Source organism: Methylobacterium sp. J-001, assembly GCF_022829565.1.
GTDB lineage: Bacteria > Pseudomonadota > Alphaproteobacteria > Rhizobiales > Beijerinckiaceae > Methylobacterium.
Genome location: NZ_JAKSYN010000176.1, coordinates 1 through 48,172, shown reverse-complemented (window position 1 = coordinate 48,172; position 48,172 = coordinate 1). Strand labels below are relative to the sequence as shown.

Below are 48,172 nucleotides of genomic sequence, written 5' to 3'. Positions count from 1 at the left end.
GGCGACGATCAAACGCTACATCGCCGAGCACAACCGGAGCGCCAAACCCTTCGTCTGGACCAAGCCGGCTACCGACATCCTCGCCGCCGTCAGCCGCTCCCATGAACCATCCGTCTGAGTCAGTGTACTAGGTCTGCTTTGAGGAGGCCTTGAGATAGAGATGGATGGCCTGTATGGGCGCACTGCTGCCCGGCTGGTTTTACAGCTCCTCGACCCTGAAGCCGACGGGCCGAAGGCTCAAATCTCAGTCCCTTCCGCAAGCGTGAGCGCATTGACCTGCCTATCAGCTGGCGGCGAGAGCCGACGAATGTCGTGCCAGCGGGCTGCCCGAGGGAGCCATGTCGGAATAAGGCAGGGGCATCAGGGTCTGACGGAGCTCGTCGTTGCCTGAGACGCCCAGGGCGCTGTCACTGACGTACCGGCCAGCGACGCGTCAGAGGTACTGCCGCCGGCTGTCCTGCTGCGGCGTCCGTGATAGGCCTTTTCTCAAACTCGAAGTACTCCGCCTCCGCCAGGGTGCGGGGATAAGAGCGATGACGCGCTACGATTTTGCCCGGGCGCTTGTTCCGTGTAGGCTACTGAGGGCGCGTGCAAGTCCATCCAGGGATAATGTCATCTCGACTCTGGGCAGACCATCTGAAGTCCAGTAGTGTATTTTTACCGTACCCCCGCCACGGATGTGGCGGATCATCATGGGGTCGACCGGCAGGAAGCCGACGCAAAGACTGGCGTCGCAAGACGTGAGACGCATCACGGTCTCGCGGCCTCCGAAATCCAGCGTGACCGTGTGGGCGGGGAAGTCCGTTACCGGCGCGCGCACCAAGAAAACCGGCTCGCCCGACGCAGTGGCAGCGATCGACCAGCTAAACGCAAGACGGCCGTCTGAAGCAGCGATCGATTGCACGATGTTGCAAACCCGACGACCTTTCGCCTCATCGCAAATCGATGTCCAGCTCAGGAACCGTTCGACGACCCGACGAATGCCCGGGCCAACCGGGGCCCCGTCGACGGGCTTCACTCGGTAAGCGGGCTCGGCGACAGAGGCGACCGGCTGATCCTCGGTGAGGCTGCTGCGCAGGAACGCCTGCGCCTGAGCCGGCGATAGCAACCCGGCGCCGATCATGAGCGCGATCGCGTAGCCCAGCAACGATAACGTCCGCGGCAGCCGCACGTTCGGCATCTCAGTTCAAGGTGAAGCTTGCGCCGGCGCCGATCCCGAAATCGCGGCCCGCCGCGACACCGGTGGCGTTCACCCGCGCTGTCCCGTCCGGCAAAGTGTATCCGACGCCAAAGGACGCGGCAGCCTCGCCGCGCCACGCGCCTCCGCCGGCGGCGACGCTGAGTTTGCCCGGCCGGTCGTCGAAGCGGAGGGCCGCCGCCGCTAGACCGATCGCGGCGCCGCGCCGCGCGTCCGCGCGAGCCTCGCCGACTTGTCGATTGAGATCGACCAGCTGACTGCCGAAGGTGCTCAGCTGCTTCTGCAACGGTGCCACGGCGGCATCGGTGTAGGCGGCGCTCGCGGCCGAAGCCGCCGCGATGCTTCGGTCGGTATAGGCGTTGGCCTCGGCTCTGGCCTGTGCCACCTGCCCGGTATTGGCCCCATCGGTGGCGAGCACGCCCGCCGCAACGTTTCGGATCAATACCGGCTGGTTCGGGTCGCTCCCGGCGAGCGTCATGGACTGACCGCGGCCGCCGGTTGAGGGATCGACGTCGTATCGGACCCCGAACGTGTCGACGGCGCCGAGGGCGGCGCCGACGCTGGCGTATCTCTGACCGCCGATCGTGTAGCTCGGCGCCGTGACACTGCCATCCGCTGCGACGCCGGCCCCGCCACCCAGCGCGCTGGCCAAGTTGGCACCCAGTGTTCGGACTTGGCGCACATTCACCGCGTCGGTGTCCTGGGTTCCGCCGGCCACGTTGGTGATCTGGCGTTCCGCCCCCTCGGCGCCGACCGAGATCGCGCCCTGTATCGAGTTCACCGCGACGCCGGAGAAGGCCTCGGCGGCCCCGGCCATACCCGCACGATTGGCCACCGCACCCGCCCCGAGGGCGACGCCCCTGTCTGCGGTCACCGACGCCGCAGGACCGATCGCGACGGAGTCGGCGCCGATGGCCTGTGCCGCAGCGCCGGTGCTCCGAACGGCGACATAGCGGCTGCCGTTGGTGCTGAGATTCGTTACCGCCGCGTCGAGGCCGCCGAGGGCGTTCCCGACGCTGTGGTAGCTCGTGCCCTGGATTACATAGCTGGGGGCGATCAGCGTCCCATCGCCGGCAACCCCAGCGCCGCCGCCCAGAACCGAGGCCACGGAGGCGCTGACCGCATAGATCTGGCCGCCGGTGACCGCTTGAACGCTGCCGGCTGCAATCTGGCCCGCCCCGACCCCCGTCAAAGTCCGCGCCGTGCCACTCTGGTTGGCAAGAGACACCCGTGTTCCGTCCGTGGCGCCGCCGATCGAGATGGCGCGCGACGTCGCATCCTGTCGCACGAGACCCGAGGTCCCGTTTTGCAGATCGGAAACGCCGCTACTGACCGCGTAAAGTTGGCCGCCGTTGACGGCCTCGGTCGAGCCTGCCGCAACCAGGCCCGACGCGACGCCACGCAGGGAAACGGCCGTGCTGCCGCCCTTGGCGAGATCAATCACGTTCGTCGGGTTGCCGCTGCCATCCGGTACGTACTGGACGGCAAGAGAGTTGCTTGCCGCGAGAGCCGAACCGACATCGCGGTAGATCTGCCCGCCGACATTGTAGCTCGGCTTCGTGAAGGCCCCCGTCGCCGTGTCGTACGCTGCGCCGCCGCCCAGCGCGTCGCTGCTCGAGCGGAGTTGACCCAGCGTTGCCGCGTCATTGTCGGTCGTTCCGGCGGAGAGGCCGGTGAGCCGACGGGCACCATTGGTCCCGGTGAAATCGACGACGGCGCCATCGGTGCTCTTCCCGACGCTGATGGTACGGGTGGCCTGATCCTGCTGGACGAGTCCGATGCTGCCGTTTTGAAGCGCAGCGACTTTCTGGTTGGTCGTGTAGAGTTGGCCGCCATTGACGGCATCCGTCGAGTTGCTCGAGGTGATATTGCCGCGTCCGACATTGTGAAGCAGCACCGCCTCACCGGTGTTCGAACCGACCAGGGTCACGTCATTCGACGGCACGGCTGGGTTCGCGACGGTCGGGCTTGTCGCGGTCGCATAGCGCAGCGGCAATTGTGAAAGCGCAACGGCACCATTGTCCGTCGTCGCCGGAGCCAGGCCGCTGATCGAAACCGCCGATCCGACCGCACCGCCGCGGGTCAGATCAATGCTGGTCAAGCGCTTGCCGCCGCCATCCGTGTCGTAGCGCAATGCCAAGCTGTCGACTGCCCCCACAAGATCAGGAATCGTGCTGTATTTTTGTGACCCGAACGAATAAGTCGGCGGCGTGTACGTATTGGATGCAGCGTCGAACGTGCTTCCGAGCGTGGTGCCGAGTGTGTTGCCGAGGCCCCTGAGCTGACGCACGTTGACCGCATCGGTGTCGTTCTGGCCACCCGCCACGTTGGTGATCTGTCGCTCGGTACCGGAGGCGCCGACCGAGAATTCCGTGTTGGCCGAACTCAATGCGTTGCCGCTATACGCCTCCGTGCCGCTGATCGTCCCGCGCAGGGCCATGGCGTTCGCGCCGACTGCAACGGACTGTTTCGACGACGCTTTGGCGCCGCTACCGATTGCCAGTGCCGAACCACCTTGGGCGGACGTGTTGTCACCAATGGCGATGTTGCTCGCCGTCGAATTACCGCCGTTCTCCCCTGCGACGGATAGGCGGCCGATGGCCAGTGCATCCTGGCCGTAGGCACTGGCGATGAAGCCCTGAGCGAACGAGAAGTCACCCACGGCATAGGATTGCCGTCCGAGAGCGATGGCGATATCGCCCGACGCCTGGTTGTTCGTGCCCAGCGACAACGTCGAACGACCATTCGCCGTGTTGCCGTAGCCGATCGCGACCCCGTAGGCGCCGTTGGCGGCGTTGCTGGTTCCAATCGCGGTCGAGTTGTAGTCCGCGTTGCCCGCAGCATTGTTATAGCCAATGGCCACACCGCCGCCAGTGCTGACCGTCGATCGCAATCCGAGCGCGGTACCCGACGGGATCGAGCCGGCATCCGACGTCTCGTTGGGCGGCGTCGTGCTGCCGTTGGAGCCGCCCGCCGGGTTACCGCCCGTCGCGGCACCGCTTATGCCAGTGCCGCTGCTGTCGCGGTAATTGATAATTCCCTGGACTTTCTTCGCCGACTGAGCCTTTGCGCCGGAGCCGATCGCGACAGCGCCGGCTCCGACCGCCGACGCGTTGAGCCCACCGGCGAACGATCCGGCACCACCGCCGCTCGCGCCTGAGCCGATCGCCGTTGCGTCGGCGCCGCCGCTGTTGGCGTTGTAGCCCCCGGCGAATGAGCGATCACCGCTGGCTGTCGCTCCGGGCCCGATCGCTGTCGCATTATTGCTATCGTTGGGAACGGATCCGCCACCTGCCTGATAGCTTTGAGCGCGGGCTGATCCGGTCAGAAGCAAGCCAAGACCGAGTGCAACGGCGGTCGTATTCAATAAATCTCGGCGGATACACCTGGAAAGCTCTCTATAGGTGTGGCTCATATTCGCTTTGCCGAAACTCAGAGACTTCATTCGATTATTTGGCCGCACCGCATCCCGAGATACGGCCGCCGGCGAACTAATCGCTAATATTTTATACCGCCGTCGTATCTAAATTATATTTGGCAGCTTTCACCGCCGTTATAGGTACATATAGCAGATGAACAAATGATTATTATAACTAATTCTAACCCTTAATCCTCCAATCGTTAATGCGATAGCATCGCCGGTGATGACGGGGAGCAAAATATGAGTCTTTTATCCGCACCGCCGCCAACACTGGCGCGATTACCCTCAAGCTTTCGTCAGATGAAGATATTCGATGCCGACTGGTGTGCTGATATTATTCGTTAAATATCGGCGCTCTTCAGCGGTGTGCGCATTTCCGGACGTCATAAGCCCGGCTGCGGAAAGTTTGCCTGTGCCGATTTGATCCGCGCTCTGTCGAAGGCCGCCCATCCGCCATATCAATCTGGTCGATCAGCATGGGCTTGGCGAAATAATAGCCTTGCGCGCAACGGATCTGCGTTGCGCCGAGCAGGTAAGCGACCTCCTCGTAAGTTTCGACGCCCTCGGCGACGATCGACATCCCGAGCGCGAGACCCAAGGATTCGATGGCTCTGAGCAAAATCTGACTGCGTGGTCGGTTGTGGATGTCGGTGATGAACGACCGGTCAATCTTCAGCTCATCGGCGGTGATCTCCGCAAGGGCAGCGAGTGACGAGTAGCCCACGCCGAAATCATCGATCGAGACACGCGCCCCGACGGCCCGGATGCAGGGAAGAACTTCGCGTTGGAACAGACCCTTTGCGAAGAAGGCCTCTTCAGTGAGTTCGAGCACGAAGCGGCCGGCCATGCCGGTTTTGCCAAGGGCCTCGCAAAACTTGGTCATGAACGGAACGTCACAAGCCTGCTTCGCCGCGATGTTAAGACTTATCGTGACGTCGACCCCAAATATCTCATCGATCCGATGGATGCTGCTAATCGTTTCCGATAATATTTGCAGCGTTATCTCGTTGATCAGACCGAGCTCGATGGCGAGGCCAATGAAATCTCCCGGTGCATGAATCATCCCGAGCTCGTCGCGCCACCGTAGGAGTACCTCAACGCCCAGTACCGCGTGCGTGCGCATATCGACTTTGGGCTGGAAGGCGCAACAGAAGCAGCGATCGCGAATGGCCAGACGCAACCGCTGCTCGACCGCCATGCGCTCGGTTGCGATGTGGCTCATCGTCTCCTCGAAAAGGCTGACGCCTCCTTTCGCGCAGCCCTTGACTTGGTACATCGCATTATCGGCTTGGCGGCGGAGGATCTCGTACGTCGAGCCGTGGTCCGGGAACAGGCTCAGGCCGATCGACGCCGACGCGAAGATCTCATGACCGTCGATAAAGCACGGCTGTTTCAGGCGCTCGGAAATCTCCGTTATCTCCGCCAACGTCGTCGCCCAATCCGTGATCGGGTTCAGCAGCAGCACGAACTCGTCACCGCCAAGGCGTGCCAGCATGTCGCTGGGGCGCAGGGCGCCACGGATGCGGTCGGATACTCGGCGCAGCAAGGCATCGCCCGCGGCGTGGCTGTAATAATCGTTGATGTGCTTGAAATTGTCGAGATCGATGAAGGCGAGGGCGAACCGGTCGGTCGGGCCGGCCTGCGCAATGAGATCCTCCACGCTCTGCTCGAACATGGTCCGGTTGGGCAGGCTGGTGAGCGCGTCGATGTAGGCGCGATTGATCAGATCGCGCTGCAAATCGTGGTGATGCGTGACGTCGATCAGGGACGTCAGCGTGTAGGCCTCCTGTTCGACGAGCACGCTTTGCGCCTGAGCCTCGACCATGCGCGCACCGACCTGCTCGACCATGAGCCTGTCGGGATGCAGCAGGGCCCCCCTCGGGAGGTCATGGAGAGCCCGTGGTCCGAGCTCTTGGGCAGCGGCGTTTGCGAGGATACAGCGACCCTGGTCGTTATGGACCACGATCCCGACAGGTAGCGCTTGGATGGCAATTTCCAGCAGGCTCTGCAGATGGGTGACAGATCGCTCGGTCACGATCACCCCTGCTGCCAGAGGGACTTGGCAGTACGCAGGCCAGCTTCGGCCGCGTGTTCGACGCCGTCGAGCGGGCGCCGGAGCAGCCGGCGATGGACTTGGTCGATGGCGCTTCCGTTGCCGCCATCGGCGGCCGGGTCGCGACTCAAGCGCGCCGCGACCGACTGATCGGTATCGACCCCGCTCGCTTTACTCATGGTGGCCCCGCGCCAGCGTTCCACCACCGCGCCGACGAAGCCCGCGGCCGCGATCGCCGCGCCGTCGTCCATGAGCCGCGCGCTCATATCGTTGCGCGGCTGGCGCTCCGGCGGAAGCGGGGTAAACTTGAACCGCGCCGGCATCGGTACGCCTTCGCCGAACGCAATGACCTCACCGGTGCCGAGGGATGGAACGAAGGTGAGCAGGTTCACCGCGTCGGACACGGCAGCTGCCAGGAAGGCCTGGTCACGATCATTGGTCATTCGCATAGCGAAGAGCGTGCTGCATTGCGACATGATCGTCGGGTCGAGTTCGGCCGGGCGCTGCGTGACGAGACCGAGGTAAACCCCGTGCTTGCGGCCTTCGCGTGCGATGCGCGAGAGCGCGCGGCGCGTCGGCGTAAAACCGATTGACCGGTCGGCGGATGCATAGCGGTGGGCTTCCTCGCACACGAACAACAACGGGATTGCGCCCTCGCTCCAGATGCCGAACTCGAAGGCGAGGCGGCAGAGCACGCACACGACGGCGTCGACGATCTCCATGGGGAGCCCCCCGAGTTGCATGATCGTCATCGACCGGCCGCCTGCCTCCAACCGGAACAGGTGCGCTAGGATCTCGCCCATCATGTCGCCGCCGACGTTGGCGTTTTCGAACATGAAACCGTAGCGTGGATCGTTGCGAATGGCCTCGATCCGCGTGATGAGCCGATGGTAGTGCATCCGCGTGACGCGGTTTTCCAACCGCCCCATCCGCTCATCGATCAATGCGATCAGATCTTGAAGCACGTACGGAACCGGCGTGTCGACCGTGTAGCCTGCGTTCTTGCCGTTCGAGCGCTTGATGGTCTGTCGCTCGGTCGCCTCTTTGTACTGAGCATACTTGAGCTTCGCGAGCGGAATGACGTCCGCTAAGATTTCGATCTCCTCGTCGACCGGAGGTCTGCCGCCGTAGATCACGTCAGCGATCTCTTCCAGGTTGAAGAACCAGAATGGAAGTTTGAGATTGCGGGGGGTGATCACGTTCGCCTGTTCGCCAAAGCAATTGGCGTACTCGTTGTGTACATCGAGCAGGAAGATGCGAACCGTCCTCTGCGAACGCATGACTTGGTCGAGAATGACCGCGACGCCGCTGGATTTTCCGACGCCTGTTGTCCCTAGGACAGCAAAGTGTTTCGAGAGAAGGTCGTCGATTTTGATGGAGGCCGCAGTATCCGGGTCCTGGACCAATGTGCCGACCGCCGCGACGTTCGACGCGGACACTTCGTATACCACGCGGAGATCGGCCGGTGGGAGCAGGGCAGCCTCGTCGCCGATCGCCGGATAGCAGGCGACGCCGCGGCGGAACCGCTTCGCGCCCATCTCGACGATGAGTTCGCCCAGCAGATCCAGGCTGGCATAGGCGCCAGATGGTCCACCGCGATCGCCGCCCGACGACAAGGCGGTAATGACACCGACCAGCATGGCGCCGCCGGCTCGAATCTGAACGAAATTCCCGACCGTCGCGCGAACATTCGGACGTCCTTCCCCGCCCAGCAATCGAAGATGGACCTTCGAACCATCGATTGATGTCACGAGGCCCATCTGAGAAATCGGCGTGTCAGGGCGAATTGTCACGTCGTAGCTCAGCATTTCGCATGTCCTCGAGCGCAAAAGTTGCCCATGCTTTAGAGTCGGCCTGCTTAATTAACGTTCAATAGCACTATACGGCCAGTTCGATGGTTAATTTACTGTTTTACGCTCGCCCGCTGATTGTTTAGTCGGTCGATTTTAAAGAGCAGCTCACGGTCGGCGCTGTGGCAGATTGATATGGGCCTCCCTGGTTGAATAGGCGGACCGTTGGATTAGCAACTATATACTGGGAATGAAAATTTATAAATGTAATATTTAGAATCAAGGTGCGCAATTCATGTCTATCACAGCAATGCTAAATAATGTAAAACAATGATGGTTTCCCCGTTATCGGTATCGGATGCGCAGCTGAAGTGGCGCTGTTGGTCGTGATGTTGCACCCAGCGCGAAAGCGACAGGCCGACATCGATATCCCGCGGGTAGAAACGGAAAGCTTCGACGGCCATGATGGACCGAGTGTTTATTTCGCGATCGATGGCAAAGCATGGTGTGAATATCGACGAGGTCCTCACCTGCCGGGGCAGCGTCATGCAGTCTTCCGCGAGCCTGCAGCCGATCGACACGGGCGGCTGGAGCGTGTTTGGCTCGGTCTGGGGCAGCGACGACGGGAGGAACGCGGCTGGCCATCTGCTCCTGCGCGGCAATGGGTTGAGAGCTTGGAACGGCTGGCCAACTGACGAGCGGCCCGGGAATCAGCGTCCATCTTGGATAGATACGGCGGACCAGGCCGAGCAGCGTGAAATAGCGGGGCAAGTCCAGGTCCAGGTGCTCGAGGACGGTCCGTTCCCGCCCGTTTGAGATCTTATCACCAGGCAACAGCCTGTCGTGCTGACCTCGACGGGATGCAGCCCGGCCTGCCGCTTTTCACAAAAATCCGGATATTTTTACTGGTATCCCGCGTCACGAAACCTACCGAATGGCCGGATATTGCCGAAAGCCGCTGGTCCGGTTTGGAGTGGCGAAGAGGCTGAAGCGGACACACCGCATCCACACCGGGTTCGGCGGAGATGTCCGTCGACGTCCTTTTCGAAACCGGTTTATCGGCGCACATATTTTGTGTGGCGCGGGGCGAGCCGTCCCGGTGTCCAAGGCCAGTCCCACGCGTGTTGCTTGTGTTGCCTCAGCAGCCGCGGAACAAGGCTATGCCGAACGCGGTGAACTTCAGGGGCAAATGGCAATGACTGGCGGGATTGGTGATCCGGAAGCGGATCGACGCCATATCCAGGAAATCGCCGCCAGCCTCCCCGATGAAATCCCCGATGTCGAACGCGACCTCGTAGAGACCGGCGGCGAGCCGCGTTCGCACGATTGGATGCGCGAGCGTGCCATCAGCCTCGATCTCGCCCTCCGCGATCACCGCACCGCGCGCGCCCACGGTCAGAACGCGCACGCGCAGACCTTCGGCCGCTCGACCGGTCGCGGCATCGACGGCGTGGATGGACAGGCCCGTCATGGTTCGGTGCCCGCCCAGAGCATCGGCCAGGGATGGGCCGCTTCGTAGGCGGCGGCCACCGCGACGAGGGTCTCGTCACCGCCCCAGGGCGCCACGAGCTGAAATCCGATCGGCAGCCCCGCGCCGGAGGGGCGGCACGGGATGGAGATCCCGGGGCAGCCCGCGGCGTTGACGAAGCCCGTGAAGGTCGCCGAACCCCGGGGACCTACGGGCACGCCGGCGATGCGGTCCGGGTGGGTCTCCTGCGCCGGCCAGGGCAGCGCGGCGGCCGTGGGAGTCATCATAAGGTCGTGGCCCGCGAACAGCGCGGCGAGGTCCTGGCGCAGGGCCAGCGCCATCCGCTGCACGTCGAACAGGTCGCCCGCCGACAGGTTCGCGCCGGTCTCGGCCAGGGCGCGGATGTCGGGACCCAGCGCGTCGCTCCGGCCCGGATGCGCGCGCATCAGCCAGGCGATGCCGGCTTGGCCGAGAATTGGCCATGCTTCCGTGATGGCTGTCGCTGCGTCGAAACGGCCGGTCTCGACCCGGTGCCCCAGGCCGGCCAGGCGCCCGGCCGCCTCGGCGACGCTGTCGGCGATCTCGGGATCGACCGGGGCGGTCCCAAAGGCCGGGACGTAGAAGATCCGCAACGGGCGCTCCGGCACCGCAGGGGTCCCGAACGGGCCGAAGCCATTCGGCGCGACGGAATCCGGATCGGCCGCACCGAGGATCCGCATCGCCGCCGCGAGGTCGTGGACCGTGCGGGCCATCGGTCCGACCACTTCGAGATCGAGCATGATCGGCGGCAGGCCGCCCCGGCGCGGCACCCGGCCGGTGGTGGGTTTCAAACCGACGAGGCCGGTATGGGAGGCGGGCCGGCGGATCGAGCCGCCCGCATCCGTCCCGAGCGCCAGCGGCCCGATCCCGGCAGCCACCGCGGCGACGGCGCCGCCGCTGGAGCCCCCCGGCGTCAGGGCCGGATCCCACGGGTTGCGGGTGACGCCGAAGACCGGGTTGCCGGTATAGCCCTGGACGGTCAGTTCCGGGACGTTGGTCTTGGCGAGGATCACCGCCCCGGCCACGCGCAGGCGGCGCACCGGCGTCTCGTCCTGGTCGGCCCCATGGTCCGCATAGAGCCGGCTGCCCCAGCGCGTCGCGAAGCCCGCGACGTTCAGGCTGTCCTTGATGGTGACCGGCACGCCGTCGAGGGGGCTCAGCGGGGTGCCCGCCCGCCAGCGCGCCGCGCTCGCCGCGGCGGCGCGCTCCGCCCCGTCGGGATCGATGGCGACGAGGGCGTTGAGGGTCGGGTTCACGGCCTCGGCGCGCTCCAGGCAGGACCGCGCGGCCGCGACGGGACTCGCCGTGCCGTCCGCGTAACGGCGGCACAGGTCGGTCGCCGAGAGGGTCCAGAGCGGGCCGCTATCGCCCATCCGATCGGTCCGGGTCATGCCTCTCCCTCGCGATGCGCGATCCACCGAGCGAGCGGACCGGTCAGACCGGTGGCGGGTTTCGCAGGCGGACGGGCGAAGCGCCCGGCCATGGGCGGGGGTGTCCCGAGCCGCACCAGCGCCTGTGCCTGGCCCAGAGCGGCCGCCAGCGGATCGATCAGCGGAACCGGCACCGCCCGGCGCAGGACGGTGGCCAGACCGGCCAGCGGCGCTCCCGCCAGGATCACCGCATCGGCCCCGTCCGCGACCGCGCGCTCGGCCAGCGCGAGGATCTCCGGACGCAGTTCGTCCTGAACCGCGGTTACGACCTGGAACGGCCGGCGCACCGCATAGAGGCCGACGCAGCGCGCCGACAGACCGGCCAGCGCCACGGCATCCTCGTACCAGGGCAGCAGCGCGGGCGAGAACGTCACGATCGCGAACCGCGCCCCGAGCTGGCAGGCGGTCAGCATCGCGGCCTCGGCCATGCCGACCACCGGCAGGTCGAACAACTCGCGCGCCGCGATCAGCCCGGGATCGCCGTAGGCAGCGATCACCGCCGCGTCGTGGCCGGCGTGATGCGCGGCCAGCGTCTCCAGCACGGCCGCGCCGGCGAGCTGCGCCTCGGCCCGGCTGGCGATGTAGGGCAAGCCTGTCGCCGCGGTGAGCGCGATGATCTGGACGTCGGGGGCGAGGGCCGCCTCGGCCGCCTGGGCCATGCGGGCAGTCATGGCCGCCGAGGTGTTGGGGTTGAGGAGCAGGATCCGCATGGGTGGTCGTCCTTAGCCGGCCAACCGGCGGGACAGGCCGGCGGCCCGTTCCATAACCACCGCCAGCACCACGGTGACCAGGATCAGCAGGCTGGAAGCCGCCGCCACCGTGACGTCGAGGCGCCCCTCCAGATCTTGCCACATCCGGATCGGCAGCATGTCGGTGGCCGCGTCGCGCAGGAACAGCGAGACCGGGACGTTGTCGAAGCTCGCCATGAAGGCGATGAAGCCGCCGGCGAGGATGCCGGGCCGGATCAGCGGAAGGGTCACCCGGCGGAACGTGTACAGGCGTGACGCGCCGAGAGAGGTCGAGCTCTCGAGCAGCACCGGGTCCATCTGTGACAGGGCCGCCACGGTGGTGCGGACCACGAAGGGCACGCAGACCACGGTGTGGCCGAGGACGAGGGTCAACTTCGAGACCGGGATGCCGGCGAGGCTGAACAGCATCAGCGCGGCGAGCCCGAAGGCCAGGGCCGGCAGGACGAGCGGCGACAGGAACAGGCTGTCGAGGAGCCGCGCTAAGAGCCGCGGCGACCGGGCGATGGCAAGCGCGGCGGCGGTGCCCAGCACCACCGACAGCAGGGTCGTCCACCCCGCCACCACGAGGCTGTTCCAGGCGGCGGCCCGAAGCTGCTCCGCCTCCATGAGCGCTGCGTACCAGCGCAGGGAGTAGCCGGGCGGCGGGAAGCGCAGGGAGAAGCCGCTGGTGAACGAGACCACCACGACGATCACGGTCGGCGCCGCGAGCAGGACGAGGCAGAGCCCGGCGAGCAGCAGCACGGCAGCGTGGAAACTGAACCAGTCGAAGTCGCGCCGCATGCTCGTCCTCATCGGCGGCCCTCAGGCTTGCGCGTAGCCGCGCGACAGGCGGCCCACGAGGTTGAAGACGGTCACGCAGGCCAGCACCGCCACGAGGAAGACGATCGCGATCGCCGCCGCGAACGGCCAATTGTTGAGCGACGAGGCCTGCTGGTACAGGTACATCGGCATGAACAGCATCTGCCCGCCGCCGATCAGCGACTGGGTGATGAAGGCGGTGATCGCCGCCGCGAAGGTGAGCAGGCAGCCGGCCACGATGCCGGGCAGGCAGAGCGGGAGCGTCACCCGGAGGAAGGTGCGCCACGCCCCAGCCCCGAGAGCCGCCGAGGCGTCGGCGAGGTTCGGGTCGATCCGCGACAGGGCAGTCACCAGCGGCAGGACCATCAGGGGCATCTGCACCTGCGCCAGCGCAAGGACGAGGCCGCCCTCGGTGTAGAGCAGCTTCAGCGGCGTGTCGGTCAGCCCGAGGGCCAGGAGGCTCGCGTTGACGATGCCCTGACGCCCGAGGATCACGATCCACGCGAAGGTCCGCACCACCACGCTCGTAAGCAGCGGCAGCAGCACGATCAAGGTCAGCAGGCCGCGCAGCCGGGCGGGCGCCCAGGTGAGGAGCAGTGCCAGCGGCAGGCCGAGCAGCAGCGTGAGCGCCGTGACCTCGACGCCGAGCCACAGGGTCGCGCCGAGTACCTGCAGGGAGAACGGGTCGAGCAGGAACCGGGCGTATTGGTCGAGGCCGAAGCGGGTCATGACTGGATCGGCGTAGAAGCTTACCAGCACCAAGAGCGCCAACGGCGCCAGGAAGAAAACGAGGAAGAACGCCCCGAGCGGCAGCGCGAGGCGGATGTCGTAGGCCGCCATCCAGGGACGGCCCGGGCGGCCCGGCGCCGCGACCGGGTCAGGCACCATCGGCGCGAAGACCGCGGTCACACCCGGATCTCCCGGTTGAAGCGCTCGATCCAGGCTGCGCGGCTGTGGTTGATCGCGGCCCAATCCTGGAACACCGCCTTGCGCTTCAGATCTTCGGCGTCCTTGGCCAGAACCTTCGCGACCTCGCCGTCCATCGCCACCTTCCGGTTGGTCGGGACGATCAGATAGGGGCTCTGCATCAGCTTGGCCTGCACCTCCGGCGAGAGGGCGGCCTCGATCAGCCTGAAGGCCAGATCCTTCACGGGGGTGTTCTTGACAATGTGGATCGTTGTCTTGAAGGCGATGATGCCTTCCTTCGGCGCGGCGAACTCCACCGGCACGCCGCGGGCTTTCAGGATCTGGATCGCGTTGAAATTGCCAGGCCCGATATCGACCTGCTCCTGCTGGTAGAGCGCCGCCAGGGCGCCGGGATTGGCGGCGACGGCGGCGAGGTTGGGTTTGAGCGCCTCCAGCGCCTTGAAGCCTGGCTCGACATTGATCTCCGAGCCCCCGTGCATCCGCGCGATCTCCACGAGGAAGCCGGTGCCGAGCGTCGAGTTCAGGTTGGTGATGCCGACCCGGCCCTTGTATTCGGGTTTCCACAGATCGGCCCAGGAGGTCGGCGGCGTCTTCACCTTCTCGGGATTGTAGGTCAGCCCAACGATCTGGAAGAACGGGGCCGGGCCCATCGGCTCCTGCGCATCCGCGATCAGGTCGGCATAGTGGGCGGACTGGGCCACCGGATAGGGCTCGACGAGGTCCTGGGTGATCGCCGTGAGCGCGGGACCGGGATCGTGCAGCATCACGTCGATCGGCGGGTTGGTGCGGGCCGCCTGGACCTTGGCGATCTGATCGACCGAGAGCATCGGATCGAGGATGATGTCGCCGACCGTGCTCTTACGGAAGGCCGGGACCAGCACCGCCCGGTGGGCCTCTTCCCAGCTGCCCGTGAAGGTCGCGAAGACGAGCTTGCGGGCCTGCGCGTGGGACAGGCCGGGGAAGGCCTGCGTCGCGCCGAGAGTTAAGGCGCCGGCGAGGAGGCTGCGGCGGTGCAGGATCATGGTCGGAATCTCCGGGCGGCTCGGCTTCAGTGGCGGGGGTCGGGGAAGACGCCGACCCGCTCCGGCGCGGTCGGGCGCAGGCGCACGCGCGCGCCGGGCGATCGCGGGCCGGCGCCCGCCGCACGGGCCTCGGCAGTCTTCAGGCGTGCGCCGCCGTCCAGGCGGATCTCGTGGACCAGCGTGGCGCCGAGCGGCAGGCCGATCTCGACGACGCCGTCGAGTCCCTCCCCATCCGTTTCGAAGGCGACGTGCTCGGGCCGCAGGCAGGCGGCTACGCGCGTCCCGTCTGGCAGGGCGGTGACGGTGGGGAGAAGACCGCCGCCGGCGAGCGCCACCGCGCGGCCGCCATCCGGCCCGGTCGCGAGCTGACCGTGCAGGACGTTGGCCGTGCCCACGAAGGTATTGACGAACAGCGTCTCGGGGCGGTCGTAGATGTCGGTCGGCGGGGCGAACTGCTCCAGGCGGCCGGCATTGAGCACCGCGACCCGGTCGGCCATCGACAGGGCCTCCTCCTGGTCGTGCGTGACGATCAGCGTGGTGGTGCCGGCGCTGCGCTGGATGCGCTTGATCTCGATCTGCATGTCGAGGCGCAGATTCTTGTCGAGGGCCGCGAAGGGCTCATCGAGGAGCAGGATCGAGGGCCGCACCGCGAGCGCCCGGGCGAGCGCCACGCGCTGCTGCTGACCGCCCGACATCGCCCGCGGGTAGCGCTCGGCCAGATGCTCCAGGCGCACGAGGGCCAACATCTCGGCCACGCGCGCCTTCTGCTCGGCACGACCGACGCCCCGGGCGGCGAGCCCGTAGGCGACGTTCTCGGCCACGCTAATATGGGGGAACAGGGCGTAGTTCTGGAACACGATGCCGACGGTGCGCCGGTTCGGCGGCAGGTGATCGACCGCCTGCCCCCCGATGATGACGCGCCCCTCCGTGGGTTTCAGGAAGCCGGCCACCGCCCGCAGCAGGGTGGTCTTGCCGCAGCCGGAGGGGCCGAGCAGGGCGACGAGTTCGCCGCCCTTGATGTCGAGGGTCACGGTGTCGACGGCGAGCGCCGTACCGTAGCGCTGGGTGATCCCGTCGAGGATCAGGGAGGTCCCGCCTCCGGCCGCGGCGCTCACGGCCGGGCCTCCGCGAACACGCGGCCCCGCGCGGCGAGATCCGCATGGGTGCAGCCGGCGAGGTCCAGGCCCTTCCAGAGGGTGACGGCGACCGAGTCGAGGACCGGCACGCCGAGTTCGGCCTCCAAAGCCGGGGCAAGCGCCGCGCCCGCAAGGTTGGTGCAGACGATCGCCACCGCATCGACGCCCTCGGCCGCCACCGCGCGGACCATCTGGGCGATCGCCTCCGGGCCGACCGTGGCGAAGGCGAAGTTCTCTGACAGGCCGCAATGGCGCTCGGCGGCGCAGTCGAGGCCGGCCGCCTCCCAATTCGCCTGGATCTGCCGCTGGACGTCGCCCGTATAGGGCGTCACGAGACCGATCCGGCGATAGCCCCGAGCGCGGAACAGATCGCGGAAGGCGAGCGCGGCGGTGGAGGCGGGGCAACCGGTCCGGTCCTCGATCGCGTCGCGCAGGCGCTCGTCCGCGTCGAAGCCCAGCCACGCGCCGGAGGTGCCGTTCCAAAGGATCGCCGCCACCCGGGCATCGGCGAGCAGCTCGGCCGCCATCAGGATCGGCTCGGGGTCGAACTGCCCCAGGGCCGCCTGCGACAGGCCGATCTGCGTGACCCGGAAGCGTGAGAAATGCGCGCTGACCTGCGCGCAGCCGGCGAGCAGATGCGCGGTCACCGGCTCCAGCACGCTGTTCGACGAGGGCGTGAGCATGCCCAGACGCGTCGTCCTGTTCGGTTCCGCCATCGCATATGTCTCCGATGCGGCGAGCATCATCCAGGCGCGTCCGACCAACAAGGTATTTTCTGCATGCTGCATGCAATTTGCGCAAATGCCTGTTACGGAACCGCAAAGACGCCAAAAATGGATCACGGGCCCGGCGCTCGGATGCGGTAGAGCGGTCGCGTAGAGTTGGAAAATCGATGGACGATGTCGCACGCCCAAGGGGCCGCCCCCGCAAGGCCCTGATTGTCCCGGCCGCCCCGCTCCCGCGAACCGGCCTACACGAGCGGGCAGCCAGCCGGCTCAAGGACATGATCGTCCGCGGCGTGCTGCCGGCGGGCGCACCCCTGGTCGAGAAGGACCTCTCGATCGCGCTTGGGGTTTCCCGCACGCCGTTGCGGGAAGCCCTAAAGCTTCTGGCGGCAGAGGGTCTGGTCGAGCTGCATCAGAACCGGAGCGCGCGCGTTCCGGACTGGGAGCCGGAAGAGGTCCTCGAACTGTTCGAGGCATTGGCGGGCATCGAGCGGCTGACCGCGGAACTCGCAGCGATTCGGATCTCCGACACCCTCTTGGACGAACTGCGCGAGAAGCAGGCGCGGCTCGATTGCATGCACCGGGACAAGGTGCTCGACGCTTATTTCGCCCTCAACCAAGAGATCCACCGGACGATCGTGACGGCCGCCCACAACCGGCCATTGGCCGAGGCCCACGCGCCGCTCCAGGCCCGAGCCCAATGGGCACGCCTGCGGGCGCTCTCGACTGGCAGCCGTTGGGCGGAATCGGCTCGGGAACACCGCGATCTGTTCGCGGCTCTCGACGCGCGCGATGCCACGGAAGCGGGCGCCATTGCCTATCGGCACGTGCTGCGCACCGGTGTCGTCATCGCCGATACCCTGAGAGCGCAGCGCGCGAAGGCCCCATCCGCAAGCACGTGACCGGCAGCGCATGCGGTCTGGATCGGATCGCGCCAAGCGCACACGACTTCTGAGGTCGGCACAGCTTGGATGACGTCGCGCAGGTGATCTGACCGGCTGGCTTTGAACCCGGCCGATAGAGAGGATCAGTTAGGACCAGAGAAGTCGGGGATGGCGCGGGCGGCGTATGCCGGCGCAGTAAAGGTAGCGTGTTGACGCCTCATGTTATCCCACAGCACGCCCGATCGTTGTGTGAGGCTTGCTTGATCGCGCCTTAACACTTGGAATGACCGGAATACGCTTTCTCCTGATCTAAGCGCCGTTGTTCGGCCCCATTCCTGCAAGCGCCCGCGAGCTGGATCGCTCGGTGGGTCCGGGCTGGGATCAACGCACAACGATCACGCCGAGATAGATCGGGAAGTCTTCCATGAAGCGACGGACGCTGTTGCAGGGTGCGGGCGCCGTGGTCGCCAACGCGGTCGCGGCCCCAGCCCTGGTCAGGGCGGCTACCGCCTCCACCCTGCGCTTCATCCCGCAGCAGGACCTCGTGACCCTCGATCCGGTCACGACCTTCGCGTACATCACCCGCAACCATGGCTACATGGTCTTCGACACGCTCTACGGCATGGACGCCTCTTTCCGCGCCACGCCCCAGATGGTCGATGGCCATCGTGTCGAGGCGGATGGGCGCCGCTGGGATCTGACCCTGCGCGACGGCCTCCTCTTCCACGACGGAGCCCGTGTGCTCGCCCGCGACTGCGTGGCCTCCCTGCGGCGCTGGGCCAAGCGCGACCCCTTCGGTGGCTCGCTCCTGGAGGCGACGGAAGAGCTGTCGGCGCCCGATGATCGGACCATTCGGTTCCACCTCAAGCGCCCTTTCCCGCTCCTGCCGATCGCGCTGGGCAAAGCCTCGGTGCCGGTCTGCGCGATGATGCCGGAGCGCCTCGCCGTCACGGACCCGTTCCAACAGGTGCCCGAACTCATCGGCTCCGGGCCGTTCCGCTTCAAGGCGGACGAGCGGGTGCCCGGTGACCGGACCGTCTACACCCGCTTCGAGGGCTACGTGCCCCGCAAGGACGGCCCGCTCACCTGGACCTCAGGTCCAAAGGTCGCCCACTACGACCGAGTCGAGTGGCGCGTCATCGGCGACACTTCCACGGCGACCTCCGCGCTGATCGCCGGCGAGGCTGATTGGCAGGAATACGCCTCGCACGACCAACTGGGTCTGCTGAAAGCGGCCAAGGGCGTGAGCACCCGCGTACTCGATTCGACCGGCTTCGTGACGATGCTGCGGGTCAACCACTTGCAGCCGCCCTTCAACAACCCGGCCATCCGGCGGGCGCTCTGGGGGGCGATCGACCAGACCTCCTGCATGCAGGGCGTCGTGGGCGCCGACGATCCCGGCCTGTTCCACGTGCCGCTCGGCTTCTTCTGTCCCGACACGCCGATGGCCTCGACGGACGGGCTCGCGCCGCTCACGACGCCACGCGATCCGGCGCAGGTGCGCGCCGACCTCAAGGCTGCCGGCTATGCCGGCGAGACCGTGCTGCTGATGGTGCCGTCGAACTCGGCGCCGCTCCTGGCACTCGGCCAAGTCGCCGCCGACCTGCTGCAACGCGTCGGCATGAATGTCGAGGTCTACGCGGTCGAGTTCAACGCGATGCTGCAGCGGCGCAACCGCAAGGGGCCGGTCTCCGAGGGCGGCTGGAGCGCCTTCGTCACGAACTGGTCCGGTACGGATTGGCTCAATCCCGCCGGCTACATCGCCCTGCGGGGAACCGGCGAGACCGGCTATGCCGGCTGGGCCACGACGCCGCGGATCGAAGCCCTGCGCGAGGCGTGGTTCACGGCCCCGGACGAGGCGGCGCGCGCCGCCCTCTGCCGGGACATCCAGCTCCAGGCCATGGAGGACGTGCCCTACTATCCCCTTGGCCAGTACCTGCAGCCGACCGCCTATCGCTCCGGCCTCACCGGGATCCTCGACGGGTTTCCGACTTTCTGGAACGTGCGGCCCGCCTGAAGCTCGCGGCGCCGAGGCCTCACAGCCCCGGGAAGGTCGGCGGGGCGATGGCGTCGGGGCCGCGCCCCGCCCAGTCCAGCTGCCGGATCTGCGCGAGCGCGCGACCTTGCGCTTCCTCAAGGGCTGCGGCGGCGGCCGCGTAATCGACCGTCAGTACGCGGCCGTCGCGCACGATCTCGCGGCCATCGACGAAGACCTGCCGCACCGCGCGGTCGGCCGCCGAATAGATCAGCGATTGCACGGGGTCGCGGCACGGCCGCATGGCGGGATGCGCGCAGTCCACGAGCACGAAGTCAGCCTTGCAGCCCGGCATTAGCCGGCCGATATCGGAGCGCCCCAGCGCCCGGGCCCCGCCGATTGTGGCGGCGTGGAACACGTCCGCCGCGCGGGTGTCACGGGGGTTCTCAGCCACGACCCGGGCGAGGTACGAGACAAGGCGCATCTCGTCGAGCATGTTGTGCGGATAGACATCGGTGCCGATGCCCATGTTGATGCCGGCTTGGACGTAGCGGCCGAAATGATTGAGTGCGATGCCGCGGCGGGCGAAGACCGTCGGGCAATGGGCTACCGTGGCGCCGCGCTCGGCCAAGCGCTGCATGTCCGAGCCCGGGCTGTGCCAGTGGGTCCAGGGATGGTCGTCGAGGAAGATCCCGTGGCCCACGATGGTGCGCTCGGTGAGCACCCCCAGATCGTCGAGCCACTCGATCGGCGTCATGCCGGTGCGGCGGGTGATCTCGTGGAACTCCGACAGGGACTGCGCTGCATGGGTGTGGAAGCGCAGGTCGCGCCGCACCGCCTCGGCATGGGCATCTCGCATCAGCTCCGCCGTGCAGGTGTCCACCTGCGCCGGGCAGAGCATACCGAAGAGACGTCCGCTCGGATGCGCCTCCGCTCCCTCGATCTCGGCCAGGGCCTGATCCAGGCCGCGTCGGCCGGCGACCTCGTCCCATTCGTACTCCACGCTGTGGCCGTTCCGGGTTAGCCAGCGGCCGGACCGGAACATCGGGGCGATGCAGACTCGCAGGCCCGAGCTTCCGAGGAGGTCGAGCCAGCCCTCGCTCGGCAGGGCGAGGTCGCACACGGTCGTGACTCCCGAGAGAGCCAGCTCGGCCAGCGCGACCCCATAGGCGGCCCGCGTGCCCTCCACATCCGGACGCAGGATCGGCAAGTACTCGTAGAGCGAAGTATTGTAGAGCCGTGGGCTGCCGACCTCGTCCCACATGCCCTTGTTCATCGGTTCCGAGAACAGGTGCGTGTGGATGTCCACGAGCCCGGGCATGATCATGCAGCCGGATGCGTCGACGGTCCGGACGGCCGGGGCCCCCGCGTAGTTCGGACCGACATGGATGAGGGCGCCGTCCTCGAAGGCGACGTCCGCGCCGGTGCGATAGACATGGCCGCCGCTGTCGGGATCCCAGGCGACGACCCACCGGGCCCCTTTCACCAGGGTTACGCCGGCCGTCTTGTCCGCAGCGCTGTCGTGCATCGAGAAACTCCTAACCGGGTCGGGTCCGGGGGCAAGATCAGTGCCCGATCGGGCGAGCGTCGAAGGTGGCGCGGCCCGAATCTCGCTAGATCGGGATCGGTCCGTCGGCGGCAAGGCAGCTCTTGGCGGGACGAACAGGAGGAGGCATGCCCAATCCCGGCGCCATCAGGCCGGCGCGCATCCTGGTGATCAACCCGAATTCCTCCCGAACCGTGACGGTCGCCATCGATGCGGCGCTGGCGCCGCTGCGCCTGCCGAGCGGTCCCGACATCACCGTGACGGATCTGCCGGAAGGGCCCGAGAGCATCTCCTCGCGGCAGGACGCGGATTATGTGGTGATGCCGCTGGCGCGGCGCATTGCAGAGGATTCGGCGGACGCCTTCGTCATCGCCTGCTTCAGCGACCCGGGTCTGCAGACCGCCCGCCAGGTCGCCGCCGGCCGGCCGGTGATGGGCATCGCCGAATGGGGGATCCTTCGCTCGCTCACCCTCGGTGAGCGCTTCGGCATTGTGGCGCTGTCGGAGGGCAGCGTGCGCCGCCAGCGCCGGATGGTCCGCCAGATGGGCCTCGGGGAGCGCTATGCCGGCAGCCGGCCGATTGAGGCGCTGGCGGCCGAGACGGCGGACGAGGCCATCCGCATACGTCTAATCGCGGCGGCCCGGATCCTGATCGAGCAGGACGGCGCCGACGCCATCGTGCTCGGTTGTGCCGGCATGGCGCCCCACCGGATAGCGGTCGAGCGCGCGATCGGGCGCCCGGTCGTCGAACCCTGTCAGCAGGCCGTCGCCGCAGCCCTCGGGGCTGTACTGCTTCGGGCGGCCCCTTAGGGAGGAATGCCGATGCACTATGACCTGCTGATCCGCGGCGGCACCTGCGTCACGCCCTGGAGCGCCGAAGTCGCCGATATCGGCGTTCGCGATGGGTGCATCGTAGCCATCGGAGCGCCCATCGGCGCGACCGCGGAGGTGCTGATCGACGCCGACGGCTTGCATGTCCTGCCGGGCCTGATCGACAGTCATGTACACCTGCGCGATCCCGGCGATCCGGCCGTGGAGACGATCGAGAGCGGCACGCGGGCTGCGGTTTTGGGCGGGATCGCCACCCTGTTCGACATGCCCAACACCGATCCGCCGATCGCTGATTTCGAGCGCCTCGCCTGGAAACGCGACTACATCGCTGGCCGCAGCTGGTGCGACATCGGCCTGTACGTGGCCGGCGCCAAGACCAACATCGACGCACTCGCCGCGCTCGAGCGCGAGCCCGGAGTCTGCGCCGTGAAGGTTTTCGCGGGGAGCTCCACAGCCTCCCTGATGATCGAGGACGACGCGCATCTCGAGCGGGCGATGCGGTCCGGCCATCGGCGCATAGCCTTCCACAGCGAGGACGAATACCGCCTCCAGGCGCGCAAGCCGCTCTTCAGCCGGGGGCAGCCGCACCGGACTCACATGGAGTGGCGTGACGAGGAATGCGCATTCCTGGGGACCCGACGCCTGATGGCACTGGCCCGTAAGACCGGCCGAGCGACGCACATCCTCCACGTGTCCACCGCCGAGGAACTCGAATACCTCCGGGACTATCGCGACATCGCGACCGTCGAGGTCTTGGTCAACCACCTGACCCAGGTGGCGCCCGACTGCTACGACAGGCTCGGCGGGTTCGGAGTGATGAATCCTCCCATCCGCGGCGAGCGCCATCGGGCTGCTGCCTGGGCCGCCGTGCAAGACGGGACCGTCGATACGATCGGCAGCGACCACGCACCCCATGCCCGGGCAGCCAAGGAGCGGCCCTGGCCCGACTGTCCGGCCGGCCTGACCGGAGTCCAAACCTTAGTCCCGGTCATGCTCGACCATGTCGCAGCTGGGCGCCTGTCGCTGGCGCGCCTCGTCGACCTGATGGCGGCCGGTCCAGCTCGGGTCTACGGCCTCCTGGGCAAGGGTCGCATCGCCGCCGGGTACGACGCGGATTTCACCCTCGTGGACCTGAAGGCGCGCCGCACGATAGAGGAGTCTTGGATCGTCTCGCCCTGCGGCTGGACGCCGTTCGCAGGCACTGCCGTAACGGGCTGGCCAATGGCCACGATCGTGCGCGGCCAGCCCGTCATGCGCGAGGATGCGGTCCTCGGCAGTCCGAGGGGCGGACCCGCGCGTTTCTCGGCCTGACAGCTCGGCCTCAGATCCCGCAGGTCTCCGCAACCAGCCAACTGGCGAGGATCGCGACGGCATCGAGAAGATCATCGATGGCCATGGCTTCATTGGGGTTGTGGCTGCCATTGGCGTTGCGCACGAACAGCATGGCCATCGGCACGCCGGCCTTGGCGAAGGCGGCGGCATCGTGGGAGGCCGGGCTGCCGAGGGGCCGGGTGGTGATGCCGAGCGCCGCCGCCGCCGCCGTGAGCCCGTCGTAGATCCTGGCCGAGACCATACCGACGCCCGCCTCGGTGCGCGGGCCGAGCGCCACCGTCACGCCGCGGCTCTCCGCGACCGTCACCACCGCGTCTAGGAACGCGGCCTCGATCTCCGACAGGACCTCGGCCTCGTAGGCCCGCATGTCGAGGCTGAACCGGAACTCGCCCGGCACCGTCGTCAGGCCATGGGCCGCGGCATCGGTATGGAACCGTCCGAAGGTCACGGCCATCGGGCAGCCGGCCGCCTCGCGCGCCTGCCAGACCTGGTCGAGGGCCAGGGCGATCTCGGCGCCGGCCATGGCCGCATCGCGACGGAAACGGCGCGGCGTGCCGACATGGTCGTAACGCCCGGCGATGCGGACGTCGGGATAGCGCACGTTGCCCGGGATCCCGGTACAGAGGCCGACCGGGATCCCGGCTTCCTCGAGACTCGGCGCCTGCTCGATATGCACCTCCAGGAAGGCGTGGATCGCCCCGGCGTCGAGGGCGGCCTTCCCACTCACCAAAGCCTCCGGATCGCCGCCCTCACGGGCGATATGCTCGGCAAGACGCCGGCTGCTGTCGATCCGGACTGCGTCGAGCGCTCCGTCCGGCAGGGTGCCGAGGGCCGCCCGGCTGCCGACATACGAGACCTGGAACCAGACGCTCTCCTCGGCGCGCACGCCCATGACGGTCAGGTCGCGCGCCGGCCTCAGGCCGAGGCTGCGGATCGCCGCGATGGCCGCGAGTCCGGCCACCACCCCGGCAGCGCCGTCGTAGTTGCCGCCATGGGCAACAGTGTCGAGGTGGGAGCCGATCAGGATCGGCGGTAGACTCCGATCGCGGCCCGGCAGGGTCAGGTAGGTGTTGGCGGCGGCGTCCCGATGGACGGCGAGCCCGAGATCGGCGGCGCAGCGCATCATCACGGCGTGCGCGGCGGTCTCTTCGGGACTGTACGAGGCTCGCATGAATCCGGGATCGGTTCGGCCGCATTCGGCGATCTGCGCAAACAGGTCCTCGACCCAGGCTCTCTGCGCACGGGTCGCTGAGCGGATCGCTGAAACCATTTCCATCGCTGTCCTTCCGCTGCGAACACCCCATCGCCAGCGCCGCCGGCGACGCTGCGGAGCCGCCCCGATGCCGCGTGCGCGACCCGCGCCTCTCGCACGATTCCACGTGCGCCCTGAGGCCCGAAAGTGCGCGCTCACGATAGTGGGACGCGGGCTGAACGTCCGGCTCTTCGTGGAACTGCGCGCCTCAGACGCGCGAACTCGAGCGGTAGAAGGGCTCGTGCCGCGCGGGGTCGATGTAGTTGGCGTAGAAGCGCCTCGCATGCGGCAGGAGCGCCTTCGAGAGCTGCCGCCGCTCGACCTCGTCGTCCGACAGCGCCCGTGACAGGTCGTCGTGCAGCGCCTTCAGGGCGGCATCCTTGTCCACTCGGGTGAAACGCCCGTCGGCGTAGAGCACCTCGCCCTCGCACAGCACCGTGGTGACGCCGCCGGTCTTCGCCCGCTGGATCACCGCGTCGAGGAGCGGCGTCGCCGGGTCGAGATACGGGTAGGCGATCTGGTCCCAATCGAGCAGGACGAGGTCGGCAGCCTTGCCGACCTCGATCGTACCGAGGCTGTCGCCGTAGGGCGTGGTGCGGGCGCCGCCGACGGTCGCCATGCGCAGCACCTGGGCCATGCTGGGCACATCGGCCTCGTCCATCCCTGGCACCCGGTGGGCGCGCAGCACGAGGCGCATCTCCTGCAGCATGTCGCGGTCGTCGTTGATGCCGGCCTCGTCGAGGCCGATGGCCGTGTTGATCCCCTTCGCCTCGAATTGATTGAGTGCCGCCACGCCCGAGCGCAGCCGGAAGTTCGACGAGCAATTGTGGCAGATGCAGGTGCCGGTCTCGGCCACCCGGTCGATGTCGGACTCGTTCAGCCAGACGCCGTGGCCGAGGGTTAGCCGCGGCCCGAGCATGCCGAAGCGGTCCAGATACTCCACCGCGGTCCCACCGCCGCGCTTCTCCGCATAGGCCTTCTGGTAGGCGGTCTCGACGAGATGCATGTGCATCGGCACGTCGTAGGATTCGGAGAGCCCGGCGAGGCCCTCGAGCGCCGCGTCGGAGCACCAGTGGAGATTGGCGGGTGCAAGCTGTATCTTCGCTCGGCGCGCTCCCTCCTGGGCACCGTGCAGGCCGCGGAACAGGGCGAAATTGTCCTCCAGCGACATCTGGAAGCGCTCGAACCAGCGCTTCATCGGGTCCTGGAGCGGCGCCGGCAGGCTCGCCACGAAATCCATGTCCGCCTGGTAGACGAGGCGGTTCTGGTCGCGCACCGCGAAGCAGTACGAGACCCGCATGCCGATGTCGCGATAGGCGCGCAACACCTCGTTCGAGCGCGCCTCGACCTCCTCCAGGGAGCCAGGCATCCAGCCGTGGATGTGCTGGACCGTGGTGATCCCCGAGCTGACCATCTCGAAAGCGGAGTACAGGGTGTCGAGGTACAGGTTGAGGTTGCGCGCCACCATTCGGGTCACGAACCACAGCTCCAGCGGCATGTCGGGGGAGCCGAGCTGGACCGGCGTCAGGCCGACATGGTGGTGGCCGTTGACGAAGCCCGGTAGCAGGATCTCCCGGCCCGAGCCGATGACGGGGGCGTCGGGGTAGCGGGCATGCAGGTCCGCGTAGGTGCCGACGGCCGCGATGATCCCGTCCTTCTGCAGCACCGCGCCGTCGGCGATCTCCTCCCAGCGATCGTGGTCGAGGGTGCGGGTGATCATCCGCCGGCTGCGGATCAGCGATGTGGTCATGGTCGTGTCCGTGTGATCGGGGAAGGGGTTCAGACGAGCGCTTCCTGCTCGGCGAAGGCGCGGTCGACCTCGTCGCGCAGGAGTTCGGTGAGGTGCCGCCGCATCGCCTCGGCTCCAGGCGAGAATGGGTCGCGCGGGCGGGCGAGGTCGTTGCGGACGATCGTCTTGATCCGCCCGGGGCGTGCGGTGAACACCACCACCCGGTCAGCGAGCGCCACGGCCTCGTCGATGTGATGGGTCACGAACAGGACCGACGCGCTGCTGTCGCGCCAGACGTCGAGCAAGAAATCTTGCATCTTCTGGCGGGTCTGGACGTCGAGCGCCGCGAAAGGCTCGTCCATCAGCAAAACCTTGGGGCGCATTGCCAGCGCACGGGCGACCGCCACCCGCTGGCGCATGCCGCCCGACAGCTCGTCGGGTCGCTTGTCGAAAGCTTCGGCGAGGCCGACGCGCTGGAGCGCGGCCCGGGCGATGCTCCGGCGTTCTGCTTCCGGCACCCCCTTCAGCGACAGGCCGAAGCTGACGTTCTGCCAGACGCTGAGCCAAGGGAAGAGCGACGTCTCCTGGAAGATCAGGCTGCGCTCCGGCGACGGCCCGGTGACGGCCTCGCCGAAGGCCAGGAGCTCGCCGCCGGAGGCGGCTTCGAGCCCGGCGATCAGGTAGAGCAGCGTGCTCTTCCCGCAGCCCGAAGGACCGAGGAACACCACGAACTCACCGGGCCGCACGGTGATGTCGATGTCGCGCAGCGCATCGTGGGCGCGAGCGGTGCCGGCCGCCCAGACCTTGGCGACGCCGCGGCAAGAGACGGCGTCGAGGGGAGCGGACTCAGAGGCCAAGGGAGGACCCCGCATCGCGCGGCAGCCAGTAGAGCATGCGCCGCTGCACCAGGCGGAACAGCAGGTCGAAGGCGAAGCCCAGGAGGCCGATCAGGGTGATGGTGAAGAAGACCAGCGACGGGTTGAAGGTGTTGCGCGCCAGCATGATCACCTGGCCGAGCCCGTAGCCGACGCCGGTCGCCTCGGCGACGAGCACCACCATCCAGGCTCCGAACAGGTTGAGGCGCAGCACCGCGAGCAGTCCCGGCAGGATCGCCGGCACGATCACTCGGGCATAGATCTGACGCTTCGACGCCCCCATGGTCCGGGCGACGTTGATGTAGTTCCGGTTGACGCCGTCGATCTGATGGATGGTCGAGAGGACCATCGTGAAGAACAGGGCGATGAACACCATGAAGATCGCCGGGGCGTTGCCGATCCCGAACATGAAGATCGCCACCGGCAACCATGCGATCGGCGAGACCGGTGCCAGCAACGTGATGGTCGGCAGGGTCAGCCGCTCGAACAGCACGACGTAGCGGATCGCCACGCCGACCAGGATCGACAGGGTCGCGGCCAAGGCGAGGCCCGCCAGCACCCGGCCCGTGGAGGCCAGCACGGTGATCAGAACCGCCATGGCGGGGCTCGGGCCGGCGCTCATACCGGTGCCGATCTGCCAGCGCTGGGCGGTGTTGAAGAACCGCGCCTGCTCGACGAGGTTGCCGAGGAAGATGTGCGGCGGCGGAAGCAGCTTGGCATCGGCGACGCCGAGCGCCCAGAGCAACTCCCAGAGGCCGGCGAAACAGCCGACCGAGACCAGCATCCAGCCGGTCCGGCTCAGAAGGGGTACGAGCCCGTCGGGCAGCGCGAGGCGCTGCGCGAACGGGAGGCGCGGCTGGCCGTGCGGGACGGCGGCGGCGCGGGCGAGATCGACGGCCATCCGCTCAGGCCGACTTCAGCTTGAGCTTGCTGTAGAGATCCGGGTTCTCGGCGATAACTTGCTCCAAGAGCGTCCAGTCGATCGCGTCGCGGCCGGGCTTCTTCTTGATGTAGCCCATCTCGGCGACGGAATCGGTCCGGTCGAGGATGAACTGCGTCTGGTTGCGGGCGTCCACCACCGAGGGCTGCCGGCCCATGGCGAGCTGGGCGTTGCTCATCGAGGTCTTGTAGTAGGAGCCGACGAGCTTGTTCAGGGCGGCCTGGGGGTCGCCCTCGGCCAGGGCCTGAGCCTTCATCATGCCCTTGATCAGGGCTCTGACGGCGCCCGGGTTCTTGGCCATCAGCTCATTGCGCACGGCGAGCACGCAGTCAGTATAGCCCTTGCCGTAGATGTCGGTGCCGTCGGAGAGCTTTACGGCGCCCTTCACGTCGGTCAGCAGCGCCGTGCCGTAGGGCTCGATCGTGGAGATGATGTCGAGGGCGCCGGCGCGGAACGCCTCCACGGCTTCCGGGGTGGACCCCATGTAGCGGACCGTGATGTCCTTGAAGGCGACGCCATTCTTCTTCAGCCAGTCGTAGGGCAGCACTTCGAGCGTATCGAGCTGGAAGGTGCCGAGCGTCTTGCCCTTCAGCTTCTCCGGGCTGTCGAGCCCGGGCTGGGCAACCAGCACGCAGCCCTCGATGCCGCCGCCGGCCACGATCTTCACCGGGGCGCCGGCATCGTAGAGCGCCATGAAGCTCGTATAGGGCATCACGCCGGCATCGACCTGGCCCATGCCGAGGAAGGTGACCTGATCCGAGAAGGTCGGCGTGTTCACGAAGTCGATGGTGAGACCATCGTCCTTGGCCAGTTGCATCGCCTCGGCCAGGAAGAAGTTCAGATTGCAGAAGCCGGTCCCGTGCGTCGCCCGGATACCGGTGGCCGCCGCGGCCTGGCCGATCGTGCCGGGCCCCACGGCGAGCGTGAGCGCTGCGGCAGTTCCGCCGAGAAAGCGTCTGCGGTTGGGCTTGAACCGTGAGAAATCGGGAACGCGATAATCGCCGTGACGGTCGCACATATCGGCTCTCCTCAGGAGGCGGATGTCGGAGTCTTTCAGGCGGTGCGCCGGCTCCCGGCCGGACGCGCGACGATGTCGAGGTCGTGACAGGGGCAAAGCGGTCGCGGAGATCCGGTCACCCGGCACCTCACAGTATCGACGGCACGCCAACCCGTAGTCGTCGCCTTGCGCGACGCTGCGCTGATGTGATGCTCACAAGAAGCGTGCCATTCGCGACCGAAACGTCTGGTAGGACGCGCCTCGACCGGCGCAGGCATTCCTGCGCCCCGGTGACGTGGGCTGGATGCACCCGCCCTCGTGATTTTGACGAAGTCTCGCCCCGTTTCCGACGGTTGAGAAGCTCGTAATTGATACGATAATTTTGACGTTCTCAGCCGAAGACCGCCATTCGTGCGCGCATGTGCCGCCAATATGCGCAAGATCCTCGCCGGGTTGCAGCCTCTTTGACCTTCCCGGCTACCGAACATCGGCCGACAATCGGGCGCTCAATCCATGGGAGCTTCGGGATCGATGACGCATCTCACGCGGCGCAGCTTCGTCGGCACCGCGGCGCTGCTCGCGGCACCGGCTCTCATCCGGCCGGCCTTCGCCGCCGACACCGTCAAGCTCGGCTGCCTGTTCTCGTCATCCGGCACGATGGCCAATATCGAGGGCCGGCTGAACCATGTGGTCCGCATGGCCGCCGACGAGATCAACGGCCGCGGCGGCGTCAACGGGCGCCAGATCGAGGTGCTGACCTCCGATCCTGCCTCGGACTGGCCACTCTACGCGCAGGTCGGACGGCAGATGCTGCAGCAGGAGAAGGTCGCGGCCCTGTTCGGCTGCTGGACCTCCGTGTCCCGTAAATCGGTGCTGCCCGTCGTCGAGCAGAATGACGGGTTGTTGTTCTACCCGCTCCATTTCGAGGGCGACGAGAATTCCAAGAACGTCGTCTACGTGAACTCGCCGCCCGCGAGCTCCGTGCTGCCGGCGGTGGACTACCTAATGGGTCAGGACGGCGTCGGCGCGAAGCGCTTCTTCATGATCGGCTCGGACTACGTCTGGCCGCGCACGATCAACAAGCAGCTGAAGGGGTACTGGAAGAGCAAGGGGATCCCGGAAAGTGCGTGGCGCGAGGAATACGTACCCTTCGGCTTCTCGAACTTCCAGACCCTCGTGAACCAGGTGCGCAGCTTCGCCAGCCAGCCCGGGGGCCAGCCGATCGTGGTGCTGACCGTCGTCGGCTCCTCGATCCCCGATTTCCTGCGCGAATTCGCCAACCAGGGCATCAGCGCCACCGACGTGCCGATCCTTGGGCTCGACATGGTGGAAGCGGATCTCGAGGGTCTCGATACCGGCAAGCTCGTCGGCCACCTGAACTGCTGGGCCTATCTCCAGGCCGCCAAGGGCGAGCTGAACAAGACGTTCCTCGGTGACTGGGCCTCATACGTGAAGGCCAAGAACGTCCCATTCAGTGCAGATACGGTGATCGATCCGATGGTCTCGGCCTACGACAGCGTCCATCTCTGGGCGCTCGCCGCCTCCAAGGCGGGCTCCTTCGCGGTTCCAGAGGTGCGCAAGGCCTTCGCGGGCCTCAGCTTCGACGACCCGTCGGGCTACACGCTGACCATGACGGGGGAGAACAACTACGTCTCCCGCGGCGTCTTCATCGGGTCGGTCAACGAGAAGCGTGGCTTCGACGTGCTCTGGCAATCCGCCGACGCGCCGAAGCCGGTCCCGTTCAGCCCCTATGGTTGATCCGATTCGGCGTGCTCTCCTGGCGCTCTGGTGTCTGGCGCTCCTGGCAATCCCAGCCTCCGCAGCGCCGCTCGACCGGACGATGTTCGCCGGCTCCTTGTGCGGGGATGGCGCCGCGCAGGTCGGCGCCGCCGAGGGGCTCGTCCGCGCCGGCGGCGATCTGCCGGCGGACGACCTCGCCTTCGCCGGGCGGCTTCTCGGCGCCCTCGCCGAGCGGCGCCTCACCTGCCCGCCGGACGGTGCCCTGTTGCTCGAGGGCCCGAATGCGGCGGGGGGCCAGGACGCCGTGACCGGCGCGCGCCGGCCGTCCGCCGAGGCACGCGCGCCGGTTCTCGGCCTGCGCCAGCGTGCCGCCGTCGAGACTGCACGCGGCGTGGTGGCGCTGCTCACCGAAGAGACGCCCGCGGCGCGCTCTGCCGGTCTTGCGGTCCTGGAACGGCGCATCGCCACCGTCCCGGCGGCGGTGCTCGATCGGGCGCGAAACGCGGAGACAGATGCTGCGCTGAAGGGGACGATCGCCGGCCTCGCCCAGGCGGCCGCCCTGTCCTCGCCCGATCCGACCCGGCGCCGGGCGGCGATCGCCGCCGTGGCCGCGAGCCCGTCCGGGGCCGCCGCGGCGCGGCTCGCCGCACTGAAGGGCGACCCCGCCTACGGTTCCGACCCAGCCTTCCGGGCCGCCCTCGATGCGGGTCTCGCCAAGGTCGGGCGTGCGGTCACGATCGGCGATGGCCTCGCGATCCTCTACAACGGCCTGAGCTTCGCCAGTATCCTTTTCATGGCGGCGGCCGGGCTCGCGATCATCTTTGGGCTGATGGGCGTGATCAACCTCGCGCAGGGCGAGTTCATCATGCTCGGCGCCTACGCCACCTACGGTGTGCAGGAGGTGCTGCGTCGGTTCGCCCCCGCGCTGCTCGACTTCTACCTCGTGGCGGCGATCCCGGTCGCCTTCCTGGCGGTCGCCCTGGTCGGCATCGTCGTCGAGGCGCTGATCCTGCGCCACCTCTACCGGCGTCCGCTGATGAGCCTGCTCGCCACCTGGGCGGTGAGCCTGTTCCTGGTGAACCTCGTGCGCGTGACCGTCGGCACTCAGAACCTCCAATTCGCCATGCCGGCCTATGTCAGCGGCGGCGTGCCGCTCTACGCGGACTTCGTCGTCACTTGGAACCGCCTCTTCGCGATCGGCTTCGCGGCGGCGACGCTGGTCCTGACGCTGCTGATCCTGCGCCGCACGCCGCTGGGGCTCGACATCCGGGCCGTGACCCAGAACCGCGACATGGCCGCCTGCCTGGGCTTGCCGACCCGCCGAGTCGACCGCCTCGCCTTCGGGTTGGGCTCGGGGCTGGCGGGCCTCGCCGGCGTGGCGCTATGCCCGATCTACAGCGTCAATCCCGGCATGGGATCTGGCTTCATCGTCGATAGCTTCATGGTCGTGGTGCTCGGCGGCGTCGGCAGCCTTGCCGGAACCCTGGTGGCGGCCCTTGGGGTTGGCGGCGCCAACGTCCTGATCGAGCCGATCTCGGGCGCGGTCGCGGCCAAGGTGATCGTGCTCATCGGCATCATCCTGTTCCTGCAGCGCCGGCCCGAGGGCCTGTTCGCGGTGCGGCGGCGGCGATGAACGGCGCAGCGCAGACGACCGCCCTCGCGAGCCCCCTCGGACCGGCGCGCCGCGCGGTGCGCGATCCCCTGGTCGCCGGCCTCGTCGGCCTCTGCCTCGCCGCCGCCGTCGCCCTTCTGGTGGCGCCGCCAGCGCCGTACCTGATCAACGCCATCGGTCAGCTTGCCGCCTTCGCGATCCTCGCGGTGTCCCTCGACCTGGTCTGGGGCTATCTCGGCATCCTCAGCCTCGGGCATGGGCTGTTCTTCGCGATCGGCGGCTATGTGTGCGCCATGCACCTGCTGGCCCACGGTGCCGCCGTGACCGGCGCGCTGCCGGATTTCGTGCAGTTCATGGGCTGGAAGAGCCTGCCGGCCTACTGGGTGGGCCTCGACCACGCGCCGTACGCGTTCGTGCTGGCGCTGGCGCTCGCCGGCCTCGTCGCCTTCGTGTTCGGGCTCGCCTCGTTCCGCTCGCGGGTCAACGGCGTCTACTTCTCGATCATCAGCCAGGCGCTCGTCTACGTCGCGATGCTGCTGATGTACCGCAACGACACCGGGCTCGGCGGCAACAACGGCATGACGGGTTTCCCACTGCTGTTCGGCTGGTCCATGGGATCGCCCGGCGTGGTCACCGGCCTCGCGGTCGCGGCCCTGCTGGCGCTGGCTGCGGTGCTCGCGGGCGCGCGGGTGCTGGTCGGCAGCGCAATCGGGCGCCGCATGCTCGCCTGTCGCGACGACGAGACCCGCCTGCGCACCCTCGGCTACAGCACCACACGGTTGAAGCTCGGGATCTGGTGCCTCTCGGCCATGATCGCCGCGCTCGCCGGCATCCTCTACGTGCCGCAGGTCGGCATCATCAACCCGCGGGTGCTGGCGCCCGATCTTTCCATCGAGATCGCCGTCTGGGTCGCCATCGGCGGCCTGGGACGGCTCGGCGGGGCGGTGATCGGTGCCATCCTCGTCAACGGCCTGAAGTTCTGGCTCAGCGCTGCGATGCCGGAGGCGTGGCCCTTCATCCTGTCGGGGCTGGTGCTCCTCGTGGTGCTGGGCCTGCCGAACGGCCTGCTCGATCTCGTGGGTTTGCGCCTACGCCCAACCTGGCTGCGGGCCGCCCGATGAGCGCCCTCACCGTCGAGGCTCTGACCGTCGCCTTCGGCCGCTTCACGGCGCTCGATGCGGTGTCGCTCGCGGTCGACCCGGGCGAGGTGCGGGCCGTGATCGGCCCGAACGGCGCTGGCAAGACCACGCTGCTCGACGTGATCTCGGGCGTCACCAAGCCGGTCTCCGGCCGGGTGATGCTCGGCGACCGGATCGACCTGACCAAGCGCTCCGAGGTCGAGATCGCCCGCGCCGGCGTGCGGCGGAAGTTCCAGAAGCCGAGCGTCTTCCCGGCGCTCACCCTGCGCGAGAACCTGGAGATCGGCTGCGGCCCCGCGCTGCCGGCGCGCGAACGCCCCGCTCGCATCGCCTCCGTCCTGGCGGAGATCGGCCTCGCCCCGCGCGCCACGGTGTCCGCCGGCACCCTGGCGCATGGCGAGAAGCAGTGGCTGGAGATCGGGATGGTCCTGGCCGCCGAGCCCAGGCTCCTCCTGCTCGACGAACCCGTGGCCGGCCTGTCCGATGCCGAAACGGCCCATACCGCCGCGCTGATCCGGGCACTCCGTCGGCCGGACAGAGTGATCCTGGTGATCGAGCACGACATGGGCTTCGTCGAGGCCATCGCCGACCGGGTGACGGTCCTGCACGAGGGGCGAACGCTCTACGAAGGCAGCATGCCCGGCGCCCGGCGCGATGCCCGCGTGATCGAGGTCTTCCTCGGCCGATGACCCATGCGCCCGCACCCGCGCGCCTCGATGTCGATGGGCTCGACCAGCATTACGGCAGTGCACAGGTGCTGCGCGGGATCGGCCTCGCGGTCGAGCCGGGGGCCTGCCTCGCCGTGCTCGGCCGCAACGGCGCCGGCAAGACCACGTTGCTGCGCTGCCTCACCGGCCTGATCCCGGCGAGCCGCGGCCGGATCGCCCTCGACGGGACCGACCTGACCCGCCTGTCCCCCGACAGGCGGGCCCGTGCGGGGCTCGCCTACGTGCCCCAGGGACGCGAGATCTTCCCCGACCTGACGGTCGCCGAGAACCTGCGGGTCGCGGCCCGGGCTCACGGGCTTGATCGCACCGACGCGATCGACGAGGCGGCCGTCCTGTTCCCGGCTTTGCGCAGCCTCTGGTACCGCCCGGGCGGCAACCTCTCGGGCGGCCAGCAGCAGCAGCTCGCCATCGCCCGTGCGCTGGCCACCCGACCCCGCGCCATCCTGCTCGACGAGCCGACGGAAGGCATCCAGCCCTCGATCGTCGCCGCCATCGAGACGGTGATCGCCGGCCTGAAGGGGCGGATCACGGTGCTGCTCGTGGAGCAGTATCTCGACTTCGCGCTCCGGGTGGCCGACGCGGTGGTGGTGCTGTCCCGGGGCAGCGTCGTCGAGCGCGGAGACGCCGGCTCTTTGAACATTGAAGCTCTCACCCGTCACATCGTCGTCTGACAGAAACCCGAGGAAACGCCGTGCCCACCCATCACGAGATTCCCGCCACGCCCGAGACGATGGTGCTCGGCTACTTCGACGCGGCGCTGCCGCCGGTGCTCACGGTCGCGTCCGGCGACACTGTCACCCTGCACTCGCATCCGGCGGGCGGGCGCGAGTCGCTCCACCCCGACCCGGCCCGGGTGCCGGCCGACCTGCTCCACGCCCTCGACACGCTGGAGCGCGGCCCCGGTCCGCACTTCGTCACGGGCCCGGTCCATGTGACGGGGGCCGAGCCTGGCGACATGCTGCAGGTCGACATCCTCGACCTCAAGTTCCGCCTCGACTGGGGCTTCGTGGCGATCCTGCCGCTGCTCGGCACCCTGCCGGACGAGTTCACTGAGTACGAGACCGTCCACGCCGACATCGACACGGCCAGCGGCCTCTGCCGCCTACCCTGGGGGACCGAGCTGCCCCTCGATCCGTTCTTCGGCATCATGGGCACCGCCCCGCCCGCCGCCTGGGGCCGGGTCGGCACGCCGGTCCCCCGCGCCTTCGGCGGCAACATGGACAACAAGGAGATGCGCGTCGGCACGACGCTCTACCTGCCGGTCTTCAATCCCGGCGGCGGCTTCTATGCAGGCGACGGCCATGGCGTGCAGGGCGACGGCGAGGTCTGCATCACCGCCCTGGAGACGGGACTCACCGGCACCTTCCGGCTCACCGTGCGCAAGGATCTCCCCGGCGCCTGGCCCTTCGCCGAGACCCCCACCGACCTGATGTCGATCGGCCTTCACGAAAGCCTCGACGAGGCGATGCGACAGGCGGTGCGCGAGATGGTGCGTCTGGTCTGCGCCCGGAGCAGCCTCACCCGCAACCAGGCCTACATGCTCTGCTCTCTGGCCGGAAACCTGCGGATCACCCAGACGGTGGACGGCAACAAGGGCGTACACATGCTCATGTCCAAGTCCGCCCTCGGCACGGCTCCCGGCAAGCCCGCCTGAGGCGGCGGGGATCCGGGAGATCAGTTCGCGCTTCGCCCGAAGGCGAAGCGGCCGACACAGGCGGCCGCGCCGCGATGGCGCGGTCCCTGGTGTGGGGCCGTGCGTTCGGTCACGGCCGTCCGGATCGGCTCTGCCCGCACCGGCTGCAGGAGCAGGGCGGCCCGGAGCCGCTGCACCTCCGCCCGGAGTCCGGCATTCTCCCGCTCGACCTGAGCGAGCCGGGCCACACCCGCAGGTTTCAGCCCACCGAGCCGCCGCCGCCAGCGATAGTAGGTGCCGAGCGAGACTTGGGCGCTCGCGCAAATCTCGGCGACCGGTATGCCCCGCGCGGCCTCCGCGAGCAGGAACGCGATCTCCTCGTCCGTGTGCAGGGATCGGCGCATGCAGGATCTCCTGGTTCACCGGCCTCGATCGAAGCCCAAGAGCGGGGCGAGCAAGAAGCGGACCGGCAGCGATACCACGTTTCCACCGCCCCCCCGAGGCCGTTCGCCCAGGAGACCAGCAGGCATCGCCTTATCCAGCGTTGAACCGTGCTTCAGTTTCTGAGTGACCGTCCTTGTTTCTTGAGGCTGGAAGCGCAACACGGATTGACTCGGCCGCGGATACCGTTGTCTTCCGGCGGCTCATCCGTCGCGGTGGAGCGGAACTCGATCCTTTTTCGTCGAGGGGTAGATTGGCTTCCATGGCAATATTTGGCTGAATAAGTGCACCTCACAGAACTTCCGGTTCCCGGGAGCTCTCCCTTCGCACGCGACGGTGCGGCGGGAGTTTTGTGAGAGTCTCTAAGACAGCTGGCCATTCCAGTGTCCAAATCAGAGGGATCAGCCCTTCTTCGGCGCTTAAGGGCTCCATCAGCGCCAGTCTTTGCGGTCGGCGCAAATCGATCACCGCAAAGACCCGCACGATTGGGTCTGATCTCGAGCCTCACAGGCCATGGCGAGCGACCGATGTCCTCGAGAGAATTGATAATTTGGCGTCGATAGGCGCCGGAAATTACTGATTGCTCATGCGCCGAGCAAGATTTTCCCCGATCATCACGCAGGTGAAATGCAGGTTGGCCCTGCAATCGCTGGGCATGATGGACGCGTCGCAGACCCGCAGACCGCCGACCTCGCGGACCTTCAGATCGGGATCGACGACGCCGGATGCGTCCTGCCAACCGCTCATGCGGCAGGTGCCGGCCGCGTGCTGGATGTCGCCCGCTTCCGCGAGCATCAGGTCGTCGAGTTCGGAATCCGGGAGGCGCGCAGATTCGCCCAGCGCGAGGGGGCTCTCGCCGAACCGGATCGCCGTCGCGAGGTCGGCCAGCGCCGGATGCGTCGTCAGGCGCGCCAGCCGCCGCACCGCATCGCGCAGCCGCAGGCGGTCGCGCGGATCGTCGAGCATGTTCTCCTCGATGACCGGATTGATCTCGGGATCAGCCGATGTGAGGTGCAGGGAACCGCGCGAGAAGGCGTCGTACAGACCGACGCCGACGGCACCCTGCGGGGTCGGTTCCAGACCCGTCAGGCCGCGGTGATTGTAGGCGACGACGATCATGTCGCGCTCGCCGCCCCCCGCGAGACCGCTCGAATAGGTCACGCAGCAATTGGTATGGCGGGCATCCGGCCCGAGGGCCCAGTGGCCGGGGTTCAGATCCATCGTCGCCCTCAGGATCGGGTGATCCATGAAATTACCGCCGACCGCCTCGTGCGCGTGAAGGATGGGGATGCCGAGGGCGCGAAGCGGCTCGGCGGGGCCGATGCCGGAGCGCATCAGAATCGCCGGGCTGTGGACGGCGCCGGCGCAGAGGACGATCTCGCGGCCGTGGAGCTCGGTCCAGGCGTCCGTCCCGAAGCGGACGCGGAGCCCGACGGCCTTGCGCCCCTCGAACAGGACGCGATCGACCAGCGCCTCGCAGCGAATCTCGAGGTTCGGCCGGTTGCGGGCCGGTTCGAGATAGCCGTCGTTGGTGGTGACCCGGTGCCCGTCGCGACTGTTGATCGGGTTGCACGACACGCCCTCGCCCTGCGGCGCGTTGAGATCCGCCTTCCAGGCATAGCCGTCCGCCAGTGCGGCCTCCCTCAGCCCGCGGTCGACGGCGCCCCACGCGTCCAGCGGGGCGCGGTAGACCGGCAGCGGACCGCCGCGACGGGCCCCTGCCTCGGTGGCGAATTCGGCGTCGTCCTCGATCCGGTCGAAGAGCGGCATCACGTCCTCTGCCGACCAACCCGTGCAGCCCTGCGCCGCCCAGGCATCGAAGGCAGCTGGGACACCGCGGATCGCGATCTGCGCGTTTACCGTCGAACTGCCGCCGAGCGCGCGACCGCGCCAGTAGAAGCGGGGCTCCTGGGCGCGGGTTCGGCGGCTCATCAGCCCCGGCCATTGCCAGTCCGCCTGGTGGCTCGGATCGTACATGAACGGGACGATGTTGGCCGAGCGCAGGGCCGGCGGGGCATCTGCGGACCGCCAGTCGCGGCCCGCCTCCAGCAGGAGCACCCGGCGGCCGGGATCCTCCGACAAGCGCGCGGCCAGGGCGGCACCGGCAGAGCCGGCGCCGACGACGATGACATCGTACACGGCAGCGCTCATGGCTTCTCGACGTTCCAGAAGAGCGGGATGGCGGACGGGATCAGCCCGGTCAGGGAGGTCCGGTAGGCTGCCGGCTGGGCGAACTGGCCGAAGGGTACGACCAGGCCTTCGCCGTAGACGATGGACTGGATCTCGCCGGCGATGTCACGCCGCTTGTCCGGATCCGGCTCGCGGGCGAACCGATCGAACAACCCGACCATGCGCGTGTCGCACATGAACCCGGAACTCGCCGCATCCTTGCAGGTGAAGTTGATCGCCGAGTTCGTCAGCGGCGAGCTGAGATCGAGGCCGAGGGCGTGAATGCCGAAAACGCTCCAGCCGGTCTTCTTGGTGCGACGGGCAAGCAGGGCCGCCCAATCCATGACCTGGAGATCGACGGTGAAGCCGGCCTGCTTCAGCCGGTCGGCCAGGATCGTGGAGGAGACGCGCGCCGCCTCGAGGTCGTTGGCCGCCATCACGATCACCGGCTCGCCCTTGTAGGCGGTCGCCTTCAGGGCAGCCCGCGCCGCCGCGACGGACGGATCGTGCAGGAGCTCGGCCCCGACATGCGTCTCGTAGGGCGAGCCGCAGATGAAGAAGGCGTCGCAGGTCTGCGAGAAGCGCGGGTTGAGGCCGAACCCGTCCAGGACTTCGCGCTGATCCACGAGGCGGAGCAGCACGCGCCGGATCGCCGGGCCGTCGAAGGGCTTGGCCGCCGTGTTGATCCTGTAATGCCCCGTGAACCGGTGCGGGCCGGTGAAGTTCATCACCGCCAGATTCTTGTTGCGCTCGATCTGCTCGATCAGATCGAAGGGCGCGTACTGCATGAGATCGATCTCGCCGGCGCCGAGGGCCCCGACGGCGGTCGCACCGTCCGGGATGACGCGGATGTCGAGGGCGTCGACCTTCACGACCTTGCCGCCGGCGAGGAAATCGGCCGGTTCGGAACGCGGCCGGTAGTTGGGATTCTTGCGCAGCAGCATGTGGTCGCCGGTGATGTGCACGGTGCGGTCGTAGACGAAGGGACCGGATCCCATGACCTCCGTGAGCTGCGTCGTGGGCGGCGTCGCGGCGAGCCGGGCAGGCATGATGAAGGGCGTCGGGCTCGACGTGGTGCCAAGGGTGTCGAGCACGAGGCCGTACGGCTCCCGCAGCGTGAGCACGAACGTCCTGTCGTCCACGGCGTCGAGGGCGGCCGCCACGTCCATCAGCCGGCCGCCGAGCGCGCTGCGGGCCGCCCAGCGCTTCAGCGAGGCGACGCAGTCGGCGGCCCGGACGGGCGTGCCGTCGTGGAAGCGCAAACCGTCGCGCAGGGTGAAGCGCCAGGTCAGGCGATCGTCCGACACCGACCACGTGTCGACCATCTGCGGCTTGAACAGGCCCTTCGCGTCCGGCGCGAACAGCGTGTCGTAGACCATGAAGCCGAAGGTCCGCGTGATGTAGGCCGTGGTGAAATAGGGATCGAGGGTGACGATCTCGGCTTCGAGCACGGCCCGCACCGTCGTTTCCGCCCGGGCCGATGCAGGCGCCAGAGGTGCCAGGAACGCCGCCGCGGCTGCAAGCAGCCCGGGAAGCCAGGATCGTCTCATGTGCATTCGCCCTCTGTCCGGGCCGGATAGGCAAGCCCAATACCAGGACGATACGACTCTCTGCTTCAACGATCGTCCCGGCGTCGGCTGCGGCCCTGGGTCAGGCCAGCAGGAGGCAGCAGCGCGGCGACACAGGCCGGGCGCGGTGCGTTTCTCGACGGCGGTGCACGGACATCTTCACCTTCTCCGTGTCGGCCGCCTCGTCTCAATGCCCATAAGTGGCCTGTTCGATGCATTGGGCTGGAACGGCCCCGGCCTGCCGTGGGGATTGCAGGACCGTCCGCCCGGACGGTCCGAGGCGCTTGAAAAGGTCCCGGATGAATCGTCGCGATTTCGCCAAGCTGGTGCTCGTCGCAGGGGCGGCGGGGCCGATCCCTTTCGGCATCACGCGCGCTGCAGGCCAGACCCGGGGCGGCGTCCTCAACACCGTGATCCAGCCCGAGCCACCGATCCTGGTTTCGGCGCTCAATCAGCAGGCGCCCACGCTCACGGTATGCGGCAAGATCTACGAGAGCCTGCTGACCTACGATTTCGATCTGACGCCCAAGCCCGGCATGGCCCAGAGCTGGGAACGCAGCCCTGACGGCCTGAACTACACCTTCAAGCTGTTTCCCGGCATCACCTTCCACGACGGGTCGCCGATGACTTCGGAGGACGTGGTGTTCTCGGTCACGAAGGCGCTGATGGAGGCCCATGCCCGGGCGCGCGGCACGTTCTCACGCCTGGCCTCGGCCGAAGCGCCGGACCCGCTCACCGTGGTGTTCAAGCTGAAGGAGCCGTTCGCACCGTTCCTGCACGCCTTCGATGCGACGACCGCGCCGATCATCTCCAAGGCGCTCTACGAGAACACCGACCTTCGGCAGAACCCAAACAACGCCCGGGCGATCGGCACGGGCCCGTTCAAGCTCAAGGAGTGGGTGAAAGGCTCCCACATCCACCTCGTGCGCCACGAGGGCTACTACCGGAAGGGCGAGCCCTATCTCGACGAGATCTACTACCGGGTGATCCCGGACGCCGCCTCGCGGGCGGTCGCCCTGGAGAGCGGCACGATCCAGCTGACCCAGTGGAACGACGTCGAGGCCTTCGACGTGCCGCGCCTCAAGGCGCTGCCGAACCTCGACATGACCACGAAGGGCTACGAATTCTACGCGCCCCATCTCTGGCTGGAGATGAACACGCGCATCGCGCCGATGAACGACAAGCGCTTCCGCCAGGCGGTGCTGCACGCCATCGACCGCGAGGCCCTGCGCAAGCGCGTCTTCTTCGGACTCGGCAAGGTCGCCACCGGCCCGGTCTCGTCGAAGACCCGGTTCTACGAGCCGAATGTGCCAAAATACGAGTACGCCCCCGCCAAGGCGATGGCGCTCCTCGACGCGATGGGGCTGAAGCCCGCCGCCGACGGCAAGCGGGTAAGCCTCAAGTACCTCGTGCCGCCCTATGGCGAGATGTGGGAGCGGGTGGCGGAGTACGTGCGCCAGTCCCTCGGCAAAGTCGGGATCGACATCGTGCTGGAGGGCATCGACGTCGGCGGCTGGGCGGCGCGTTGCGGCAACTGGGAATTCGAGATGTCCGCGCCCTGGACCTACCAGTACGGCGATCCGGCGCTCGGCGTGGCACGCTCCTACATTTCCTCGAACATCCGCAAGGGCATCCTGTTCTCGAACACCTCCGGATACAGCAACCCGGAAGTCGACAGGCTGTTCGAGGAGGCTGCAGTCGCGCGGGACGACGCCACCCGGCAGACGCTCTACAGCCGGGTCCAGAAGATCCTGGTCGAGGACGCGGCGGTTGCATGGCTCACCGAGCTCGACTTCCCGGCCTTCACCGACAAGCGCATCAAGGATCTCGTCGTCACGGGCAGTGGCGTGAACGACACCTTCGCCCGGGCCTATCGCGCATGAGGACGATAGCCGCCCTGGCCGCCTGGATCGCGCGGACGCTGGCGGTGATCCTGGTCATCGCCAGTGTGAACTTCGCCCTCGTCCACGCGGCGCCCGGCGATCCGGCCCAGGTCATCGCGGGCCAGTCCGGCGCCTCGGACGAGACGCTCCTCCGGCAGCTCCGGGCGGAATACGGCCTCGACAAGCCCTACCCGGTACAACTCTCGACTTATCTCGGGCGGGTCCTGCGGCTCGATCTCGGCTATTCCTACCGGCAGCAGCGCCCGGTGCTCGGCCTCGTCTTGGAGCGGCTGCCCGCGACCCTGCTGCTCACCGGCACGGCCTTCGCCCTGGCGCTCGGATCCGGGATCCTGCTCGGCACCCTCTCGGGGGTGCGGGCGGGCCGGTGGTCCGACACCCTGATCGGCCTCGTGGCGCTGGTGCTCTACGCCATGCCGGTTTTCTGGCTTGGCCTGATGCTGGTGCTGGTCTTCTCGGTCCAGCTCGAATGGCTGCCGGCCTTCGGCTACCGCAGCGTCGGCACGACGTTCTCGCCGCTGGGGCAGGTCGGCGACGTGCTGGCGCACCTGATCCTGCCCGTCCTGTCGCTCGCCGCGGTCTATCTGGCGGTCTACGCCCGCCTGATGCGGACCTCGATCGTCGAGGTCGCCGCCCAAGACTTCGTGAAGACCGCCCGGGCCAAGGGCCTCACCCGCGGCCGTGTGATCCGCGACCACATGATCCGCAACGCGATCCTGCCGGTGGTGACGGTGGCCGGCATGCAGGCAGGCGCATTGGTCGGCGGCTCGGTGGTGGTCGAGACGGTGTTCGCCTGGCCGGGCCTCGGTCGGCTGGTATTCGAGGCCCTCAGCCAGCGCGACTATCCGGTCCTGCTCGGGATCTTCCTCGTGATGTCCGTGCTCGTGATCCTCATCAACATGCTGACCGACCTGCTCTCGAGGCTCATCGATCCGCGGATCGCCGCCTCCGCGAAGGCCGCGTGATGGGGGTCATCCGGGCGTTCCTGCGCAACCCCGGCGGGGTGATCGGCCTCGTGCTGCTCGTTGCGGTGGTCGCGGTGGCGATCTTCGCGCCGCTCCTCGTCCCGGTTGATCCCTGGGAAATGGTCGGCGCGCCATTCGAGCCGCCGCTGAGCCCGGACCTGCCCCTCGGCTCCGACACGATGGGCCGGGACATCGCCGCGGGCCTCGCTCACGGCGCCCGGGTCTCGCTGGCGATCGGCCTCGCCTCGACGCTCACGGCTCTGCTGGTCGGCGTGGTGTTCGGTGCGACGGCCGGATGGTTCGGCGGCCTCGTTGACGGCGTACTGATGCGGATCGCCGAGCTGTTCCAGACAATCCCCGGCTTCATCCTGGCGGTGCTGCTGGTCGCGACCCTGGGGCCGTCGCTCGCCCACGAGATCCTGGCGATCGCGGCGATCAGCTGGCCGCCGCTGGCACGCCTGACCCGCGGCGAGTTCCTGCGGCTGAAGAACCGGGACTTCGTACGGGCCGCCGCCTGCCAGGGCGAGCGCCCCGCGGCCCTGGTCCTGCGCCACATCCTGCCGAACGCCCTGGCGCCGATCATCGTCACCGGCTCGCTCACGGTCGCCACCGCGATCCTGATCGAGAGTGCGCTGAGCTTCCTCGGTCTGGGCGATCCGAACCTGATGTCCTGGGGATACATGGTCGGTGCCGCCCGCACGGTCATCCGGCAGGCCTGGTGGACGAGCGTCTTCCCCGGTGCTGCGATCCTGGTGACGGTGCTCGCCATCAACCTCGTCGGCGAGGCGCTCAACGACGCGCTCAACCCGCGGCTTGCCCGGCGGAGCGGCGCATGAGCCAGCCGGTCCTCACGATAACGGACCTCTCCATCAGCCTGCCGCGGGGCGCCGACCGGGCCCAGGCGGTGAGCGACGTCTCGATCACGGTGGGCGCCAACGAGATCGTCTGCCTCGTGGGCGAGTCGGGGTCGGGCAAGTCGATGATCGCCCATGCGATCCTGGGCCTGCTGCCGTCGGGGGTGACGTTGGCCGGCGGCGGCGTCACGCTTCGCGGGCGCGACATCGCCACCGCGTCCGAGGCGGAGATGCGCGCCATCCGCGGACGCGACGCCGCGATGATCTTTCAAGAGCCGCTCAGCGCGCTGAACCCGCTGAAGCGTATCGGCGAGCAGATTGCCGAGGCCATACGGGCCCATGCGCCGGAAACGCCGCGCGCCGCGGTCGGAGCGCGGGTCGGCGCGCTGATCCAGGATGTCGGCCTGCCGGACCCGGCGCGGATCCGGGCCAGCTTTCCGTTCGCGCTGTCGGGCGGCCAGCGCCAGCGGGTGATGATCGCCATCGCCATGGCCAACAATCCGGCGCTGCTGGTGGCCGACGAGCCGACCACCGCCCTCGACGTGACCACGCAGGCGCAAATCCTCACGCTGATCCGCCGCCTCCAGAGCGAGCGGCAGATGGGCGTCCTGCTGATCACGCACGATTTCGGCGTGGTCGCCGAGATGGCCGACCGCGTCGTGGTGATGCGCGACGGCCGGGTAGTCGAGCAGGGCAGCGCCGAAGCGCTCCTGACCACGCCCCGCGACCCCTACACCCGGGCCCTGATCGCCGCGGTGCCGCATGGCAGCGGCCGCCCGGCGCGCAGGACGACGGCGGCATTGCCGCCGCTGCTCGAGATAGAGGCACTCTCAAAGACCTTCATCACGCGGCAAAGGTGGTTCCGTCAGGCCCGCCGCGTGGTCGCCGCGGACGGGATCTCCCTCACGCTGTCGGCCGGCGAGACGGTGGCGGTAGTGGGCGAGTCGGGATCGGGCAAGTCGACCCTCGGGCAGATGATCCTGCGTCTGGCCGAGCCGGATTCGGGCCGGGTCCGCTTCGAGGGGCAGGATCTCCTGGCCCTGCGGGGCGAGGCGCTCCGGGTCGCACGCCGCCGCATCCAGATCGTGTTCCAGGATCCGTTCGCGGCGCTGAACCCGCGCCAGAGGGTCGGCGAGGCGATCGCCCGCGGCCCGATGGCCTACGGCGTACCGAAGGCCGAGGCCGTCGCCGAGGCGCGGGCGCTGCTCGAGCGGGTCGGCCTGAAAGCCGGCGCCGCCGACCGTTTCCCGCACGAGTTCTCCGGCGGCCAGCGCCAGCGCATCTGCATCGCCCGGGCGCTGGCGCTCAAGCCGCGCGTCCTCGTGGCAGACGAGGCCGTCTCGGCGCTCGACGTCTCCGTCCAGGCCCGCGTGCTCGACTTGTTGGCGGAGCTCCGTGCCGAGTACAATCTCGCGATGCTATTCATCACCCACGACCTGCGCATCGCCGCCCGGATCGCCGACCGGGTCGCGGTGATGCAGCGGGGCCGGATCGTTGAGACGGGACCGGCCGCTGCGATCTTCGCGGCGCCCGATCACCCATACACCCGCGGCCTCGTGGCCGCGATGCCCGGCCGTCGCCTGTTCGGCGGTCTCGACGCGTCGGCGCCCGAGGCGCTGACCGCCTGAGTGCGCCCGCCGGTTCGGCGACGAAGGCCCGCGGCACCGGCACGGATGATGCAGCGGCCATGTGTTTTGCGAGGCGCGTGCAACTTTCGGGGAGATCCATGGCTTCGGCGAGCGGACGGATTCTGTCGGGCGCGGAGGTAAAGGCGCTGTCGCAGCGCTCGGACCTGCGCGGTGCGATGCGCCTTGGGGCGCATGTCCTGATGTTGGCCGGCTCCGGCTGGCTGGTCTGGCGCTCCGGATCGTGGACGCTGCTGCCCGCCATGATGCTGCTCGGCATCGTGCAATCGGCGCTGTTTGCGCCGATCCACGAGACCATCCACCTGACCGCGTTCCGCTCGCGCCGGGCCAACGCCGCCGTCGGCTGGCCAGTCGCTTGCCCGTCGCTCCTGAACTGGCACTTCTACACGGCTTTCCACCTCGCCCATCACCGCCACACGCAGGATCCCGAGCACGACCCCGAACTCGCGTTGCTGCCACCTTCAACCCTCGACGCCTATGTCTGGCGCGTGATGGCGCTGCCCTACTGGCGCACCCGCCTCCAAGTTGCTGCGGCCGGCCTGCGCGGCGACCTATCGGCCTACCCCTTCATCACGGAGCGCACCGCGCCGCGCATCATCCGGTCGCTCAGACTGATGTGCGCCTTCCTGCTCGGCGTCTCAGTTCTCGGTATGGTGCTGATCGGCTGGTGGGCGCCCCTGGTGTTCTGGATCGGGCCGCAGCTCCTCGGGCAGCCGTTCCTGCGGCTCTACCTGCTCACCGAGCACACGCTCTGCACCATGGACGACAACGGCCTGACCAACACCCGCACGACCTTGACCAACGGCCTGATGCGTCTGCTCATGTGGAACATGCCGTTCCACACCGAGCACCACCTCTATCCGTCGATCCCGTTCCACCGCCTTCCGGACGCCCACGCGGCGATGCGCAAGCGCCTCGTCGTGCTGCAGCGCGGCTACGCCAAGTGGCATGTCGGCTTCGTCCGGACGTTGCGCCCGTGACCGGATGGCCGACGGCTACCGGAACCTTCGAACTCGGGGACCTGCCGCTTCAGTCGGGCGCCGTGCTGCCGGGCGCGCATCTGCGCTGGAAGACGCACGGGACGCTCTCGCCCAGACGCGACAACGTCGTGCTCTATCCGACGAGCTACGCGGCCCAGCATCCCGACCTCGAATGGCTGATCGGCCCGGATGGCGTGCTCGATCCAGAGCATTCGTTCATCGTCATCCCGGACATGTTCGGCAACGGGCTGTCATCGAGCCCATCGAACACGCCGGACTGGCCCGGCCTCGTCACCGCCTGGGACAATGTTCACGCCCAGCGCCGCCTCATCACCGAGACCTGGGGGATCGCGCATCTGCATGCCGTCTACGGCTGGTCGATGGGCGCTCAGCAAGCCTACCATTGGGCGGCCCTGTTCCCCGAGCAGGTCGCCCGGGCGGTGATCACTTGCGGCAGCGCCCGCACCGCCACCCACAACCGCGTGTTCCTGAAGGGCCTCATGGCGGTGCTGGAGGCCGCGCCCGAGTATCGTGGCGCGGGCCGCTTCTCGGCCGAGCCCGCCGCGTCGCTGCGGGCCTTCGGGCGCATCTACGCCGGCTGGGCGCTCAGCCAGGACTTCTACCGGGCAGACCTACACCGGACGACGCTCGGCGCGCCGGACCTCGACACCTTCCTGCGCACCGACTGGGAGGAACGCTTCGCCCGGCGCCCGGCGGCCGACCTCTACGCACAGCTCTGCACCTGGGACGCGGGCGACATCAGCCGCAACCCAGGCTTCGACGGCGACCTGGCGCGGGCGCTCGGCGCGATCACGGCCCGGCTGCTGCTGATGCCCGGGGAGACCGACCTCTACTTCCGAGTCGCCGACAACGCGGCCGAGCTGCCCCACCTCCGCGATGCCATCCTGCGGCCGATCCCCAGCATTTGGGGCCACCGTGCGGGCAATCCCTCCACCCACCCGGCCGATGCGGCTTTTCTCCGCGATACGGTACGGGCGTTCCTCGGATCATCCGAAGACATGTGAGTGCGGGACCTTCGCATACTTGCGAATCGGCAGGTACATATGTCCGTCCCGGGCCGGGCACCTTCGTTCACGTGATCCAACCCACGACGTTTGCAGCAGCGTTCGCTTTTGAGATGCTGCGAGGATTGGATAAACGGCGACATTGGGCGCGAAGCTGTCCTACGCCCCAATTGATTGAATGTTCGGTTTCCCGACTTTGCTTCCCGAAAGCGGACGGGCCCAAAACTACCCAAACCAGCTATAGGCTGCTCCTCTCGTCAGCCTGGGAGCGGACTTTCCCAAGTCGCGCACTGGGTCGCACACGCCTGCGGACTATCTCGGTGTTCCTCGATCCGTAGCGTGCCCTAATGCGAATCGCTTAGCGAAACAGCCGTCGCGCTGAATGTCTTGTGTGGATGGCTCCCGCATTGCAAGGGGCGAATTGAGCTTCTGATGCGTGGGTCGGGTGCAGTCTTGTGTCCGGCCTGTTGATGCAGTCGTTCATGTGACCGCTGGCCCTGATGGTATCTGCGAACTGGGTCCCACTCTGCTTTGCGGGCTATGACGCCCTGGACGTTCGGCGGGGTGTCCCGGCTCCCGGTCTGACCGGTTCGCCATCAACTCTCATCGTCCTCGCAACCTGGAAAAATCTCCTTGCCGTGCTGTCAGGCGGCCG

The 48,172-nt window shown here is 67.9% G+C and carries 38 protein-coding genes and 1 pseudogene; 17 read left to right on the top strand and 22 right to left on the bottom strand.

Translation table 11 applies throughout. From position 1 onward, the window contains the following. Nucleotides 1–118: pseudogene (locus MKK65_RS22205) on the top strand (IS630 family transposase); the annotation flags it as partial. A gap of 423 nt (nt 119–541) precedes the next feature. Here the strand turns inward: MKK65_RS22205 and MKK65_RS22200 are convergent. The 13 genes from MKK65_RS22200 to MKK65_RS22140 all read right to left on the bottom strand — a co-directional run bounded on the left by MKK65_RS22200 (nt 542) and on the right by MKK65_RS22140 (nt 16,747). Beyond that, entirely contained in the window at nt 542–1,147 is a 606-nt protein-coding gene (locus MKK65_RS22200; protein WP_243960237.1) for an invasion associated locus B family protein, read from the bottom strand. Between the two features lie 34 nt (nt 1,148–1,181). Then, nucleotides 1,182–4,565: a YadA-like family protein gene (locus tag MKK65_RS22195; RefSeq protein ID WP_243960236.1), complete on the bottom strand. Its 3,384-nt coding sequence runs from the start codon at nt 4,563–4,565 to the stop codon at nt 1,182–1,184. Between the two features lie 412 nt (nt 4,566–4,977). Continuing rightward, the gene (locus MKK65_RS22190; protein ID WP_243960235.1) at nt 4,978–6,660 is read right to left on the bottom strand and encodes a putative bifunctional diguanylate cyclase/phosphodiesterase; all 1,683 of its coding nucleotides are present in this window, start codon (nt 6,658–6,660) and stop codon (nt 4,978–4,980) included. Then, on the bottom strand, nt 6,657–8,480 hold the full coding sequence (locus MKK65_RS22185) for an ATP-binding protein (RefSeq protein ID WP_243960234.1): 1,824 nt from the start codon (nt 8,478–8,480) through the stop codon (nt 6,657–6,659). Before MKK65_RS22185 ends, MKK65_RS22190 begins: the two co-directional genes overlap by 4 nt. A 284-nt stretch (nt 8,481–8,764) precedes the next feature. Further along, nucleotides 8,765–9,010 (bottom strand): hypothetical protein, encoded by a 246-nt coding sequence (locus MKK65_RS22180; RefSeq protein WP_243960233.1) that lies wholly within the window; start codon nt 9,008–9,010, stop codon nt 8,765–8,767. A 590-nt stretch (nt 9,011–9,600) separates the two neighbouring features. Then, entirely contained in the window at nt 9,601–9,933 is a 333-nt protein-coding gene (locus MKK65_RS22175; protein ID WP_243960232.1) for a hydroxyisourate hydrolase, read from the bottom strand. Next, entirely contained in the window at nt 9,930–11,360 is a 1,431-nt protein-coding gene (locus tag MKK65_RS22170; protein WP_243960231.1) for an amidase, read from the bottom strand. Before MKK65_RS22170 ends, MKK65_RS22175 begins: the two co-directional genes overlap by 4 nt. Continuing rightward, nucleotides 11,357–12,109, bottom strand: coding sequence for an aspartate/glutamate racemase family protein (locus MKK65_RS22165; RefSeq protein WP_243960230.1), 753 nt, complete (start codon nt 12,107–12,109; stop codon nt 11,357–11,359). Before MKK65_RS22165 ends, MKK65_RS22170 begins: the two co-directional genes overlap by 4 nt. Nucleotides 12,110–12,121: 12 nt before the next feature. After that, complete coding sequence (locus MKK65_RS22160) at nt 12,122–12,940, bottom strand: ABC transporter permease (RefSeq protein ID WP_243960229.1); 819 nt, start codon at nt 12,938–12,940, stop codon at nt 12,122–12,124. 9 nt (nt 12,941–12,949) lie between these two features. Then, complete coding sequence (locus MKK65_RS22155) at nt 12,950–13,786, bottom strand: ABC transporter permease (RefSeq protein WP_409565479.1); 837 nt, start codon at nt 13,784–13,786, stop codon at nt 12,950–12,952. Nucleotides 13,787–13,851: 65 nt separating this feature from the next. Then, a complete protein-coding gene (locus MKK65_RS22150; RefSeq protein ID WP_243960228.1) occupies nt 13,852–14,895 on the bottom strand; it encodes an ABC transporter substrate-binding protein in 1,044 nt (347 codons plus the stop codon). 26 nt (nt 14,896–14,921) lie between these two features. After that, a complete protein-coding gene (locus MKK65_RS22145) occupies nt 14,922–16,010 on the bottom strand; it encodes an ABC transporter ATP-binding protein (RefSeq protein WP_243960227.1) in 1,089 nt (362 codons plus the stop codon). Continuing rightward, on the bottom strand, nt 16,007–16,747 hold the full coding sequence (locus tag MKK65_RS22140; protein ID WP_243960226.1) for an aspartate/glutamate racemase family protein: 741 nt from the start codon (nt 16,745–16,747) through the stop codon (nt 16,007–16,009). The genes MKK65_RS22145 and MKK65_RS22140 overlap by 4 nt, the downstream gene beginning before the upstream one ends. Before the next feature lie 176 nt (nt 16,748–16,923). Here MKK65_RS22140 and MKK65_RS22135 point away from each other — a divergent pair, with 176 nt between their 5' ends. Both MKK65_RS22135 and MKK65_RS22130 read left to right on the top strand, forming a co-directional pair. Then, nucleotides 16,924–17,658, top strand: a complete 735-nt coding sequence (locus MKK65_RS22135) for a GntR family transcriptional regulator (RefSeq protein ID WP_058192344.1) — start codon at nt 16,924–16,926, stop codon at nt 17,656–17,658. Nucleotides 17,659–18,064: 406 nt separating this feature from the next. Next, complete coding sequence (locus MKK65_RS22130; protein WP_243960225.1) at nt 18,065–19,657, top strand: ABC transporter substrate-binding protein; 1,593 nt, start codon at nt 18,065–18,067, stop codon at nt 19,655–19,657. Between the two features lie 19 nt (nt 19,658–19,676). On the opposite strand, the gene MKK65_RS22125 is transcribed toward MKK65_RS22130, so the two are convergent. Further along, nucleotides 19,677–21,143, bottom strand: coding sequence for an amidohydrolase family protein (locus MKK65_RS22125; protein ID WP_243960224.1), 1,467 nt, complete (start codon nt 21,141–21,143; stop codon nt 19,677–19,679). 146 nt (nt 21,144–21,289) lie between these two features. Here MKK65_RS22125 and MKK65_RS22120 point away from each other — a divergent pair, with 146 nt between their 5' ends. Both MKK65_RS22120 and MKK65_RS22115 read left to right on the top strand, forming a co-directional pair. After that, nucleotides 21,290–21,970, top strand: coding sequence for an aspartate/glutamate racemase family protein (locus tag MKK65_RS22120; protein WP_243960223.1), 681 nt, complete (start codon nt 21,290–21,292; stop codon nt 21,968–21,970). Nucleotides 21,971–21,982: 12 nt separating this feature from the next. Beyond that, nucleotides 21,983–23,302: a dihydroorotase gene (locus MKK65_RS22115; protein WP_243960222.1), complete on the top strand. Its 1,320-nt coding sequence runs from the start codon at nt 21,983–21,985 to the stop codon at nt 23,300–23,302. Between the two features lie 10 nt (nt 23,303–23,312). Here the strand turns inward: MKK65_RS22115 and MKK65_RS22110 are convergent, their stop codons facing one another. The 5 genes from MKK65_RS22110 to MKK65_RS22090 form a co-directional block, all read right to left on the bottom strand. Next, nucleotides 23,313–24,599, bottom strand: a complete 1,287-nt coding sequence (locus MKK65_RS22110) for a Zn-dependent hydrolase (RefSeq protein WP_243960221.1) — start codon at nt 24,597–24,599, stop codon at nt 23,313–23,315. 184 nt (nt 24,600–24,783) lie between these two features. Next, nucleotides 24,784–26,325: an amidohydrolase family protein gene (locus MKK65_RS22105; protein WP_243960220.1), complete on the bottom strand. Its 1,542-nt coding sequence runs from the start codon at nt 26,323–26,325 to the stop codon at nt 24,784–24,786. A 29-nt stretch (nt 26,326–26,354) separates the two neighbouring features. After that, nucleotides 26,355–27,161 (bottom strand): ABC transporter ATP-binding protein, encoded by an 807-nt coding sequence (locus tag MKK65_RS22100; protein ID WP_243960219.1) that lies wholly within the window; start codon nt 27,159–27,161, stop codon nt 26,355–26,357. Beyond that, nucleotides 27,151–28,080, bottom strand: coding sequence for an ABC transporter permease (locus MKK65_RS22095; protein ID WP_007558348.1), 930 nt, complete (start codon nt 28,078–28,080; stop codon nt 27,151–27,153). The genes MKK65_RS22100 and MKK65_RS22095 overlap by 11 nt, the downstream gene beginning before the upstream one ends. A 4-nt stretch (nt 28,081–28,084) precedes the next feature. Next, nucleotides 28,085–29,137 carry an ABC transporter substrate-binding protein gene (locus MKK65_RS22090; RefSeq protein WP_243960218.1) on the bottom strand — a complete coding sequence of 351 codons (1,053 nt, stop codon included), beginning with the start codon at nt 29,135–29,137 and terminating at the stop codon, nt 28,085–28,087. 510 nt (nt 29,138–29,647) lie between these two features. Between MKK65_RS22090 and MKK65_RS22085 the strand changes: the two genes are divergently transcribed. From MKK65_RS22085 to MKK65_RS22060, 6 genes are read left to right on the top strand one after another with little or no spacing between them, the layout of a single operon-like run. Beyond that, nucleotides 29,648–30,874 carry a transporter substrate-binding protein gene (locus MKK65_RS22085; protein WP_243960217.1) on the top strand — a complete coding sequence of 409 codons (1,227 nt, stop codon included), beginning with the start codon at nt 29,648–29,650 and terminating at the stop codon, nt 30,872–30,874. Beyond that, a complete protein-coding gene (urtB, locus tag MKK65_RS22080; RefSeq protein ID WP_243960216.1) occupies nt 30,867–32,489 on the top strand; it encodes an urea ABC transporter permease subunit UrtB in 1,623 nt (540 codons plus the stop codon). The genes MKK65_RS22085 and urtB overlap by 8 nt, the downstream gene beginning before the upstream one ends. Next, the gene (gene urtC, locus MKK65_RS22075) at nt 32,486–33,589 is read left to right on the top strand and encodes an urea ABC transporter permease subunit UrtC (protein ID WP_243960215.1); all 1,104 of its coding nucleotides are present in this window, start codon (nt 32,486–32,488) and stop codon (nt 33,587–33,589) included. Before urtB ends, urtC begins: the two co-directional genes overlap by 4 nt. Further along, nucleotides 33,586–34,296: an ABC transporter ATP-binding protein gene (locus MKK65_RS22070; protein WP_243960214.1), complete on the top strand. Its 711-nt coding sequence runs from the start codon at nt 33,586–33,588 to the stop codon at nt 34,294–34,296. The genes urtC and MKK65_RS22070 overlap by 4 nt, the downstream gene beginning before the upstream one ends. After that, nucleotides 34,293–35,006 (top strand): urea ABC transporter ATP-binding subunit UrtE, encoded by a 714-nt coding sequence (gene urtE / locus MKK65_RS22065; RefSeq protein WP_243960213.1) that lies wholly within the window; start codon nt 34,293–34,295, stop codon nt 35,004–35,006. Before MKK65_RS22070 ends, urtE begins: the two co-directional genes overlap by 4 nt. Before the next feature lie 20 nt (nt 35,007–35,026). Beyond that, entirely contained in the window at nt 35,027–35,989 is a 963-nt protein-coding gene (locus MKK65_RS22060) for an acetamidase/formamidase family protein (protein WP_243960212.1), read from the top strand. A 20-nt stretch (nt 35,990–36,009) separates the two neighbouring features. Here the strand turns inward: MKK65_RS22060 and MKK65_RS22055 are convergent, their stop codons facing one another. The 3 genes from MKK65_RS22055 to MKK65_RS22045 form a co-directional block, all read right to left on the bottom strand. Then, entirely contained in the window at nt 36,010–36,372 is a 363-nt protein-coding gene (locus MKK65_RS22055) for a transposase (RefSeq protein WP_243960211.1), read from the bottom strand. 610 nt (nt 36,373–36,982) lie between these two features. Beyond that, complete coding sequence (locus MKK65_RS22050; protein WP_243960239.1) at nt 36,983–38,548, bottom strand: GMC family oxidoreductase; 1,566 nt, start codon at nt 38,546–38,548, stop codon at nt 36,983–36,985. An 8-nt stretch (nt 38,549–38,556) separates the two neighbouring features. Continuing rightward, the gene (locus tag MKK65_RS22045) at nt 38,557–40,128 is read right to left on the bottom strand and encodes an ABC transporter substrate-binding protein (protein WP_243960210.1); all 1,572 of its coding nucleotides are present in this window, start codon (nt 40,126–40,128) and stop codon (nt 38,557–38,559) included. A 317-nt stretch (nt 40,129–40,445) separates the two neighbouring features. Here MKK65_RS22045 and MKK65_RS22040 point away from each other — a divergent pair, with 317 nt between their 5' ends. The 6 genes from MKK65_RS22040 to MKK65_RS22015 all read left to right on the top strand — a co-directional run bounded on the left by MKK65_RS22040 (nt 40,446) and on the right by MKK65_RS22015 (nt 47,517). Further along, nucleotides 40,446–42,029, top strand: coding sequence for an ABC transporter substrate-binding protein (locus MKK65_RS22040; protein WP_243960209.1), 1,584 nt, complete (start codon nt 40,446–40,448; stop codon nt 42,027–42,029). After that, nucleotides 42,026–43,012 (top strand): ABC transporter permease, encoded by a 987-nt coding sequence (locus MKK65_RS22035; protein WP_243960208.1) that lies wholly within the window; start codon nt 42,026–42,028, stop codon nt 43,010–43,012. The genes MKK65_RS22040 and MKK65_RS22035 overlap by 4 nt, the downstream gene beginning before the upstream one ends. Beyond that, nucleotides 43,012–43,848, top strand: a complete 837-nt coding sequence (locus MKK65_RS22030; RefSeq protein WP_243960238.1) for an ABC transporter permease — start codon at nt 43,012–43,014, stop codon at nt 43,846–43,848. The genes MKK65_RS22035 and MKK65_RS22030 overlap by 1 nt, the downstream gene beginning before the upstream one ends. After that, complete coding sequence (locus MKK65_RS22025) at nt 43,845–45,494, top strand: ABC transporter ATP-binding protein (RefSeq protein WP_243960207.1); 1,650 nt, start codon at nt 43,845–43,847, stop codon at nt 45,492–45,494. The genes MKK65_RS22030 and MKK65_RS22025 overlap by 4 nt, the downstream gene beginning before the upstream one ends. Nucleotides 45,495–45,592: 98 nt before the next feature. After that, the gene (locus tag MKK65_RS22020) at nt 45,593–46,492 is read left to right on the top strand and encodes a fatty acid desaturase (RefSeq protein ID WP_243960206.1); all 900 of its coding nucleotides are present in this window, start codon (nt 45,593–45,595) and stop codon (nt 46,490–46,492) included. Next, complete coding sequence (locus MKK65_RS22015; protein WP_243960205.1) at nt 46,489–47,517, top strand: alpha/beta fold hydrolase; 1,029 nt, start codon at nt 46,489–46,491, stop codon at nt 47,515–47,517. Before MKK65_RS22020 ends, MKK65_RS22015 begins: the two co-directional genes overlap by 4 nt. The last annotated feature ends 655 nt before the right edge of the window (nt 47,518–48,172 follow it).

Coding starts and splice junctions, on each gene's coding strand:
- MKK65_RS22185 (WP_243960234.1), bottom strand. CDS start 8,480: ATGCTGAGCTACGACGTGACAATTCGCCCTGACACGCCGATTTCTCAG.
- MKK65_RS22180 (WP_243960233.1), bottom strand. CDS start 9,010: ATGACGCTGCCCCGGCAGGTGAGGACCTCGTCGATATTCACACCATGC.
- MKK65_RS22175 (WP_243960232.1), bottom strand. CDS start 9,933: ATGACGGGCCTGTCCATCCACGCCGTCGATGCCGCGACCGGTCGAGCG.
- MKK65_RS22170 (WP_243960231.1), bottom strand. CDS start 11,360: ATGACCCGGACCGATCGGATGGGCGATAGCGGCCCGCTCTGGACCCTC.
- MKK65_RS22165 (WP_243960230.1), bottom strand. CDS start 12,109: ATGCGGATCCTGCTCCTCAACCCCAACACCTCGGCGGCCATGACTGCC.
- MKK65_RS22160 (WP_243960229.1), bottom strand. CDS start 12,940: ATGAGGACGAGCATGCGGCGCGACTTCGACTGGTTCAGTTTCCACGCT.
- MKK65_RS22155 (WP_409565479.1), bottom strand. CDS start 13,786: ATGGCGGCCTACGACATCCGCCTCGCGCTGCCGCTCGGGGCGTTCTTC.
- MKK65_RS22150 (WP_243960228.1), bottom strand. CDS start 14,895: ATGATCCTGCACCGCCGCAGCCTCCTCGCCGGCGCCTTAACTCTCGGC.
- MKK65_RS22140 (WP_243960226.1), bottom strand. CDS start 16,747: ATGGCGGAACCGAACAGGACGACGCGTCTGGGCATGCTCACGCCCTCG.
- MKK65_RS22135 (WP_058192344.1), top strand. CDS start 16,924: ATGGACGATGTCGCACGCCCAAGGGGCCGCCCCCGCAAGGCCCTGATT.
- MKK65_RS22130 (WP_243960225.1), top strand. CDS start 18,065: ATGAAGCGACGGACGCTGTTGCAGGGTGCGGGCGCCGTGGTCGCCAAC.
- MKK65_RS22125 (WP_243960224.1), bottom strand. CDS start 21,143: ATGCACGACAGCGCTGCGGACAAGACGGCCGGCGTAACCCTGGTGAAA.
- MKK65_RS22120 (WP_243960223.1), top strand. CDS start 21,290: ATGCCCAATCCCGGCGCCATCAGGCCGGCGCGCATCCTGGTGATCAAC.
- MKK65_RS22115 (WP_243960222.1), top strand. CDS start 21,983: ATGCACTATGACCTGCTGATCCGCGGCGGCACCTGCGTCACGCCCTGG.
- MKK65_RS22110 (WP_243960221.1), bottom strand. CDS start 24,599: ATGGAAATGGTTTCAGCGATCCGCTCAGCGACCCGTGCGCAGAGAGCC.
- MKK65_RS22105 (WP_243960220.1), bottom strand. CDS start 26,325: ATGACCACATCGCTGATCCGCAGCCGGCGGATGATCACCCGCACCCTC.
- MKK65_RS22095 (WP_007558348.1), bottom strand. CDS start 28,080: ATGGCCGTCGATCTCGCCCGCGCCGCCGCCGTCCCGCACGGCCAGCCG.
- MKK65_RS22090 (WP_243960218.1), bottom strand. CDS start 29,137: ATGTGCGACCGTCACGGCGATTATCGCGTTCCCGATTTCTCACGGTTC.
- MKK65_RS22085 (WP_243960217.1), top strand. CDS start 29,648: ATGACGCATCTCACGCGGCGCAGCTTCGTCGGCACCGCGGCGCTGCTC.
- urtB (WP_243960216.1), top strand. CDS start 30,867: ATGGTTGATCCGATTCGGCGTGCTCTCCTGGCGCTCTGGTGTCTGGCG.
- urtC (WP_243960215.1), top strand. CDS start 32,486: ATGAACGGCGCAGCGCAGACGACCGCCCTCGCGAGCCCCCTCGGACCG.
- MKK65_RS22070 (WP_243960214.1), top strand. CDS start 33,586: ATGAGCGCCCTCACCGTCGAGGCTCTGACCGTCGCCTTCGGCCGCTTC.
- urtE (WP_243960213.1), top strand. CDS start 34,293: ATGACCCATGCGCCCGCACCCGCGCGCCTCGATGTCGATGGGCTCGAC.
- MKK65_RS22055 (WP_243960211.1), bottom strand. CDS start 36,372: ATGCGCCGATCCCTGCACACGGACGAGGAGATCGCGTTCCTGCTCGCG.
- MKK65_RS22045 (WP_243960210.1), bottom strand. CDS start 40,128: ATGAGACGATCCTGGCTTCCCGGGCTGCTTGCAGCCGCGGCGGCGTTC.
- MKK65_RS22040 (WP_243960209.1), top strand. CDS start 40,446: ATGAATCGTCGCGATTTCGCCAAGCTGGTGCTCGTCGCAGGGGCGGCG.
- MKK65_RS22035 (WP_243960208.1), top strand. CDS start 42,026: ATGAGGACGATAGCCGCCCTGGCCGCCTGGATCGCGCGGACGCTGGCG.
- MKK65_RS22030 (WP_243960238.1), top strand. CDS start 43,012: ATGGGGGTCATCCGGGCGTTCCTGCGCAACCCCGGCGGGGTGATCGGC.
- MKK65_RS22025 (WP_243960207.1), top strand. CDS start 43,845: ATGAGCCAGCCGGTCCTCACGATAACGGACCTCTCCATCAGCCTGCCG.
- MKK65_RS22020 (WP_243960206.1), top strand. CDS start 45,593: ATGGCTTCGGCGAGCGGACGGATTCTGTCGGGCGCGGAGGTAAAGGCG.